Here is a 55,596-nt window from a genome sequence, read left to right on the forward strand (position 1 = left end):
ACGACGCTCTGCATCGAGGAGCACGGGACGATCGGCTACCCGGTGCAGTGCGCGGGACTCCTCTCTGTGTCCGCGTTTGCCGAGTGCGACGTCTCGGAGAGATCGGTCACAAACAGGGTCACCGGCGCGAGGATGGTCTCAGGTCTCGGGGGGGAGATCCTCTTTGATGCCCGGACCACAAAGGCCTGCGTCGTGGACCGGTCCCTCCTCGACCGCGAGATGGCAGAACGCGCGGCGGATGCCGGGGCCGAGTTCCTCCTCAAGACCAGCGTAGTAGGCATCCGGGGCTCCTCCATCCTGACCCGGGGGGTCCGCGGGCGCGAGGAGATCCCGTATCGCCTCATCATCGCCGCCGACGGACCGCGGAGTTCCGTCGCTCGCATGCTCGGGCTCCGGCGGGCCGAGGTCTACCTCGCCGGGGTGCAGGCGGAGGTACCGTATACGATGGACCCGCGCTACGTGGAGCTGCACCCCAACGCCTCGCCCGACTTCTTCGGGTGGGTGATCCCGGTCTCGGGGACCCGGGCCCGTGTCGGGCTCTGTGCACGGGAGCATGCAAAGGACCACTTCGACCGGTTCATCGCCCGCTACGGGGAAAACTCGCTCCACCTCGTGAGCGGGGTCATCCCGCTCGGGGTTATGCCGCAGACCTACGGCCGCCGGGCGCTCGTTGTCGGCGACGCGGCAGGGTTCGCAAAACCCACATCGGGGGGCGGGGTCTACACCGGCGTCCGGTCAGCAAAACACGCGGCAGCGGTCGTGGCGGCGTGCGTGGCGCGCGGGACGTTCGATGATGCGAGTCTCCGGGACTACGAGCGGCGCTGGAAGGAAGACTTCGGAAAAGAACTCGATATCGGCATGAAAGCGCTCAGACTGCGGCAGAGGATGACGCCCGAAGAGATCGACCGCCTCTGCCGGGCCTTGAACGACGAAGACCTCATCGAAACGATCGTAGAACACGGCGACATGGACCGGCCGGGCGCCCTGCTTCGCAGGCTCGCCCTGAAACCGGCATTGGCGAGGGCAATGGGCATACTTTTCGCATCGGGAGTACGTCAGATTCTTACCGGTCAATAGAACTATCGCGATTAGTAATACATTTATACCCGGATGTAATACTACTCCACAAGGTGTTATCGTGCATATACCTGACGCGTTTATACCGATGGGACAGGCCCTGATCTACTGGATCATCGCCCTTATCTTCATCGCTCTCGCCCTCCGGTGGGCGCGGCGCTCGATGGAGGAGGAGAAGATACCGCTGGTCGCCGTGCTCGCAGCAGGCATCTTCGCCATCCAGGCGTTGAACATCCCCATTCCCTGGGGGACGAGCGGCCACATGGTCGGTGCAGCGCTCGCAGCAATCGTCCTCGGCTCGCCGTACGCAGGAGTCTTCGTCCTGACACTGGTGCTTCTCGTCCAGGGTGTCATCTTCGGTGACGGCGGCATCACCGTCATGGGCGCCAACATCGTCAACATGGGCGTTATCGGCGGATTCGTCGGCTACTACGGTTACACTGCCGTCAAAAACGTGATAGGGAATGCGTACGCCGCCGCGTTCATCGCCGGGTGGGCGTCTCTCTTCATCTCCGCGATCCTCTGTGCAGTCGAACTTGCAATCGCCGGCACGTTCCCGCTGGTTCCAGCACTCATCGGCCTTGGACTCTACCATGCGGTCATCGGGCTCATTGAGGGAGGCATCACCGCGGGCGCCCTCTACCTGATAGCCTCGGCACGGCCGGATATCCTCGAACACCCAACAGGGGTGAGCGCGTAATGGAGACGAAACAGTTCATCCTCATCGGTGTGGCGATCGCTCTCGTGATCGCCGTTGCCGCACCGTTCCTCGCCTCCGGAAACCCGGACGGGCTCGAGAGCGCGTTCTTCAGCATCTATGAAGCAAAGCCGTTCATGGGCGATGAACTCGACGAAGATGCCGCCGGCGCCGCAGAGGAGCAGGTGGTCGCCACGACCGGGAACGACTTCTCATACGAGGCGTTCATGCCCGATTACAGCATCCCGGGCCTCGATAAGACCGGGGAAGTGCTCGCGGTCGTGATCGGTACGCTTCTCATACTCGTCCTGGTCTTCGGTGTTGCGAAGATCTCCGCACGGCCCGATAACTAAATACACAAAAACCTCCTACTTTTTGCTATCATGCACCTGCTCGAGACCCGCGATCTCACTCATATCTATCGCGGCAATGTCCACGCTCTCGATAGCGTGAACTTCATTGCGGAGAGGAAGTCACGCATCGCCGTCATCGGGCCGAACGGGGCCGGGAAGAGCACCCTCTTTAAGCACTTCAACGGCATCCTCAAACCTACGTCCGGCGAGATGCTGGTCAGGGGCGAGCCTATCACGAAGGAGAACGTCCGCGAGGTGCGCAAGTTCGTCGGGATCGTCTTCCAGAACCCCGACGACCAGATCTTCTCTCCCACCGTGGAGCAGGACGTCGCGTTCGGCCCGACCAACCTCGGCCTCGACAAGGAGACAGTCGCTCACCGCGTCGAAGAGGCGCTCGCCCTCCTCGGGATCGAGGACCTGCGCGAGCGCGTGCCGCACCACCTCTCGGGCGGCGAGAAGAAACGGGTCGCCATCGCGGGCATCCTCGCGATGGAGCCGCAGGTGCTGGTGCTCGACGAACCGACCGCGGGGCTCGATCCCCGGGGTGTCGCCGACCTCGTGGCGTTCGTCAACCGGCTGCCCGAGGAGTACGGCATGACGGTGATCTTCTCGACTCACCATCTCGACCTCGTGGCTGAGATGGCGGACTTCGTCTACGTGATGGACCAGGGACGGATCGTGGCCTCCGGGACGGTTGATGAGGTCTTCACCCGGCCGGACCTGCTCGCCCGGACAAGGCTCGACGTGCCGCCCATACCGAAACTGATCCGGTCGTTGCAGGAGAGCGGTGTCGTCATCAATACGGCCTACACGTACGAGGACGCGAAGAAGTCATTCCTCGACGCCTACGCGAGACGAGCATGATCGATGACCTCTACGCAATCGAGAAGTATGCTTACAGAGAGAGTCTCGTCCACCGGCTGGACGCACGGATCAAACTCCTCGTAGCCCTCGCTGCCATCGTGGCGATCGTGGCCCTGCCGTATTCGACGAAGGTCTACGAGCTCGGCGCCGTCCTCTTTGCGCTCTTCATCGCCCTCTGGGCCACATCGCGCCTCCCGCCGACGGCCTACCTCCGGCGGCTCGTGCTTATCCTGCCGTTCGGGATCTTCCTGATCGGATTTCAGGTGTTCGTAAAAAACCCATACTATGACATCTTTCATACGATTGCCACCCTGCCCTTCGGGATCGAGGTCTACGCGGAGTCGGTGCAGTTCGCGTCGATCCTCCTGGTGAAGTTCGTCGTCAGCGTATCGTTCATCATCCTGCTCTCATCGACGACGAAGATGCAGGAGATGATCGAGGCGGCGGGGAGGCTCGGCCTCCCCCGGGAGTTCACCCTCACGCTCGGGATGATGGTCCGCTACATCTTCGTCTTTGCCGATATGTTCGGCAGGATACGAACAGCAATGGAGACCCGGTGCTTCGACCCCCTCGACCGCACCCTCCCTTACCGCTACAGGCTCCACCAGGTCGGCTACACGGTCGGGACGATCTTCATCAGGTCCTACGAGCAGGGCGAGCGCACCTACACGAGCATGCTCTGCCGGGGCTACGGGGCGAACGCCGGCCTATACATCGGAAAAAAGCCCCTCCGTGCCGGCGAGGTCGTCTTCTTTGCCGCGACGCTTGCCTTCATCGTGCTCTCCACGGTCCTGATCTACCTGCACCCGTGATCGGCGGCGGGCAAGGGTCGAATCGGATCGTTCATATCACCCGGTGGTGCATAGGGTAGGTATGCCCCAAAAGAGCGAATTCGGTAGAGGGTTCGTCGTCAACCTGATGCTGCTTTCACGCCACTTCGGCCTGCCCCCCGAAAGAGCCTTCTTTGGCGCCGCGGATCATCTCAACGACCTCACGGTGCCGGAGCAGTTCCGGGGAACCGAGATCGAAGAACTCGTCGAACGCCTCAGAAAGACAGTGATCTGGCACCAGCCGGGCATCATGGATAAGGAAGATACGGCAGACGTCAGGAGACTCCTCAACCGGCTCGCGGTCGCCATCGATACGCATCTGGGCATCCAGAACCCCGATACCGGGAAGTACGACTGACTGGAATACTCTTCTTCCCTCCTCACGGCCGGAGACGGACCAGGGGTTTGGCCCGAACGTCCGGCTGCCTTCCGGGTTCACATGGTATCTCTCATCAAACCGTGGAGAGACAGAACAGGCCAAAAACGAGAAATTGCCTAGAGGCGAGCAGTATAAGTGGTCATACAACTAATATATACTGTGAGTTTTGCTGTGATTCAAGACGCCGCGCGTTCAGCGGAGGTCACAAATGACTGATACCTACGATGCTTCCCACATCACGGTACTTGAGGGGTTACGGCCCGTGCGGGAACGGCCCGCAATGTACATCGGCAGCACGGAGACCCGGGGGCTGCACCACCTGGTCTACGAGGTTGTGGACAACGCCGTAGACGAGGCTCTCGCCGGATTCTGTGACCGGATACTGGTGGTCATCAACCGGGACGGCTCGGTCACGGTGGATGACAACGGGCGCGGCATCCCGGTCGATCTCATGCCCCAGTACGGCAAGAGCGCTCTTGAGATCGTCCTCACCGTGCTCCACGCCGGCGGAAAGTTCGATAAAAATACTTACCAGGTCTCCGGCGGCCTGCACGGTGTCGGTGTCTCAGTCGTCAACGCCCTCTCAAGCTGGCTCGACGCGACGGTCTTCCGGGACGGCAGCGTCTACACGATGCAGTTCCGGCAGGGCATGGTCGCAAAGCCGATCACGAGCCGCCCGGAGACCGAGCACGAGATGGCGGTGCGCCACGAGGAGCGGTACGGTGCCCGGAACGGGCAGCGGCTCGACTACGAGCGGCTCCAGGGGACCCGGATAACATTCCAGCCCGACCGGTCGATCTTTGAGACCGTCGAGTTCGATTACGATGTGCTGGACCACCGGCTCCGCGAGCTTGCCTACCTCAACAGCGGCCTTACGATCATCCTCCGGGACGAGCGCACCGGGGACTCGGTCACTTACTGCTTCGAGGACGGCATCCGGCAGTTCGTCGCCCATATCGCCGAGGGGAAGGAACGCCTCCACGACGATGTCATCTACTTCCAGAAACGCGACCCCGAGAGCATGGTCGAGGTCGAGGTTGCCCTGCAGTACAACGACTCATACGCGGAGACGATCTACACCTACGTCAACAGCGTGAACACCCGGGAGGGCGGGACGCACCTCGAGGGCTTCCGGAGCGCCCTCACCCGGGCAATCAACAACGCTGCCCACAGAAACAACCTCCTCAAGAACAACGACGCCCAGGTCAAGGGCGACGACGTCAGGGAGGGGCTTGCCTCCGTCATCAGCACCCGGGTCGCGAACCCGCAGTTCGAGGGGCAGACCAAGATGCGGCTCGGGAACAGCAACGTCCGGGGCATCGTGGACTCGCTCGTCTACTCGTCGCTCACCGAGTATTTCGAGGAGCATCCGAAGACCCTCCAGGTGGTCGTGGATAAAGCGATGACGGCCGCTCGGGCCCGGGAAGCCGCAAAGAACGCCCGCGAGCTCGCCCGGCGGAAGAGCACGCTGGAGTCGGCGGGTCTCCCCGGGAAACTCGCCGATTGCCAGGAACGGGACCCGGTGAAGAGCGAGCTCTACATCGTGGAAGGAGATTCCGCAGGTGGCTCCGCGAAGCAGGGGCGGGACCGGAAGTTCCAGGCGATCCTCCCCCTGCGGGGCAAGATCCTGAACGTCGAGAAGGCGTCGGAGCACAAGATCCTGAAGAACGCCGAGATCCAGGCGCTGATATCCGCTATCGGCACCGGGATCGGCGACAGCTTCGACGCGGAGAGGGCCCGGTACCATCATATCATTCTGATGACCGATGCGGATGTCGACGGTGCACACATCCGGACGCTCCTCCTCACGTTCTTCTACCGGTATATGCCGGAACTCATCGAGAACGGCTACATCTACATCGCCCAGCCGCCGCTCTACCGGGTGGCCAGGGGGAAACAGGAGCAGTACGCCTACCGCGAGGAGGAGATGCGGGAGATCACCGCCGAGTGGGGCGAGAAGGGCGTCACGATCCAGCGCTACAAGGGTCTTGGTGAGATGAACGCCGGGCAGCTCTGGAGCACCACGATGGACCCGGCGAACCGGATCCTCAAACAGGTGAAGATCGAGGATGCCGTCTACGCGAACGAGATATTCGAGAAACTTATGGGAGAGAATGTGGATGCCCGGAGAGACTTCATCCGCCGGCATGCAAAGGAGGTGAACAACCTTGACGTCTGATCAGGTTGTCCCGATTAATATAGAAGAGGAGATGAAATCATGCTACATCGACTATGCGATGAGCGTGATCATCGGCCGTGCCATCCCTGACGCGAGAGACGGCTTGAAGCCGGTTCACCGCCGCACCCTCTACGCCATGCGGGAGCTCGGCAACACCAGCGACAAGCCCTACAAGAAGAGCGCCCGTATCGTCGGAGACGTGATGGGTAAGTACCATCCTCACGGCGATTCGGCCATCTACGACACGCTGGTGAAGATGGCGCAGCCCTTCTCCTACCGTTACACGCTCGTGGACGGCCAGGGGAACTTTGGGTCGATCGACGGGGACTCCGCTGCCGCCATGCGATACACGGAGGCCAGGCTCACGAAGCTCTCGGAGGAACTCCTGGCCGATATCGAGAAGGAGACCGTCGACTTCGTCCCCAACTTCGATGAGTCGCTCAAGGAACCCGACGTCCTCCCGGCCCGGGTCCCAAATCTTCTCGTCAACGGGTCGAGCGGGATCGCGGTCGGCATGGCGACAAACATGCCGCCCCACAACCTCCGGGAGGTCTGCGAGGCGACCTGCCGCATCATCGACGAGCCTGAGATCTCCACGGAGGAACTGATGCAGATCATGCCCGGCCCGGACTTCCCGACCGGCGGGATCATGATGGGCACCGGAGGAGTCCGGGACGCCTACCTCACCGGGCGCGGGAAGTGTGTTGTCCGGGGGGTCGCGGAGATCGAGGAGGAAGGCCGGACGCCGCAGATCATCATCACGGAGATCCCCTTCCAGGTGAACAAGGCCCGCCTGATCGAGAATATCGCAAGCCTCGTCCGCGACAAAAGGATCGAGGGCATCTCCGACATCCGCGACGAGTCGGACCGGGACGGCATGCGGGTCGTCATCGACTTAAAGAGGGGCACCGCGCCCCAGGTGGTGCTGAACTTCCTCTACAAGCACACGGCGCTCGAGTCCTCCTTCGGCATCATCAACCTCGCCATCGTCGACCGCCAGCCCAAGGTCCTGAACCTCAAGGAGCTCGTCCACGAGTTCCTCAAGCACCGGGTGAACGTGGTCCGGCGGCGGACCGAGTTCGATCTCGCAAAGACGGAGGAGCGGAGGCACATCCTCAGCGGTCTCCTTGTTGCGCTCGACAACATCGACGCCGTCATCGCAACCATCCGGGCATCCGGGACGACCGAGGAGGCACTGAAGGCCCTGGTGGCGAAGTTCGGGCTGGACGAGGCGCAGGCGGACGCCATATTGAAGATGCAGCTCCGGCGGCTTGCGGCGCTCGAGCACCAGAAGATCCTGGACGAGCGCGATGCCCTCGTAAAGGAGGTTGAGCGGCTCTCTGCTATCCTCGCAAGCGAGGCGAGCATCCTCGCCGAGATCAAAAAGGAACTCATCGACATCAGTGCCCGCTACGGTGATGAGCGGAGGACCCGGATCGGGTACGCAGCCGAGGCCTTCGATAGGGAGGACCTCATCGAGGATAAACCGATGCTGGTCTCGCTCACCACCTCGAACTACATCAAAAGGATTGACCTCGACACCTACCGCAACCAGCGGCGCGGAGGCCGCGGTATCATCGGCATGGCGACGAAAGACGACGACGGGGTCGAGAACGTCTTCGTCGCGAACATGCTCGATAACCTCCTCTGCTTCACCGACAGAGGGAAGGTCTACTGGCTGAAGGTCTACGACCTCCCCGAGGGGCAGCGGACGGGCAAGGGCAAGGCCCTCGTCAATCTCCTGAACCTCGACGGCGAAGAGCGGGTGACCGCGGTGATCCCGGTCAGGGAGTTCCGGCCGGACCGCTACCTCTTCTTTGCGACGAGAGGAGGAACGGTCGCGAAGATGGCGCTCGACGAGTTCTCGCGGCCCCGGCAGACGGGGATCAACGCCATCAACCTCCGCGACGATGACGAGCTCGTGGACGTGAAGGCGACCGACGGAAACCAGGAACTGATCCTGACGACGAAGTTCGGGCAGAGCCTCCGGTTCCACGAGGAGACCGTTCGCCCGGTTCACCGCAACGCCATGGGCGTGCGGGGGATCAAGCTCCGCAACGGCGATACCCTGCAGGCCATATCCGTGGTCGAGGAGGACCACCTCCTCACCATCACGGAGCAGGGCTTCGGGAAGCGGACGGAGTTCGACGAGTTCCGCGGCCACGGCCGGGGTACGATGGGCGTGCGAAACATCGTCGTCGACGCCCGGGGCGGCGGTGTCGTCGGGTCGAGAGCAGTCTCCGACGACGACGAGATCATCGTGATGAGTGCGTCCGGCATCGTGATCAGGACGAAAGTTTCCGAGATCTCGGTCCAGAAGCGGGGCACCCGTGGTGTCCGTATCATGCGGCTCGACGACGGCGACCGCGTCATCGGGTTCACGATCCTGGACTCCGAAGAAGAAGATGGGGAAGAGGCGTAAGCGCCCGCCCCCTCTCTTTTTACACTCTTTTTCTGGATTTCTCCGCAGCCTTCATCCTCTAATTGACTGTTTTGATGCCCGGGACATGCCGACCCCATAGAGAAGCGTGTCGCACCATATGAGAAGTTATTTACACAATAAGAGAATTACGCGTTACATAGTGGAAGCATGAAGCAACGAACCTATCGCATCTGCATCGCTCTGGTGGCAATCGCCCTGGCCTTTGCTCTCTTGCTCGGCCTGGCATTCGCAAACGTGATCATCCCGGTCATCGCCGTCGTCGTCGGTATCGCCATCCTCGCCCTCTGCCGCCGCAGGGTGACGGAGGTCACGGAGGACGAGCTCTCGACGATCCTGCACGGGAAGGCGGCGCTCGGCGCACTCGAGATAACCATCCTCGTCGCCGCGATCGGGTTTGCCGCGCTGATGAGCTTTTCGTCCGGCGGCGGATCCGGTTGGGGCCTGGCAACATACGACAATGGGTCGACCAAGGTCTACTACGGGGTACTCTCTATCTCTCCAATACTCTCCGTCTCTCCTCTAGATCTGAATTACGAAAGTTACTCCCTGTACGAAGGCTCCTACCTCATCCCCGACCCGGCGAACCTGACTTTTGACGATGTCGTCGCCCTTGATGCGATGTTTGCAGAAGGCCATCGCATCCGGGATACGGCCCGCGCGTTCGGCGCAGCACTCGGGATGGTCACGGTACTGCTGGCCGTGCTGTACGGCGCGTTTTTGTGGTATTACAACAGGAAATACGGGGCATAGAACCGATGAAGAACAGGATCAAGGTCTTTCGCGCGATGCACGACATGACCCAGGAGGAACTTGCCGATACGATCCAGGTCACCCGGCGGACGATCAACTCCATCGAGCGGGGCAAGTACAACCCCTCCATCGAGGTAGCTTACAAGATCGCGAAGACCTTCGGCGTCACCATCGAGGAGGTCTTCTGCTTCGAGGACAATGACGGCGAGGATACGGAGGCCGGGCGATGATCCGTTGCGACTATCTTACCGGGGTCTGCAACGGCGTTCCGGCGGTGAACGACGACCGCCCCCTCCATATCCTGTCTGTCGTTCCATCGTTAGGGCATAACCACCATCTCCGGAGGGGAAATATCTGCCTCATCTATAAAGCGTTGACGACGAGCACGCCCCGGGGAGCCTTTCTGCACCGGGAACCGTCCCCGTAACGTGCCAGATCCCGGCACCCCGTGCCACCGCCCGTTCCGCGAGTTTTATCCAGCCAGGAGGCAACAGGGCGTGTGGATGAGGTGTCCATGATGTTTCGTACGACAATCCGGGTAGAGACCCACGGGGAGGGGGAAATCGTCGACCTCACGCCCCAAATAGCGCAGGCGGTCGCCGAGAGCGGCGTGCGGGAGGGCCTTGCGAACATCTTCGTTGCAGGGTCGACCGCCGCCGTCACCACCATCGAGTACGAGCCCGGTGTGCTCTCGGACCTTTCCCGGGCGCTCGCGGTCATCGCCCCGGCCGATATCCCGTACGCGCACGATGCCGCATGGGGCGACGGCAACGGGCGGTCTCACGTCAGGGCGGCGATTGTCGGCCCGTCGCTCTCCGTCCCGGTGATCGCCGGTGCGCTCGCGTGCGGCACCTGGCAGCAGATCGTCCTCTTGGAGCTCGACGTGCGGTCGAGACGCGAGCGTTCGGTTTACGTCACCGTCGTAGAATGAAACACGAGGAAGGAGACGCGCGGCGGCGATACTGCGGGCAGAGCGATAGGGTCGCCTGACGGGCAACCCGAGAATACGTATCGCTCTGCCCTGGTCTTCGCCGGAATAGTTCAGGAAGAATGAGTGATTTAATCGAGTGGTACCGTTTCCAGCTGCGATACCAGTTCCCAGATCCGGGTCCGGGCGTGGACCGGCATGTTCGGGTCGTTGCTGATCTCATCGATCATGGAGATTGCGGTTGCGGCGCGGAGGCCGATCGACTTTGATTCGTCCTGCAGAATCGATTTCGTCTCATCTGCAACGCGACGGATGTTGCGTGGAATGGTTGAATCTTCGTTGATATTCTGCAACATCTGGATGCAGATCCGTATTGTTTCTTCGGGACTTGCCATCGGATTTACCCCTTTATTATTAATGGCATCCAGACATATATAAGTTGATTAAGGGAGTTCAACGGAATGACGGCTGATAAGGCTGACGAAGTCATGGCAGAGTATCTCCTGAAGGGAGGAAAGATGCTCGCAAAATCCTGTAATGTCTGCGGGTACCCCCTGTTTGAGTACAAGGGAGAGACGCAGTGCGTGATCTGCCCGGAGAATATGTCTAACGAGGGTCTTCCCGCCGGGGAGCCGCCTGCCCGGACCCTGGAACCCACGCAGTCTCCCGCACAGGCGGCGGCCGCCCCGGGGCCGCAGGGCCGGGTTGCCGGGGAACTCGAAGAGACGATTGTCCACCTCTGCGAGCGCATCCGGATTGAGCAGAGAGCCGATGAGTGCCTAACCCTGATGATGGCGGTCGAGCGGGGCACAAAAGCGCTCAAACGACTGCGTTAACGGTACGGCCTGCGGGCAAGATCCCAGATGCCGTGTGCGGTCTTTTCCCCGATCCCATGCACGGACGCCAGTTCTTCCAGGTTGGCGCCGATGATCGCCTTGAGCGACCCGAAGTGTTCGAGGAGGAGCCGTGCGCTTTTCAAGCCGATATTCGGGAATGCTGCAAGCGCATACTCCTGCTCTTCGCGGATCGACCGGTAAGACTTCTTCGGATGCACCTTCCGCTCCCCCCGCTCGCCCCCCTCCCGCTGTGCGAGGACGTAAAGCATCTCGGCGGTATCGTCCGCATCCCTTGTGCGCATCAGCGCGATCCCCATGTCCACCGTGATAGCGGCAAGCGTGCCCCGGATGGCGTTCGGGTGGATATTCCGCACCGCATAGAGGTCGTCCTCCCCCTCGATGATCAGGATCGGCCGCGCCGCCGCATCGGCCATGGCCCGGAGCTGCCCGAAGAGGTCCCGTTCGATCAGGGTATTCATGAAGTCCTGCACGGTCTTGCGCTCGACAAGGATACGGTCGCCGATGGCGTAATCGCCGAACTCAAGACGTTCGAGCGTTATCGACGCCCCGAGTTCGTGCAGGCGCCCCGCGACGCGTGACGACGTCTCCCGGTCGTCGACGGTGATCGCCGGCCCTGCCGGGGCAAACGCGAGGATCTCCACCTGTCTGGTGGCGGCCGGGATGGATGGGAGGGGAGGGGCGGAGACGGATTCAGGGGCCGGAGCGGGAGAGGGGGCAGGCGCAGAGCTCATGCTCCTGATCCCCGTCACCATCGCCCGTTCTCGGGTCTGGCTCACGTACCGGAACGTCTCGTCGGAGGTGCCTTTCGTCACCAGCACGACGATCGTGCCGCTGCCGCTCCTCCCGGTCCTCCCCTTCCGCTGAATGCTCCGGATCTCCGAGGGGACCGCCTCGTAAAAGATTACCATATCCGTCGAGGGGACGTCGAGCCCTTCCTCACCGACGGATGTCGCGACCAGACACTTGAACTCACCCTCGCGGAACCGGGCGAGGCTCGCGATCTGCTCCTTCTGCGAGAGCCCCCGCTCTGCGTCCCGGGAGGCCTGGCCGACGAACCGCTCGCAGGCGATACCGGCAGCGGTGAGCGTGTCGACGAGCGTCTGGACGGTGTCGCGGTAGGTGGCAAAGACGATGATCCGGCTATCCGGGTGCGCCGCAAGCTGCGCCCGTACCAGCTCGCGGACGATTGAAACCTTGGGATGGAGTTCCTCCTTCCAGCCGCCGGAGATCTCGACGAGGTGCTGGTAGGCAGGATCCCCGACGAGGCGCTTGCTCGCCTTGCTCCCCGCGCTCGAGGCCCCTTCCGCACCGAGCCGGGTCAGGTAGAGTTTGAGCGCCTCGCTTCCTTGCGTCTCGGCAAGCGATATGGCGTGGCGAAGTTTCATGCACTCGGCGTGCAGGGATGCCGCGGTGAACGCAGCGGGGTCCCGGTTCCGGATGCGTTGCTGGATCTGGGCATTGAGGGCGTTGAGCGCCTTTATCGAGAGTTTATCCGGCTTCGGGACCCGGAAGTTGAGGCTCGCGAGCCGGGTGAGGCGCGACTCAACGAGCCCTCGGAGGAGGACGAGTGCCGCCTGCAGTTCTTCGGGCAGGTAGACATCGACATACTGGATATTGCGTTCGTGGATGTAGGGGAGGACGTCCTCGTCGGTCTCCACCCGGGTCTCGACCGTCTTGATCTGAAGGTTGGTGCAGACCTCCTGCACCTTCATCTGGTCGCCCCCCGGAGAGGCGGTCATCGCGAGCAGCAGGGGCTTGCTCGCCGTTGCACAATAGTGCCCGGCAAGAAAGACATACGCGTAGTTCCCCACCGCCCGGTGGCACTCGTCCACGACCAGCAGCACGACGTCGGCGAGGCTGTATCTCCCCGCCAGGCAGTCGTTCTTGATCACCTGCGGGGTGGCAAAACAGACCCGGCACGCCTCCCAGGCCCGGGCCCGCTCCTCCGGGGAAGTCTCCCCGGTGAACATCACAAGATCGGACTCCTGCGGTTCGGAGCCATCCCCGGAGAGCAGGAACTGTTTGAAGAAACGGAGGTGCTGTTCGACCAGAGGTTTTGTGGGCGCAAGCATCAGCACTCTGCCCGGGTGAGAGTAGAGGCGAGATGCAGCGACGATGAGCGCGACGGCCGTCTTCCCGAGGCCGGTCGGGAGGACGACCATCGTGTTCGCGTCAAGCGCCCGGAGTGCGATGGAGAGCTGGTATCGCCTCTCCTCGATGCTCTCCGGCCGGATCAGCGGGTGGGAGATGTAGGTCATGCTTTGAGTTCATGGAACGTGGTGGCGCCGCAGATGAGCGCGGAGAGGGTCTCCGGCAGCCGTTCGACCGGTATGCGGACCTGTTCCATGCTGTCCCGGTCCCTGACGGTCGCGGTGTTGTCCTCAAGCGTGTCGTAGTCGACGGTGACGGCAAAGGGCGTCCCGACCTCATCCTGTCTCCGGTAACGCCTGCCGATGGCACCGGAGTCGTCATACTGGGCGAGGATGCGGCATTGGGTGAGCCTCTCCGTGATCGTCTGCGCGATTCCATCGAGGCCGTCCCGGTTCATCAGCGGGAAGACAGCGACCTGGACCGGGGCGACCGCCGGCGGGAGCCGGAGAACCTTTCGTATCTCGCCCTCGACCTCCTCTTCGGCGTAGCTGTGTTCGAGCGCGACGTAGATCATCCGGTCGATGCCGTAGGACGGTTCGATGACGTGGGGCATCACCTCCTCGCCGCGGACCTCCACCTCTTCTTCCCGGACCACATAGAGGTCGGCAGGAATGAAGAACTCCTCGCCGTCGACGGTGACGCGCGCGCCATCCTCTCCCGGCTCGGATGCGGCGAGAGCGTCCGCGATAGCCTTCGCCTTGCCGCGGTAGCGGGGGCCGAGCACGCCCATGTCGGCGATGACACGCCGTTTCGCGACCTTCTTCGGCTCGTCGTAGGGCATGAAGACCGTCATCGAGGTGTCGGAGTGCGCCGCATGCGAGCGCAGGTCGTAATTGGTGCGGTCGGCGATGCCGACGATCTCCACCCACCCAAAGCGGCCGGAGTAGACCTCGGCGTCCCAGCAGTCGGCCGCGTAGTGCGCCCGCTCGTCGGTCAGGTGCTGGCGGAACCGAAGTTTCGCCGGATCCACGCCGATGGCGGTCAGGATCCGATGCGTGAGCGCGACGTAGTAGGCGACGTACTCGTTTGCAATCAGCCCCTCATCGACCGCGGCGCGCATCGTGATTGCGGCCGGCTCCTGGCCATCGAGCTGGCGCGCGATGGTGAGGAGGGGAACCTGATAGTCCGCGTAGCGGTGGAAGGCAGGATGGTTCTTCTCGTTTGGGTGGACGAAGATCTCGGCCTCGGCCTGGGAGAACTCCCGCAACCGGATCATGCCCTGACGGGGCGAGATCTCGTTCCGGTAGGACTTCCCGATCTGGACCGCGCCGAAGGGGAGCTTGTCCCGGTAGAAGCGCAGCAGCCGGGAAAAGTCGGTGAAGATGCCCTGGGCAGTCTCGGGGCGCAGGTAGCCCTTTCGCTGCGATCCCGGGCCGATGGTGGTCTCGAACATCAGGTTGAACGCAAAGACGCCTGCCTCCCCCAGGCGCTCCTCGCACGCGGGGCAGGGCAGTTCGTAGAGCGCTGCCTGGAGAGCCTCCGCCGAGAGCGTGCCTGCGTTCTCGATACCGTTCTCCGCCGCGATGTGATCGGCGCGGAGGTACTCGCCGCAGTGCGGACACTGCACCATCTTGTCGGCGAACTCTTTCACATGGCCGGATGCGACGAAGATCGCTTCATTTCCGACGGTGGGGCATTCGATCTCGTAGTAACCTTCCTGGAAGACGTAGTAGGAACGCCACAGATTCTCGACGTTCCTCTTCATCATCGCTCCAAGCGGGCCGTAATCGATGAACCCGGCGACCGACCCGTATATCTCGGATGAGGGCCAGACAAAACCACGTCTTCTGGCCACTTCCATGACTTTTTCGTAAATATCGCTCGTCTCGGCCATAGTCTTGCAGTATATTTGAGCGCCGGTGCTAATAAAGAATGGTTCTCCTATCGCAGGCGATCACGATTCTTCGGAAAATGGGGTGAACAGAGAAGTTTTTTTCCACAGTCGGCAATATCCCGGAAGATATGGTTACATCCTTCAAAATGATCGTTCTCTCCCGGCGATTTATATGGTAAGTTTTAAATGCTAGCGGTTGTAATGTAGGGAACGTTACGCCCCGGTTTGGGGATAAGGTATATATATTCGAGGTCATCATGAGTGACCTCCTGAACCAGACGGTGGAATACAGGATAGAGAGACACGGACATGGCAGAAGATACCCGCAAGCAACAGCTCCTCGAGCTGTTCACGACCATCACGAACAAGAAGACGATCGTTGAGCCGATGAGAAAGGTTCACGGTACGCTCCGGGATCGCGACGCTGTTGAGCGCGAGATTGCCCTGATCATGCGGGAGGTCCTCGATCAGGGGTATTTCAAGACCAAACTCGCCCCGCGGCAACTCGCAAAGCTCGTGGTTGCATACTACGACGGTAAGAACGATACGGAGATTGCGAGAGCGCTCGGCGATGAGAAACTGAGCAAGACCGTGGCACGCGCCCGGGTCCGCCTCAAACTCTTCCGGGAGCTCGACTTCAAGATGCCGTTCGATCAGGCATCGATGACCGAACTTCTTGATTCGGGGAAGACCATGAAGGAGATCAGCGAGGAACTCGACGTGAGCCCTTCCACGCTCCGTGAGTACCGTCACGTGATCGAGCAGCAGAGGGATACCACCCTGGACCCGTACCTGGAGCGGATCAGGGACGTGATGGAAGATCGCGACCTCTCCGAGCTGATGACGCGCGGTGTCGCCAACGACGGCCTCTCCGAGGCCATCGACATCACCGAAGCGATCGATATGGGGGAGTTCTAACCTTCCGGTCCACCCTCTGTACTCCCCTGAACATTTTTTAATGGGCAAGGCCGATCTCTTCTCCATGAGGTTGACCTGGCTTGGCCACGCGTGTTTCTGCCTTGAGGGATCGCGGACGATCCTCATCGATCCCTTCATCCCGGAAGACTCGCTCTCCGTGGAACCCGATATCGTTGCCGTGACACATGCCCATGCGGACCACCTGGGCATTGCTGCAGAACTCTCGAAGAAGACGGTCGCCGTCAACGAGGTGGCAAAGTACCTCCGATCGAAGGGCGTTCCCACCGAACCGATGAACATCGGCGGCAGCATCACCGTCGACGGCGTGCAGTTTACGATGACGCCCGCGCTCCATTCGTCGTGGCTGGAGGACGAGGGCATGGGCTTTTACGGCGGTGCCGCCGCGGGATTCGTCATCGCGATGGACGGCATCAGCGTCTATCATGCCGGCGACACGGCGCTCTTCTCCGATATGCAGCTTATCCGGGACCTCTACCGGCCGGACGTGGCACTCCTCCCGGTCGGCGGGCGTTTCACGATGGGGCCCGACGAGGCGATGATTGCAGCCCGGTACACCGGGGCACGGCTGGTGATCCCGATGCACTACGACACGTTCCCGGCCATCCGGCAGGATCTCCAGAACTTCAAGCAGGCCATCGAGCGGACGACGGCGATCCGGGTCAGGATCCTCTCGCCGGCGGAGAGCATCGAGATTGGTCCCGAGAGCCCTGAAACGTAACGGCGGCAGGATGAGCTCCTGCCGCCTGCAACTGGACCCCTGCCCTACTTTTCAAGAGTACGCCTCCCTGGCGGGCGCAACGGTCCGTGTCACGAAGCCCATCCGCACCTCCACCGGATCCTGCACAAGGTATATGTGATCTCAAGCCCGGAGTGGGGCCCGGATCACTCTCTCAGAGTGAGAATATCCACTATGAGGTGATAAGAATGGAAGATGACAAGATATTCACCCCCGGCGGTAAAGAACGCCTGCAGGCCAGCAGCGACCGGGAAAATGTCCCGTATCCCCGCGGTGACGGGAAGGTCAAACTGGTGACCGCGGACTGGCTGGCCGACCGCCTGCACGACGGCAACCTGACGATCGTCGACATCCAGCCGAACATACACGACTACATCCAGGAGCACATCCCCGGTGCCACCTACCTGACCGAAGGCGTCCTGCGGGTATCCAATCGTGGCTTCCCGGGGTCGTACAGCCCGACCGCCTGCATTCAGGAGTCGTTCCGCCGCGCGGGCATTGAGGCCGACTCGCCGGTCGTCGTCTACACCGGCAAGGGCGTATTCTCCAGCAGGGGAGATGGGCTCGGGCAGACGATGATGGCCTACACCATGGCGAAGTATGGTCACAACGCCGTATACATCCTCGATGGAGGACTGGATGAGTGGAAGAATCATGGAGGGGAACTTTCGCAGGAGTACCCTCCCATTGAGCCGTCCGGTTTCACTGCCGAGCTCCGCGACGATTACGCCATCAGTTACGAGGAGTTCCTGCGGGTCAAGGACAACGACGACGTGATCGTGCTCGACGCGCGTCCGACAAAGGTCTATGAAGGGCAGGGTCCCTGGCGGAGACCGGGGCATATCCCCGGTGCCGTCAACCTGCCCTGGAGAAGCCTGATGGACGACGAGAACCCGGCGCTGCTCAGGCCGAACGACGAACTCGACATGATCCTGGAAGATCACGGTGTCGACCGGAGCAGGACCGTCATCTGCTCGTGCGGGACCGGCCGGGAGGCCACGAACGAGTTTGTCCTCTTGAAGTGGCTCTACCGCTACCCGGACGTCCGGCTCTACGAGGGATCGTTCACTGAATGGGTCACGCATCCGGAGAACCCGGTCGTAGAGGGGTCAGAACCACGAGAGGCGAGAAGAGAGGCGGTTCCTGCACGGTAGTCCGTAAGCGCCCGGGCAACCAGCCATAACCTTTATTTTCTACATTTAAAAAAACAGAAATTATTATATATTACCGTGGACTAAATAGCGCTAGAGAGATTTGGATCCACACAAGACACTTCCCCCCTTGACGTCGTCTTTTCGTGCGTCCTCTTCTCTCTAATCCACATTTCTTCCGGGATTCTCGCAGCCGCGAGGTGTGTTCATGCGATAGATGGCACAGTTCGCATTCTCTCCTCCAGCGTAGCGGCCCGCCCTGTCTCGAACGAGGGCGAACCTGTGCCGGATTACTTCATCTTCCAAGCGCTCGCGAAACCTTAAATTCATCTGCAGCCATTAGATCTCCGTGGACAGCGCCGTTGCCGGATCGTGCCCGTGAGCGAAGGACTTACCGTAGATGGCGGAAAGAAGCCGGCCGTGCCGATATTTTCACCCAGAAACACCTGGGCTGCCGCGAACTACTGCTTTCGTGACGCTGCCGGATGAACATCCAGGCAAAAACACGTGAGCGGCAGGGGAAGGAGCATATCGGGAGCAACAGGGTCGTCGATGCGGGGATCGACCGGATAACCGGGCAGTGCCCGATCAGGAGTTCGCGCTCTCGAGGAATATACAGGCCGGCAAAACATGAAGAAGATCGTTGTACACGTAAGGGAAGACGGGCATAGCAGAGTAGAAGAGGTCCTTACAGGCCTTCATTATACGATATCGCTCGTTCAGGAGATCTACGAGATCACCATATACACGCCGGACGAGAACCTCGACGACCTGATCGAGAAGATCCAGGGCGTGCTGGACCTGCGGTACAACGAGAACATGATCGAGGTCTCGACACCGGAGTTCGTCATCTCGTCGCTCTTAAAACGCGCCGAAAAGGAGACCGAGAAGAAGGGCGAGAAAACGCCGGTCGAGAAACTGCTCGAAACCATCCAGGGTTACGATAAACTCGATCTCGAAAAACTTGTGTTGACGTCCATCGCCGGGCTGGTAGCCTTCTTCGGCCTGCTGCTCGACAACCAGACGATCCTCATCGGGGCCATGCTTCTCTCCCCGATCATGGGCCCGATCTATGGGTTCGCCGTCTATGCCGCTCTCGGCAGGATCCAGAACGCCCTGCGCTGCCTCAGCGTGCTGGCGGCACTGCTCCTGGGCGTCTTCGTCCTCTCCGCCGTCGCCACCTTCCTGATCGGCCTCGTCTTACCGATCGGACCGACCGAAGAGATCGTCACGCGCCTCGTGTTGAACCCCATGTATACGCTGATGGCAGTGCTTCTGGGGTTCGCGGCCGCGATGGCGTTCAACAAGAGCATAACGGAGGTGATCGCCGGCGTCGCCATCTCTGCCGCCATCATCCCGCCGACGGTGGTGGCCGGCCTCGTCCTGGTGCTCCAGCCCATCAGCCTGCTCTCCTCCGCGCTGCTGGTTGCCGGGCAGGTCGTCGGGCTGATGGCAGGCGCACTCATCGCCGTCGTCCTGCTAAAGATAGAACCCCGGGCACCCCGGGAAAAGGCCGTTGCACGGCGATACCGGGCATGGCCGATCATAACAACCGTGATCCTCCTCACCCTGCTCATCGGGATCTCGTGGCTCATGTGGATGTAGCAGCGCACAACGTCACTTCACTTCCTCCCGCTCAAGGAGCCGTTACAGTAACGGGATCGTCTCTTCTGTGCATGGTTACCAGACCGGGTTTCATTGCTCCGGGTGCGGTTCTTCCCGGACCGGCTGGCCATCCCCTCAGCCGGGCCATTGATTACCGCGTGGGTGTATCGGGTAGATACGCGTTCTCGAAGGGCTCTATACGGGCATATGGATGTGTGATAAACTCCGGTGTCATATATACTACACAGAACGCATATACCCTCCCGGCACCAACGCTGTACAATCCATGGAGATCAGAAAAGTCCAGATCACCGGGGGCTCGTCGTACATCGTATCCCTGCCGAAACAGTGGATCAGATCCGCAAACATACAGAAGAACGACCCTGTAGGATTGATCATACAGCCTGACGGTTCGCTCCTGATCACGCCGAAGATCGGCGGGGAGCCGACCTATCGCACCAGAGTTTTTGAGGTCGGTGCCACGACGGATCGCACCTACCTGCTCCGCCTCCTCGTCGGGGCATACGTCGCCGGGTTCACGGCCATCCGCCTCGAGTCGAGAGGAAGAATGCCGCCGTTTGCCCTGCAGCTCGTCCGGGAATTCACGCAGATGGCGATCGGCCAGGAGGTGGTCGGCGAGACGGACTCCTCGATAACGATCAAGGATCTCCTCAACCCTGCAGAGATGCCGCTTGAGAACACCCTCAAACGGATGCATGTGCTGGCACGGGGCATGCAGCAGGACGCGATGGCCGCCATACGGGGGCGCGACGCGGCACTTGCCCGGGACGTCGTCGTGCGGGACACGGAGGTAGACCGGCTGCACTGGCTCGTTGCGCGGCAGGACAACCTCATCGCGATCGATGCCGCGCTCTCGCGCCGAATGGGCATCCCGGTACACCAGGCGACGTACTATTTCCAGGTCAGCAGAATCATCGAGCGGATAGCCGATCACGCCACCCGGGTTGCGCATAACGCTCTCGCCCTGATCGACCGCGAGGTCGAGGCGGCGACACTTGACCTCATGGATGATGCAAGCGCGCTTGCTCTGGATATCTTCGCGTGGAGCATGGAAGCGTTTCATTCGGGCGACATCATGAAGGCAAACACGACGCTTCAGAAAGTGCGCGATCTCGAGGAGATGACCCGGGAGATCAGCACCCGGGTGCTCCGGTACGAGGCGGTGACGGCGATCCCCGTGGGACAGATTGCAGACAGTATCCGGCGTATCGGGGAATACTCCGGCGACATCTGCGAAAGCGTCATCAATTATACCGTCGGCCAGGAGTCATGAGGGGCGGGCGCGGCCCCTGGTGATCCCTTTTTTCGGGCGGACGACGAACCATCGATAAACGTACCTTCCTTGCCCGCGATACCATGAACACCCTCATCCCGATCGTCGTTCTCATCATTGTTTTTCTCCTGATCGCGGTCCGGAAGATCGGAAACGTCAACTTCCGCATATGGCAGGTGATGCTCCTTGGGGCAGCCACCGTCTTGGTGACAGGAGCGATCACGCCGCAAGATGCGCTCGCGTCCATCAATCTCGACGTAATGCTCTTCCTCTTCTTCATGTTCGTGATCGGTGAAGCGGTCGCAGAGAGCGGATACCTCTACCACCTCTCCCACCGGCTCTTCTCCCGGGCAGAGTCGGTCCGGCACCTGGTCGTTCTCATCCTCCTCGGCGGCGGCCTGTTCTCGGCGCTCCTGATGAACGATACGCTCGCGGTCATCGGCACCCCGCTGATGCTCTACTTCGCCCGGCGGCACGGCATCTCCCCAAAACTCCTGCTTCTCGCGCTCGCGTTCGCCGTCACGACGGGAAGCGTGGTAAGCCCCATCGGGAACCCGCAGAACCTCCTCGTCGCCCTCTCGGGCAGCGTTCCGGACCCGTTCGTCACGTTCCCCCTCTACCTGGCCGTTCCGACGGCGATCTCGCTTCTGCTCGCCTACGGGTTCCTCGCAAGAGCATTTCCAGGCGAGTTCCACACGACCGCGCTGGTCCACCGCGAGGAGGAGATCCGTGACCCCACCCTCGCGTCCCTCTCCCGCCTCTCGCTTATCCTGCTCGTTCTCCTGATCGGGGCCCAGGTCGTCGCAGCCATGCTCGTCCCGGAATTCGATCTCCGAGTGACCTGGATCGCGGTCGTCGCGGCCATACCCGTCCTCGTCGGGAGCAGGCGGCGGTTCGAGCTCATCCGCCGGATCGACTGGCCGACACTGGCCTTCTTCGCCGGCCTCTTCGTCCTGATGGCGAGCGTCTGGCAGTCAGGATTCTTCCAGTCGCTCATCGAAGGAAGCTCTCTCGATCTCGCCGCCATCCCGGTCATCGTCGTGATGGGCGTCGTCGTCTCCCAGTTCGTCTCGAACGTCCCCTTCGTTGCCCTCGCCCTCCCCGTCCTCTCGCACCTCGGGAGCTCCACCGTCGGCATGATGGCGCTTGCGGCCGGCAGCACCATCGCCGGGAACATGCTGATCCTCGGGGCGGCAAGCAACGTCATCATCATCCAGTGCGCGGAGAGAGAGGGAGAGACACTGACGTTTGGGGAGTTTGCCCGGATCGGCGTCCCGCTCACCATCGCCCAGACGGCAGTGTACGTGCTCTTCCTCACGCTCCTCCCGGCGTGAGGAGGTCAGGGGCGGCAGGACTCCACATGCCCCGGCTCTGCCGCGAGGTCCAGGTAGATTGAGCCGAACCTGACCGACGCAATGGCGGCCGGGTCAAACGGCGGAGCAACGACCTCGAGCACGCGTCCTTGGGGATGCACCTCCCCGGCGATGCCGAGGGCGAGGGTGAAACTCTCGGGGTCGTTGAGGGAGACCAGCCTTCGGGCGGCCCCGCGAGGATTCTTCAGGTCGGGCACCCGGCCCTGGAGCCCGAGCCCTGAAAGCGGGACCTCCTGCAATCGCGCGTCGGCAAAATAGGCCTTGAGGCGCTCCTCGCGGTAACGCCGCCGCTCGACCGCGGTCCGGGCGACGGCCGCCGATGATACGGGGATCCGGTGGACCGTCATTGCCGGACGCCGGGAGAAGTTCGCGAGCAGCCGTTCCAGTTCCCGCCCGCGCTGGAGGACGACGAGCCGGGTAGGATGGAGCAGGTCGATCATCTGGAACTGGAACTCAGCGCCCACCCCGCCGGAGACGAGCCCGGGTGAGTCGATGACGGTCGTGCCTGCACCGAGTTCGGCGGCCTTCTCGACGAGGCGCTTTGCTCCCGTCAACGTCTGGATGAAGTGGCCGCCCGGGGACGTCGAGCCGATGAACCGGAGATAGGGTAGGCCAGGCGGCTCCGGCGATCCGGGGTAGAGGAGCATCCCCTCGGTCGTCGGCGGGCCGATACGGGACTGCCCGGTGTCGCAGTCGACATATGCCGTGCTCATGCGCGGTGCCGTCTCGTCGACGATGTAGCGGCAGAGCATCGTTTTTCCGCTGTCTGTCGCCCCGACGACGTAAACGCGCTCGGGGGCATCCGCCCGCAAGAGCGCCGCGACGAGTGCCTCCCATCCTTCCCCGATACGGATCGTGGCCACGATTCTGCCCCTCACGAGAACTGTTGTGGTCCATGGTTTATAGTGCTTGATGCAACGCTCCCGCGGTCTAACCCGCCGCATCTCCTGTGGGCCGCATGCCGCGAGAGCGAGGTTTTATTGTGAGTGCGGTCCACTGGCGGGCATGAGCAGAACGACAGCAACCACCGAGCCGGTGTCCGCGGCCCTCGGCAGGACGTTTCCCACCCTTATAGCCACGTCTCTCTCCGGGAAGGTCGTCACCCTTCCCGACGATGCGAAAGGCGACGTCTCGCTCGTCGTCCTCGTCTTCCTCGAGTCGGCCCTGCCGATGGCAGAGTCGGGGAGCGCCCCCTTTTCCGGGGCGTTCACCCAAAACCCCCGGGTGACAACCTACCTCGTGACGGTAGTCGGCGATAGCCTCATCGGCAGATCCCTTGCCGACCGCATCCGCCAGGGGCTCGCGGGTGGTGTCCCGCCCGCGAAGTACAACCTGGTGCTGACCGTACCCGGCGATATCGAGCGGTGCCGGCGGGCCTACGACATCGACGAGACGTCGTTCGCCTACATCTACCTCCTGGACGGACGCGGCATCATCCGCTGGATGGAGAAGGGGACCATAACACCGGAGGGCCTCGACGCCCTGCTGGACGCGGCCCGCGCGATGCTCGAACCGCTCCTGGAGTGATTCAGGGCGCAAAAAGGAAGAGGGGCTCTACCGGCATGAAAAACGGAGACGGCCAATCATGACTCGGATCCTTACTCTGGCAGGCCTGGCAGATGCTGTGCATGCCCACTGGCGGTTTTTCATGCCAGCGGTTAAAGGTTCTTCAAAGCAACGATATCCGTCACGCCGGTAAGTTTCCAGATGTTCGAGCGCTCCTCGGAGGCGATCGCCTCAAGCGGCTCCTCGGGCTTGTGGCCGAGCGCCGCGAGGATGTTCTGGGAGAGGTTGTGCGCCCGGATCATGCTCACGAACTTCTCTCTCACGATCTTCTTCTCGATCGCATCCTCAAGTTGGACCAGGTACCCCTGCATGGTCACGAAGGTGTAACAGGAGAGGTCGCTGGAATACTTCTCAATCTCGACGGAAACATACGGGTGCTGCCGGAAGAGGTCGTTCTTCCTGCCATACTTGGTTGCCAGGAAGTAGAGAAATTTTCCGTCGAAGACGTACAGGAACGGGGCGATATATGGGTATTTACTCCCTTGAAATGCAATCCGGCTGATAAACCCCTCTTCGATGAGCTGGTCGTACTCGGCTTTATTCATATTCGGTATCTTCACGATCTCCATCAGGTATCCTCTTATATCCCGGTAACCCGTGAGAGTACATATAGGTTTCCACGGGAGGGTGCGTTGTTTTCCCGGGAAAACAAGATGCCCGGAAATCAGGGGCTGGATTTCCAGAATATTCGATTTAGTCGCCGGGCCGGCGAGCAGTAACTCTCCCCCGGACGAGTCCTGCCCGCCTCGCCTCCCGAGGATCCTGTCCCGGGGGCGGTCCGGGCAGGGTTTCTGTCGGCTGCTCTGCCCGGGCCTCCAAGAACGGTAGTTCTGCTGCCGGCTACGCCGCCCCCTGGCTGGCGGAGTTTCACCGATACGAGAAACGGTTTCGTTAAAGAGCCCATTTTTTTCAAACAAACAATATAATAATATTTATATACATCAGATGAGAGAAAAATGCACATGAGCAAGCACCATGAGCACGCTCTAATAATCTTTGGAATTGTCGTCTGCGCGGGGTTCCTCTTATCTGTGCCGGCCATTGCCGACTCAGGCCAGGGGCTCACGGCGCTGAAGTCGGGGGAACTCTTATCGTTCTCATTCGACGATATTTTGACGACAAAATACGAATCAGAGCCATTAGGCGTCCCGATACTGCTGGACGAAGATGCCTCCAACGCGGCTCCGACACTCCCGGACGGGAGGGATACCTCTACCGCAGTCCCGGCTGATGCCGGGGTTCCCGAGACCCTCACCGGCGCCGGTGCAGAGGTGGTGATGCCCGCCGATCCGGCGAAGACCAGCTCGTCCGTCGTTCCGGATCCTGCAGTCGGTACACCTTCCGACAGGGACAGCAGGTACGACAACGAACGGCTGGCAGATCTGATCGACACCGCCAGCATCCGCCTGATGCGACTCTCGATGGAGCATGCCCATGCCCTCTACCTGCAGGACCCGGATGCCGCCGCTGTAGCGGCGGACGACCTGCATGCGCTCTCCGTCAGGATGCTCGGTGAGGTGCAGCCGCTCCAGGTCTCTCCGGAACAGCAGCATGTCAAGGATGAGTTCGTGAGATCGCTCGGTGCCTACTCCACGGCAAGCGAAACGCTTCTCGACACGACGGATGCCGGTGAAGAGTCGGTCCCGACGGCTTTCAGGGATCTCGCCGGAGCGTCGGAAAGCCTTGAGGCGGTCAGCCAGCAGACCATCAGGATGCAGCAGGCCGGCACCGATCTCGCCACACCGAGCGACGTCACCACCCGGGCAGCAGCGGCGCCCGTCGTTCCAACCGGAACCGGGTCGGTTCCAGTCGCACCGACGCCGGAGACATTGCCTCTCCAGGAACGGTACACCTACGACGATCCGTCAGGTGAGAATATGGTCTCGCTACTCGCAGAGTCCGCCCGAACCGTAACGGCATACCAGGATCTCCCGGTCAATAAATCGGCGGCGGCGAAGGTTGAGGCAGACGAAGGACGCGCCTTCCTCCTCGTTGTCGTCAAATCGACGAATCTCGGGCACAAGGGCGACTCCGACCTCTATGCTATCGAGACTCCCGGGCGGGATGCGTTCATCCTTAATTACCAGGGAGCCACATTCGAGCCCATGGAGACTCCGGAGTTCACCCTGCTCGGGGAATCCTTCGACAAAACGACGCTGGACCGGTATGAATCGCTGAAAGGCTATCTTTACTTCGATGTCCCGGCGTCAATCAATGTCTCCGCGGCGACTCTCACAGCGGATCTCGGGAGTGCCGGCACTCCGGCCTGGGATCTCGGGAGAACATTCAGCGAAGAGCCAGTCGCTGCGGTATAACCCGCACCACACTTTTTTCCGCCCCCTACCGGATCACAGGGAGAGCAGTTCGACGTTCCGGTTCACCGTATCCAGAACGGCGACGGTCGGCCGGCCGGTCAGGTAACCGCAGACCTCCCCGGGGTTGACGACCAGGGTCCCCCCAAGCGTCCTGACCCCTGCCTGGTGGGTATGGCCGTGGACCACAACGTCGAAGGCCTTGCGTCCGATGAGCGCCTGCAGGAGTTCGCGGTCATCGCCGTGCAGCAGACCGATCGTCATGCCGCCCGCGGTGACGGCAGCAAAGGCTCCCCGCAGGCTGAGGAGTTCATGCTCGGCAAAGCGTGCCGAGATGAGACGTTGGTCGCCGTCGTTGTTCCCGAGAACCCCGATCATGGGTGACTGCAGGTTTGCAAGCAGGGGAACGACAAACGGTGAGACATAATCCCCGGCATGGAGCACCAGTTCTACCCGCTCCCTGTTCAACTGTCCTACGGCCGCATCCACCAGCTGGAGGTTGTCGTGTGTGTCGGAGAGGATCCCGATACGCATGTATGCACTCCTGACCGCTTCCACGATATAGGTGACTGTGCATCGCATGGGGGGTCGGGGCGAGGGCACCACCCCATCGCGTCCGGCCCGGTCGTCCCCACCACCGGTGCGTCGGATGCGGCCCCGTTCTTCCCCCGGAGATCTCCCGTGGCGGGTAGTTGTGTTGGGGGGCCTCCTCCCCCGGACCTCCTCGCGCTTCTGCGCATACTGCCCCAGAAATCTGGAATGTCCTGGGTATTCTCAAGTTTTCACACCGGAAAATCTTTATTCGACTATTATCTGATACTGGAATAGGAGCATGCTCTCGAGAAGACACGGGATTCCGGGCAGAGCCCGGGTCAGGTGGATCGGGAGCGCAGAAGCAATGGATTCATGGAGGCACAGCATGTGGGCGTATGTCAAACGTTCTGACGGCAGAACAGAAGAGCGAGAATTCCCTGCGGGGATATACATCGAGATCGGCGATATTCTTGAGGATGGCGCAGTCGTCGTTGATGTCCCGTTCTCCGACGACATCGACGACGACGCAGAGGCCCCGGTACTCTACGATGACTGAGCCGGAATGACGAGTGTGCCGTGCTGCCGTACTACCTCCGGAACGGATCGGCAACGCGACGCATCGGCTGGACGTTCGCGCCTTCCATCTCGCCGAGTGCGAACGCGAACCTCGCCCGGATGGTCGGCGGAAGGTCGCTCTCCGGTATCGATACAAAGCCGTATTCCCCGTAGAAATCAACGAGATTCCGGACCGCGTGCATGTACAGGGTATCGTGCTGGCACGCCTCGACGAGTGCGTCCATCGCCCTCCGGGCGTATCCTCTCCCCCGGAACCGGGCCGGGGTGAAGACCCCGTCCACCTCGTAGCCGTCCGGATGCCGGCGGCACCGGGCGACAGAGACAAGGGTATCGTCCGCGAAGACCCCGAATATCCGGTCCGTTCCCGGATCCGCCTTCAACCTGTGGTATTCGATCCAGATCTCCTCAGCGAGGGGGAACTCATCGCTCTTGAGTTCCCGGGCATCTATTCTCAGGCGGATCGCGACTGCCAGCACCAGAACAGGTGATTTTAAGCACCCGACGACCGCCCTCGTGACGCTCCCGAGTGGAGCGCTCCCCGCGGCATCGCGCTTCCCGATGCGGGGTATGACGACCGCAGAGGCGCCGATATCATCCGCCACGATACAGATGGTGCGTGCCGGGTTCCCGCTCCGCACCAGCGCCGTGATCTCACGCCCGGCGGGTGAGAGGCCGTCCCGGAGGAGAACGAGCCGGGCCTCTGCCTCCTGCTGCGTCTCCGCGTCTCCGGGTTCGACGACGTAGAGGAGCGCTGCCGTCCCGCTACCGGCAGGATCTTCCAGGATCAAGCGAAGTTCCGGCGCAGGGGTCACGAGATCGGTCGGCACCAGCAGCCGCATAAAGAGCGGCAACCTGCCCTCTCCTGACTGCGGGGCGATCAGGACGTGCGTCCTGGCCTCCCGGAGTACGGCGGCCGCAACGTTCCCGGAGAAGAGATTCCTGAGCAGGCCCGGTTCCCTGACGCCCATCGCGATCAGGTCGACGTTCTTGGCGGCGGCCCGGAGTATCCTCTCCGGAAGACCTGTCCCGTCGTCCTCGCTTATCACCACCTCCGCGGGGAGACCCTGCCGCCGCACCGACTCCTGCATCCTGCGGAGCGCCGCTTCTTCGGCCGGCAGGGGCCCGGCCGGTCCCCGGGCATGAAAGAGGACGACCTCGCGGACGCCCGGGACCTCGCCGATCCGCTCCACCATGGCCATGGAGGCAGCGGAGAGGTCTGTCGGGATGAGCGCTGTTGTAAACACGGCATCACCTCACACGATCCGGTAGCCGTCCGGGGGAACATGGATCACGAACCTCGCCCCCTCGCCGGGCCTTCCGGTCTCGCGGATCGTCATACCGGTGATGGAGAGGATCTCCCGGACGAGGAAGAGCCCGAGTCCACCCCCCCCGCCGGCGCCGTACCCAAAGATCTTCTCTTTCTCCGTCTTGGGAACACCTATGCCGTCGTCCTCGACGTAGATCAAGAGCCCGTCGTTTCGGATCTGGTAGGTGATGACGACCGTCGATACGGTCGTCCCGTGGCGGGCGGCGTTCTCAATCAGGTTCGAGAAGACCTTATCGAGCATCGGGTCGGAGAAGACCTCAAGCCGCTCCACCCAGGGACGAACCACTATCCCGGGGAGCAGCAGGCGCGATGTCGCCTCCCGGATCACCTCCTGCAGGGGCTGCCAACCCGGCGGCCGGAGGCCGAGGTCCTGGTAGTCCCGGGTGATCTCCGCGCGGCGCTGGACGAGCCGGACGTCCCCGTCCAGGCCCTCCAGGAACTGGCGGACGGCGGGGTCATCGAACTGCCGTAGACCCACGGCAATCCGCTCGGTGAGTCGCGATACCGCCGCCATAAGGTCGTTGCGGGTAAGACTTCCGAGCTTATTCAGTCTGGTGTTCGCCTCGCGGAGCGCATCCTCCGCGTTCTTTCGGGCGGTGATGTCGACGAGCGTGAGGACGAACCGCCCGTCGGGAAACCGGCCGCCGGAGACGAGCACCCGGACGGCAGCACCGTCGACGCGGTGGAGGGTTGCTTCATACCCGTACACCGCCTTACGCGACCGGATCTTCTCGCCGAACTCCCCCCACCTGCCGGGATCGTCGAGGAACCGGCTCATGGGCTCCCCGACCAGGTCGTTTGCCGTGGAACCAAGGAGGGTGGCGCCCACGTAGTTGGCCTCCTCGATGCGCAACCCGGCCTCTTCCGGGGAGATGATGAACGTCCCTGCCTCCGAGTTATCGAAGATTCCCCGGTAGCGTCCCTCCTGCTCCCGCAGCTGGCAGGAGAGGAACGAGACAACGGCGCCGATAGCGACGAAGACCGCCGCCCGGGAGAGCGCCGCAACCACCAGTTCGCCATCGCTCCCGGCAAAGGGCAGCGTCATCGCCAGGTAGCCGAGGGCGAGAGCGAGCGAGAAGAGGGTGCCGCGGCGAGGATACCAGTAGGCGGCAAGGACGATCGGCAGGTACATCAGGTGCGGGAGGACACCGGCGATGCCGAAAAAGAGCCCGGCGGCGTTTGCGGCGAAGGCGGCAAAGACCGATGCCGCAAGCAGGAGGGGGCGAGCACCCTCACCTCCGACCCCCACGGGCCGGCGCTTCCCGGGGATCAAGCCGCTCGCCCCCGGCGGTGATTACGGGACGGAGATGATTTTCCAGCGCCCCGGAAGGGAGATGCCGCTCTACGGTACGCTCTCTGCATGTTCTCTACAGGGTGCTTGCGTCTCTCACCTTAAAAATGGATCAGATTGACAGAAAGGCGCGCCCGCTGACGGCGGCCCCCCCTGCGCTCCGACCCCGGGAGGAGGGGATATGTAAAAGCATATGCGCTCCGACCCCGGGAGGAGGGGATATGCAAAAGCATATGCGCTCCGTTTCGCTAATATTGATCGGAATAACCGGGGTAACATCATGAAGATCTCACTCCTCCAGGTGAACTCGGTCGTCGGCGACCTCGCCGGCAATGCCGACCGGATAGCAGCAGGCGTCGAGGAGGCGGCTCGTTACCGACCTGACCTGATCGTAGCCCCGGAACTCTCCCTGCCCGGCTGCCCCTCCCGGGACCTGCTGCTCGATGCGGGATTTATCGACCGGGGCCTCGCCGTCCTGGAAGACCTGGCGGCCAATCTCGTCGATACTCCGCCGGTGCTCGTCGGTTTTGCCGCGCCGAACCTCTCCGGCACAGGCCGGCCGCTCTTCAACGCCGCCGCCCTCCTCAGGGGCGGGGAGATAAAGGAGACGTTCCACAAGACCCGTCTCTCTTTAGGCGTCCTCAACGAAAGCCGCTACTTCGAGCCGGCAGGCGTGAATCCCGGGATCCTCCGCCTCGGCGGGAGGACAGTGGGGGTTTCTATCGGCGAGGAGGTCTGGTGCGGGGGACCGATGCCGGAGGTGATCGTGAACCTCTCCGCATCGCCGTTTGCCGCAGGCGTGCGGTGCCTCCGGGAGGAGACGCTCTCCCGGATAGCAAGGGATCGCCGGGTCGCAATCGCCCGGGCGAACCTCGTCGGCGGAAACGACGACCTGATCTTCGACGGGCGGAGTTCCGCGTTCTGTGCCGACGGGGGCCTCATCGCCCGCGGGGCGGCCTTTGCCGAGGACATCGTGACTGTCGATATCGCCCGCCCCGTCCCGCAGGCGGTCGCTCACGATGACCAGGACCCCGAGTCCGAGATCTGGCATGCGCTGGTCCTCGGCACCCGCGATTACGCCCGGAAGTGCGGCTTTGCATCGGCCCTCCTCGGCCTCTCCGGCGGGATCGACTCGTCGCTCGTGGCCGCCGTCGCCACCCGGGCACTCGGGCCGGAGAACGTCCTCGGTGTGCTCCTTCCCTCCCCCTACACCTCGGCCGAGAGCATTGAAGACGCCCAGGAACTTGCAGAGAACCTCGGGATCAGGACGTACTGCCTCCCGATCGCCCCGGTAATGGAGGCGTTCGACGGGGTCCTCGCGGGGGTCTTTGCCGGCAGGCCCCACGACACTACCGAGGAGAACCTGCAGGCCCGGATCCGGGCGACGGTCCTGATGGCCCTTGCAAACAAGTTCAACTCCCTGCTCCTCTCCACCGGGAACAAGTCGGAGATCGCGGTCGGCTACTCTACTCTCTACGGGGATATGGCTGGTGGGCTCTCCGTGATAGCCGACGTCCCGAAAGGGATGGTCTACAGGATTGCCCGGTGGCTGAACGCGAAGAGCCCCGTCATCCCCGGCCGGGTGCTCGAAAAGCCCCCCTCCGCCGAGCTCCGGCCCGGCCAGACCGACCAGGAGACCCTCCCTCCCTACGACCTTCTCGACGCCGTCCTCCACCGCCACATCGATTGCTTCGAGGGGGCGGACGAGATCGTCGCCGCCGGGTATCCCGAGGAGACCGTCCGGGAGGTCCTCTGGATGGTCGGACAGGCGGAGTTCAAGCGCCGGCAGGCCGCCCCCGGGCTCAGGGTGACCGACCGGGCCTTCGGGACGGACTGGCAGATGCCGATCGCCGCGAAGGCGTGGTGGCGCTGATGGCGACGCCCCTCACCGCATACCTGCTCGATATCTACACCGCCCTCCGGGATGCGTTCGGCCACCAGCACTGGTGGCCGGCGGAGACGGCGTTCGAGACGATGGTCGGCGCCATCCTCGCCCAGAACGTCTCCTGGACGAACGCGGCACAGGCCGTCCGGAACCTCGACGCCGCCGGGATGCTCGATCCGTGCCTGCTCGCTGCAGCCGAGGCCGGGGATATCGCCCCCCTGATCGTCCCTTCCCGGTTCTACAACCAGAAGACGAAGCGGATCCGGGAGTTTGCCCGGGTCTACGTTGCGGAGTACCGGGCCGACCCGGCGGTGATGGCGGCCGTCGAGACCCACGCCCTGCGCGAGCGCCTGCTCGCTCTCCGGGGCCTCGGGAAGGAGACGGTGGACACCATCCTCCTGTATGCCTGCGGAAAGCCGGTCTTCGTCGTCGATGCCTACACCCGGCGGATATTCTCGCGCTACGGCCTCCTCCCCGAGGGGGCATCCTACGACCGGATGCAGTGCCTCTTCACTGAGAATCTTGTTCCTGACGGAGAACTCTTTAACGACTATCACGCCCAGATCGTCTGCCTGGCAAAGACCGTCTGCAGGAAGACACCGCTCTGCAGCCGCTGTCCCATCCGGGTGGTCCGGGGACCGCTCCGGTGCGCCGGCGCCCGGGCGTGACCAGCCGCTCACTTCTTCCGGTAGACGTTCAGCCCGATCATGACCTCCTCGCGCCCCGGCACCGGGATGTTGCCCTCGGTGGAGGCGATCGTGATCGACTTCCCGCTCTTCGATTCGCCGAAATCCTTCCCAAGATCCACGCGTATGGTGAGCGTGTTCCCCTCGATCGTCATATCGACGTTCTTCATACACGTAAGTACGCGCGCTTCCCGCGGATATGCACTTCGATGCAGGTAAAGCGAAGGCACGACCCCGGGGCCTGCGGCGAGAAGACTGCGAGCCCGAGAAAGATTGCTTCCGGGACGTATCGCGGCTACCCCTGGGCGATTCGGCAGGTGCCGGCCAACAACAAATGCTATCCCGGCCTCGGTCCAACCATCTACCGGATCGGGTTTCGTGACGCAATGGATGCAAAATACAGCGTTCTAGAAAAATATTTCGGCTACACATCGTTCCTTCCCCACCAGGAAGCGATCATCGACGCCGTCCTTGCCGGGCGCGACGTCCTCGCCGTCATGGCGACCGGGGGCGGCAAATCCCTCTGTTACCAGCTCCCGGCCCTCGTAACGGGAGGGCTCACGGTCGTCGTCTCACCGCTCATCGCCCTGATGAAGGACCAGGTCGACGGCCTCCGGGCGAACGGTGTTGCTGCAGCGACGATCAACAGCTCGCTCGGGTACGGGGAGCAGAAGATCATCGAGCGGGTGATCCTCGAAGGCCGCATCCAGGTTCTCTACGTCTCTCCCGAACGGGCGGTGCAACAGTCCTTCCTCGGGCTCCTCGCCCGGGCGGACGTCCGGCTCATCGCCATCGACGAGGCGCACTGCATATCGATGTGGGGCCACCACTTCCGGCCCGAGTATCGCCGGCTCCGGGTGCTCAAAGAACGGTTCCCCTCGGTCCCCGTCATCGCCCTGACCGCGACGGCCATCCCCGCCGTCCAGGACGACATCGCGGAACAACTCGGCCTGAGAAGCCCTGCCCGGTTCGTCGGGACCTTCAACCGGACGAACCTCACCTACCGGGTGGTGCCGAAGGCGCGTTACTTCCAGAGGCTCGTCGCGTACCTCACCGAACACCGGGACGACGCCGGTATCATCTACTGTTTCTCCCAGAAGGCGACGGAAGACCTCGCGGAGAAACTCCGGAGGAAGGGATTCTCGGCGCTCCCCTACCACGCCGGCCTCCCCGACGCCGTCCGCGCAGAGCACCAGGAGACGTTCTCTCACGGCGACGCCACGATCATCTGCGCCACCGTCGCCTTCGGCATGGGCATCGACAAACCCGACGTGCGATTTGTCATCCATACCGACCTCCCGAAAGATATCGAGTCCTACTACCAGGAGACCGGCAGAGCGGGCAGAGACGGGGATCCGGCCGACTGCATCCTCTTCTACAGCCGGGGCGACTACAGCACGATCCGGTACCTCATCGAGAAAGAATGCGTCGATGCGACCCGAAAGGACGCGGCCTACCGGAAGGCGGGAGCAGTGCTCGACTACTGCGAGACCACCGGGTGCCGGAGGAAATTTCTGCTCGCCTACTTCGGCGAGGCCTACCCGGAGGAGCGATGTGGTGGGTGCGACCGGTGCGAGACGCAGGTCCGGGTCTTCGACGGGACGGAGGCTGCATCGGCGGTCATCGCTTGCATCCGGGCGGTCGGAGAGCGTTTCGGGGCATCTTACGTCGCCGACGTTCTCACCGGGTCCAGAGCCGCGAGAATCCGCGAGAACGGACACGATACCCTCCCGGCCTACAACTCCGGCAGGGGCTACACCCGCGACCAGTGGCTGCTCTTCATCCAGGAGATGGTCATGACGGGGTTCATCGCGTCGACCGGTGGCCGCTACCCGGTCCTCATATCAAACGACCGGAGCCGGGCGGTGCTCGCGGGCGACCTCCCGGTCCCGCTCACGCAACCGCGCCCGGAAGGCGTGATCGCGGCGGAGGACGAGGACGACTACGACGAGGCCCTCTTTCTCCGGCTCCGCCAGCTCCGGAAAGTCGTTGCCGACCTCGAACATGTGCCGCCGTTCGTCGTCTTCCACGACCGAAGCCTCAAAGAGATGGCGAAGTGCTACCCGGGCACCGGCGTTGCGCTCCTCAGGATATACGGCGTCAGCGAGGGGAAACTGAAGCGCTACGGCAGGAGGTTCCTCGACGCCATCGATAAGCACTGCGCCGAGCAGGGGGTCGGGCCGGAACGCCGCGGGTGACACCGGCGATGGCAGGGGCCCCGGCAGAAATACCCTCATAACGGTTCTCAACTCGATGTCTTAATGAACAAGGAACGCCAACGCGCAATGTACCAGGCACTATGCGGCTCATATCATGGAACGTGGATCTCTTCCGCGCCGGTTTGCGAGGCGTGGAGAAGAAGGTTGAAGCAGTCTGTCAGCATTCTCCGGATATCGTCGCCTTTCAGGAGGTGACGGATCGGGCTCTGCCGCTTTTCCGGGAAGAACTTGAGAACTTCGGGCTGCTCTACTCCGTAGACAGCCTTGCTCTGGTCGAGATCGCCCGGGTGGCCTACATGGCCGAACGATTGAACGACCTCCGCGCACGGAACGCGAACGACCCTTTCCAGTTTGTATATAGCATCTCCCGGCTCTCTGAGCAGTACTCGCCGGCCGGCGAAGCGAAGGACGTCGGGTGCCTGATAGCGAGCAGGTATCCCCTCACGCCGTTAAACCCGCTCGACTTCGACATCCCGTGGAGGCAGCGGGTAGTCTCTGCCGTCGTCAACGCACCTGCGGGCGAGTTCGAGGTCCACAACGCCCACGTGCCCACGGCGGTAGGCGGCAGGAGGAACGAGATCGTCAAGGCGGAGACGCTGGTCGGGATCTACCGGCGCCTTGCCGTCCGGTCTGCACGACCGAGGGTCCTCTGCGGGGACCTCCACGTCCCTGAGGCGGAACTCCCCGACGGGACGATCATCCCCTTCTACCGCGACATTCTCCCCGATGGAACCTACACCACGGTCTCCGAGACCGAAGAGTACCTCGGGCGGCCGAGAAGATGGTGGTATAACGCCGAGATGAACATCCTCTCCGGCCTTGCGGAGTACGACCTCCCCGACACCTTCCGCAGACTGCACGGTTACCGGGCGCGGGAATACAGCTGGTGCCCCGACCGCGGGCCTGAAGACGTCCCGAAGTGCAAGCGCTACGACCACATCTTCGCGTCTGTACGCCTCAACCCGACGGCGTGCTGGTACCTGCACGACCTGCGGGGGCAGGGGCTGAGCGACCACTCGGCCGTCGTCGTGGACTTTGAGCCATGAATTCTTCTCCACTTCCCGTGCGGCAGCCCTGCTCCAGGTCATCCTGACCGGGAAACATCAGGGGTCTTCCGGGAGAAGACCCGTCCGGCCCCTGCGGCAGAACTCCGCAAGTGCCATGAGCAACTTGTAACCGGCGAGAAGATCGCGTAATACCAGTTTTTGACGAACCCCGACCGGGGCCTCCCGGCGACCAACTCCGGGTTCTAAACTCTTTTCTCGCACCCCGCCAACACTTCCTCCGGAAGTGACGGAAGAGTGAAGATTACTGCAGTTGTGGGAAGTCCGCGTGGGATGCGAAGCAGGACGAGAAGGCTTGCAAATCGGGTGCTTGCCGGGGCCGAAGAAGTCGGTGCCGAGGTCGATCTCATCGATCTCGCCGATCTGCAGATTGCCCCCTGCACCGCCTGCGAGAGTTGCAGCCTGGACGGGAAGTGCATCTTTGCCGACGATTTCCCCGCCGCGTACGACCGGATGCTGGATGCCGACGGACTGGTGCTCGCTTCGCCGGTCTACATCGACAACGTCAGCGGACAGATGAAGGTCTTCATCGATCGGCTGGCGGACGCTATTCATTGCCAGACCTTTGCCGGGAAGTACGGCTGCAGTGTCGCGACCACGCAGGTCTCGGGAGGCGACGCGGTCGTCGGCTACCTGAACCACGTGCTCAACTACCTCGGGGTGACGACGGTCGGGGGGATGAGCGTCGCGCTCGACGAAAATCCGGAGGCGCTCGACCGGGCGGAACCGGCGGCACACGACCTCGGTCGGCAGCTGCTTCTTGCCATCGACAAGCAGCCGCGATACCCGGAACAGGAGGCTGAGATGGCAGAGAACCGGGAGTACTTTGCCGGGATAGTGCAGGCGAACCGCGATTGGCGGCCGGAGGAATACGAGCGGTGGGTGCGGGAGGGCTGGATCCGGGAGGATTGAGGCATCGCCTCCTTTCGACAACGGCATTCACGCCCGGTGCAGATGGAACTCCGCGTGAAAGGATATCAGAAGAACAGCATCGAACTCTTTGTTGCGAATCAGGCATAAACAGTGAGCGCCGGGAGGGAGATTTGAACTCCCGAGGTGCCAGGCACCAGAGGCTTTCAAGGCCACCGCCTTCCCGGACTAGACTATCCCGGCTCGCCGTTAACTATTGGTCGCCGGATAAAAAAAGGTTGTTCATCCCCGGCGCGCGAGGACGACGACGAGGAGCGCGAGAAGTGCCAGCATCATCGGAACCGGAGCGGCCTGGGCAGGGGTGGGGGTCGCGTCTCCGAAGAGTCCGGGTGCGGTCTGGCTCACCCTGACCGAGTCGGCATTCGAGGCCGAGACCTGCACCGTTCCGCTGTCGTTGTAACTCATGGGGTAGACCTTGACGTAGACGGGCCCGCCCCGTGCGATAAGTTCTGCGGTTTCGGGCTCAAGCATGCCCCTGTCATTCACTTTATGGAACTCCCCATCCTCATCGACGTACTCGATCACCCAGTCGATCCCGGCCGAGGTCGCGATCATCACTACGCCGCTTCCGGTATCGACCTCGAAGTACGCCGGGGCGGACCGCGTGGCGGGGGCGCTTGCGGATATCATCGCCTGTGTCGGGGTCGGGGCCGGCGCGCCCACCACGATGAATTCCACGGTATCGATGTATCCTTCCGTATCCGAGAAGATGACCTCGTACGAGCCCGAAACGGAGACGGACACCTCGGCAGAGAACGCCCCGTCGTTCCCGGTATGGATATACTTCGGCCCGTAGACGGTAGCGCCGTCGTGCTTGACCTCGATCTGCACGCCCGCACCCTCGATATCGGCGACCATACCGCGGATGTCAAGACTGCCGTCGAAGTCCTGGTTGCGCGGGGAGGATATCGTGAGGGTCCCGGCCCGGTCGACCAGGTTGACCTCCTGCCGAACCTTCGAACTGCTCCCGAAGGTGGTCTGTGTGGGATCGACGATCTCGATCGAGTACCGCCCTGCCTTGAGGCCTTCCGTCTCAAACTCCGTAAAGAACGAACCGTCTTCCTGGACGACAATCATCGTACGGCCCACCTCGCTCTTCGCGTGCTGGGCATAGTACAGGATAACCTCCGTGCTGAACCCGGGGTTGAGCGTGGGCTTGGGGAGACCTTTCACGACCGTGGTGCCGGTGATTTCGAGCGTATCACCGACATACACCGTCTGTGGAGCACTGATTGAGACATACGCGGCCGATGCCGTACTGACGAGCATCATCGCAGCGATGAGTGTCAGCCATGCGATCCTTTTCATACCAGTACATCAACGAATAAGAGGTATAATGCTATCCAAATCGATTGAGAAGCCGCTGGCGTCATGGCGGGGGAAAGACCGTTACGATGGGCAGATCCTCGATACGCTGACGGTAATCTTTCAGAGCGGCGGGTGTTCCTGGAACCGGTGCCGGATGTGCGGCTACCGGCACGAACGCTACCCGGATCTTCCCCGGGACGAGCTCGCCGACCGGCTGATCCGCCAGGTCCGCTGGGTGAAAGAAAACTTCCGTGACGAGGATTATCAAGTCCTGAAGGTCTTCACCTCGGGAAGTTTCTTCGATCCCGACGAGGTCCCGCTCGCCGCCCGGCGCGCCGTCGCGGAGGCGTTCCGGGGCAAGATGGTGATCGCCGAAACCAGGCCCGAATACGTCGATCTCGGGGCGCTCGAGGAGTTCCGGGAGGGCATCGACACCGGCGACTGGAGACGGCCGCTCTCCGTCGCCGTGGGTCTTGAGACCACGAACGACGGCATCCGGGAGAAAAGTATCGATAAGGGATTTACGTATGCCGATTTCCTCCGCGCCGCAGAAGTTGCGCGCGCAGCCGGCGCGGGCGTGAAGGCCTACCTGCTGATGAAACCGCCGTTCCTGACCGAGCGCGAGGCACGCGATGACATGGTGCGCTCCATCAAGGACGTCTCAACCGTTGCCGACAGCATCTCGATGAACCTCTGCACCGTCCAGAGCAGGACCGAGGTCGAGCGCCTCTGGAAGCAGCACGCATACCGCCCGCCGTACCTCTGGAGCGTCCTCGACGTGCTGATCGCTTCCCCGGTGCATGTCCTCTGCGACCCCGTCGGCGGCGGACAGATCCGGGGGCCGCACAACTGCAGAGCCTGCGACGCCCCGATCGTGAAGGGGATCGGCGACTACTCGCTGACCGAAGATACCGGGCTCCTGCGCGCCCTCGCCGAGACAGAGTGCGGGTGCAAAGAAGAGTGGGAGTTCGTGCTGGACCACGAAGAGCCGTTCTGTATGCCGCTTACCCGCTAGCACCCTTTCTGTTCCTCCAGCTGCTTTGCGAGCAGCGGGAGGAACGTTCCGGCGTCGCTCACGACGCCGATCGCCTGCGTCGTGCCCCGGTCCATCAGTTTCGTCACCGATGCGGGGTTGATATCGACGCAGACCGTCTTGACGTATGAGGGGAGGCAGTTTCCGACGGCGATGGAGTGAAGGAGGGTCCCGACCATCAGCACCATCCCGACGTCGTGGATGTGACGACGCATGGTGTCCTGCGCTTCCACGACATCCGTAATTACGTCAGGGAGCGGTCCGTCGTCCCGTATGGAGCCGGCAAGCACGAACGGAATGCCCTTCTTTACGCACTCGTACATGATCCCCCCGGTGACGACCCCCTGGTCAACCGCGTTCTTGATAGACCCGGCACGCATGATCTCGCTGATGGCGTAGATGTGGTGCTTGTGCCCCCCGGTGACGAGCGTACCTGTCCTTACATTCATCCCGAGCGACGTGCCGAAGAGGTTGGACTCGATATCGTGAGTGGCAAGCGCGTTCCCCGCGAAGAGAACGTCGATGTAGCCTTCGTGGATCATCTTCGCAAGCGCGTCGGCCGCTCCCGTGTGGACGATGGCCGGGCCGCCGACGAGGGCTATCTTCTCCCCGGCCTTCTTCATCTCAAGGATCTCGCAGGCGATCTTTGCGATGATCGCCTCGCTCGGCCGCTCCGACGAGACGGTCCCGTGCATGAACTCAAACGTGCTGACCTTCCTCGGGCGTTCGGGGAAGACGACTCGAACCCCGGCCTCGCTGACGACGACGGCATCACCGGCCTTGATCTTTGATATCGGTGTGCAGATCGCCCGTTTCTCCTTCTCATCGACCACGATATGACAGTCCATCTCTATATACTCGACGGGCAGCCATTCGTCCCGGTATTTCACGAACGTCGGGTGGTTGGTCGTCGAGTAGAACCCCTTCGGCAGGATCCGGTCGCCCTCTGCCGGTACGAGGGTGACGTCGCTGATCTCGGGGGTGCGTGCGCCGAGCCGGTGCAATTCGGAGAGGATGGCGTCGAGTTGCCATTCGGCGGGTGCCGCCACGCGCAGCCGCGCGTAACTGGTGTCCGTCTTCTGCTTCCCGACATCGAATGTGAGGATCTCGAATTCTCCCCCCATATCCATGATCCTATCAAACACCAGGGTCATAATGCCTGAATCAATAATATGACCCTCTAGTTCGATTTCCCGGCAGGATTCCATATATAAGAGTGGGTGATTGTCCGATAATACAGTTTCCCCGTGCATCGACTGCATACATTCGTTATCTGAACGTTACACGCTGCTGCCCGTCTGTGATGGCGAACAAACCCGGGCACTCCTCCGGGCAGGCAACACACCGCGAGTCCTGGAACTCCACGTGCTCTCGCACCTGACGGTACTCATGCTCCGGACGTTCCGTCCGTCGCACTCTTCGGGGGCTCAATTTCCGGTTCAAACGAACCTCCGCGCCCTGCCCGGCTGAAGCGCAGAAGCACGAGCACCGCAGGTGCGAAAGAACGGAGCGGGCGAAGACCGGAGACCTTCAGGAGGGGAACACTGGACTTCTCCCGTTCATTGTGAAACGCACGACAGCGTTATGGTTCTCCGCCGGCGCAGTTGATCTCCACAACAGTGCATAAAACCAGCCGCACTCCGGAGGTCACGGTCCCCGCTTCCGGCGGAGGTATTCCTGCACCAGCACCAGTTCTTCGCGCGTATTGATGTTGAAGGCGAGCCTTCTGTCGTGCAGGAGGAGCCACAGCTCTTCCTGCGGTCTATCGAGGCCGCCCGCCGTCAGAATATTGATCCCGGCAGGAACGGCCGGGATGCCGTCGACCGTCTCCGTATACTGCGTGCGGCAGCCGTGCTCCTCGCAGAGTTCACGGGGCACCCAGGTGGAGCACGCCGGTGTTCCCGCCCGACGCCAGGCGGCCTCGATGGCGGCGACGATATCGGGGGCAAGGCAGGGGAGGTCGGATACGCAGGTGAAGAAGGGTGCTCCTTCCTCCCCGAGATCCTCCGCTGCCGCATGGATATCCTCGACGTAGCCGAGCCCTTTGGCTTCATACAGCATAACCCCGTGCGCCCGACACCAGTTTTTGGTGAACGGTGTTCTGTGTGAGGCGACTACGACCACCTCATGCCCTGCAGACGAGAAGGCATCAATGACGTAGGCGAGCATGGGCCGCTCGCCGACGGTGACAAGCGGTTTCTCACCCATCCGGAGCCGGGACCCCCGCCCCCCGGCCATGATCAGGGCAAGCATGCTTCGAGCGCCTCGATGAGTTGCCGGTTCTCCTCCCGGGTCCGTACGGCCACGCGGATGTGCCGGGGAAGCCCGAACGACCGACAGTCCCGGACGAGGATGCCGCGCGAGAAGAGCCGCTCGACAAGCACTTCCGCCTCCAGCGGGACTGCCAGCAGAATATAGTTTGCGGACGGAGGTTCATAGACGAGGCCGAGGTCATCCAGGCGGCCAGAAAGCCAGTTCCGCTCCCGAGCGACCCTCTCCCGCGAGCGTTCGAGGTCCTCATAGTGCCGGAAAGCCTCGATCGCAAAGGACTCGGCGAACGCGTTCACTGTCCAGGGGAGGCGTACGGTCTCCACCTTCTCGATGAGTTCAGGCGTACCGAACCCGTATCCAAACCGTATGCCCGGCACGGCGAAGCTCTTCGTCAGGGAGCGCAGGACGAAGAGGTTCTCGTGGGAGACGTCGGCAAGGCTCTGGTGGGGGTCGGCAAGTTCGATGAAGGCTTCGTCGAGGAAGAGGCACGCCCCCTGCCCGGCGGTCTTCTCAAGCAGCCGGAGGAGTTCCGGGCGGGTGTGCAGGAGACCTGTAGGGTTGTTCGGGTTGCAGAGGAACCGGACGACAGCTCCGTTCTCATCGGCGGTGCACCGGGCACCGGCAAGCTTCACCGCCATCTCATACTCGGCAAACGTCGGGGGTCTGATACAGGCCATATCGCCGTCTCCGAGCATGGCTGAACAGAACGCGCGGATAAGTTCGACGGATCCGTTGCCGATGGTGACCTCAGCTGTATCGCGGCCGAATGCTCTGCCTATTACCTCTTTGAGCAGTTCATACCGGTCGTCCGGGTAATCTTTCAGCACCAGCGGGTCCGGCGTCCAGGGTATCCGGGGGGGGTACGGATTCACGTTAGCACTGAAATCGAGCAGCTCGCCTCTCTCTCGGGTGCGATGCCAGCGCACCCGACCACCATGTTCCATCTTTTTGGGGAGATTCTTTCTCATATCCGTGGTAATCCTGTGAAGGTACGTTGTCGGCTGCTATCCATAAAACCATTATGTCAGACACAGAGCCGTTTCAGAAGGTATTTATACCATACAGATATTATTATGGCATATCTGATACGGTCAGACAAAAAGATTACTATTGTCTGACAAATGGCAGACATAAAGCTGCTAAATGTCAGATACGAGTGATTGAAATGATGGATCGGATAACTATCAGATTACCACGGCAGCAGGTTGAAATGCTCGAGAAGCTGGTGGAGGCCGGCGAGTTCCCCACGGTATCGGAGGCCGTGCGGTATTCCGTCAGGGCGCTTCTCGAGAGGCATGGAAACCGTGTTCTGCGTGAGGCCGATCAGATTTCATTCCAGGTTTAGGAGGTATTCAATGCAGACAATCATCAACGAGGCGCTGAAACACGCAGAACGTGAGAGATGCCTGAAAACCGACTCGGTCGAGGAAGACGATATCCTCGGCCAGCCACGGATCGTCATCGTTGGGTGCGGGGGCGCCGGCAACAACACAGTCAACCGGCTTTACCATATGCAGGTCAGCGGTGCAGAGACGATCGCGATCAACACGGACAAGCAGCATCTGGACATGATCCAGGCGGATAAGAGAGTTCTTGTCGGCAAATCACTCACCAAAGGCCTTGGAGCGGGTGGGTTCCCGGACGTCGGCAGGCGTGCCGCCGAGATGGCCCGGCCGACCCTGGAGACCCTGCTCGCGGATGCCGATCTGGTCTTCATCACTGCCGGTATGGGTGGAGGTACCGGTACGGGAACAGCCCCGGTCGTCGCGCAGATAGCAAAAGAGCAAGGCGCTATCGTCGTCGGCATGGTCAGTTACCCCTTCCAGGTCGAGAAGGCCCGCCTTCTCCGTGCAGAAGAAGGGCTTGAACAACTCTCTGCTGCTGCCGACTCGGTGATTGTGCTCGACAACAACCGCCTCATCAAGTTCGTGCCGAACCTGCCGCTCGGCCAGGCGTTCTCGGTGATGGACCAGCTCATCGCGGAGACCGTCAAGGGCATCAGCGAGACGATCACCGAGCCTTCGCTCATCAATATCGACTACGCGGACGTCCGCGCCATCATGAGCAAGGGAGGAGTCGCCGTGATGCTCGTCGGAGAGAGCAAACAGCAGAACAAGGCCGAGAGCGTCGTCCACGAGTGCTTAAACCACCCCCTGCTGGACATCGACTACCGGGGAGCAACCGGGAGCCTCATCCACATCACGGGCGGCAACGACCTGACCCTCCAGGACGCCGAAGAGATCGCAAGTTCCCTGACCTACGAACTCGACCCGCACGCGGACGTCATCTGGGGAGCGCGGGTGAACAGCGATTATGAGGGAAGAGTTCGCGTCATGGCGGTCATGACCGGCGTTAAAAGTGCACAGATCCTCGGGAGCCACCGTGCCTATGAACCGGTGATGCAGCGATCCAGCACACCCACCGGCAGGCGTGTGGCTGGGGACGCCCCAAGCGGGCACCTTATAGATTTTCTTTAATTTTCCCCTACCCTCTTTACATCTCCGTATGAGGGCCGGGCGACGGCGGCGCGTCTCCCGGGTCCTCTACGAAATACTTAATAGTACGAATGACGTTTGAATTATAGACGTTCTTGTATAATCCCTCCAGCACGGGGTGTATTGTGCAGGGCGCAGAACCTGCGGGTCTGCGGTTGCCAAGTACCGGGGTTGAACACATGAGCAGACAGATGAACGACGGTCTCGATTGCCGAGTCCGGAAACGTCTTTTCTTGTGGTGTAGCCGCTACATAAGCCTCCGGCATCCCTCAGTGCATGGAAGCGGACTTCCGCTGGCAGGGATATGAGACAGGTACCGAATGTCGAGGATTGGTAGAGAATGCTGAACGATCTGATTGAGAAAAGAAAAAAAGTCCTTGCGGAGTCTGAACAACACAAAGACCGGCGCAACGAGTTGAATGCGCTTGCCAGCAAAAACGCCCGCGAACGCAACACCTTAAACACCCAGACCCGCGAATTTGTCGAGGAGGCGCAACAGCACAAAGAGCAGCGGGATAAGATCAACGAGGAAGTTCAGGCGCTGAAGGACCAGAGGAACGAGTACAACGATAAGGCGAACGCGCTCTTCGAGGAGATTGAGTCCTTCAAGAAGGAGCACGGAAACCTCAAGAATCGGGGCATCAAGGAGATCCAGAAGCAGATCGAGCATCTGGAGTTCAAGCAGCAGACAGAGGTCTACAGCACCGATAAAGAGCGCGAACTGATCGAGAAGATCAAGCAGCTGAAGGCGGCAGCCAAGGATCAGGAGGCCGAGTTCGAACAGAACAAGGAGATGCGGACCAAACTCACCGATGCCCGTGAGTTTCGCAGACTGGCCTCGGAGATCCACAAGGACGTCACCGAGAAGGCCGAGGCCGCCCAGCAGCACCACGACCTGATGGTGGAGTCGTACCGGAAAGCCGACAAGTCCCGCGAGGAGGCCGACCTGGCCCACCAGCAGTTCGTTGAAGCCCAGGAGGCGGCGGACGAGGAGCACAAGCAGTTCATCGCCTGCCAGAAGGAACTCCGTGATTACGACAAGGTGATCTCGGGTCTGCGGAAGAAGACCAAGAAGACCAAAGTCACCAAAGAGCAGAAAGCCGTCCGGAAAGAGGCAGAACGTGTCTTCCAGCAGTTCCGCGACGGTGAAAAGATCACCACCGACGATCTGCTCCTGCTCCAGCGTGCAAAACTTATTTAATACTTTTTTCGTCCCCACTGCAAATTATTTAATAGATTCGAAGAGATGTTCTATTGAATGGTAAAAGAGCGGACGCTCGTCCTTTGTGTCGATCGCGATGACGATCTTGGGTTTAAAGCCCGGATCGACGGTCCCATCGTGGGTCGGGAGGCATGCCTCCATGCAGCGACCGCTCTTGCCCTGATCGATCCCGAAGACTCCGACGTCAACGCGATCTTCGAGACGATCAAACTCTACGACGAACTCACTGGGAGGGGGGAAGAGGTTGCCATCGCCGTCATCTGCGGCAACCACATGAATCTGCTCGAGGGGGATCGGCGGGTGGCGTCCAGTCTCGATACGATCCTCTCGGCGACAGGCTCGACAAACTGCATCCTGGTGACGGACGGTGCTGAAGACGAGTACGTCCTGCCGATCATCCAGTCCCGGGTGCCGGTCAGCAGCGTGCGGAGAGTCGTGGTCAACCAGATGCCGAACCTCGAGGGGACGTATTATATCCTCAAGAGGCTCCTCGACGACCCGAAAGTCTCGAAGATAGTGCTCGTACCGCTTGGTCTTGCCATGCTCCTCTATGCGGTGGGCTACCTGCTGGGATACCCCGAGGGCGCAACCATCGTCGTCGTCGGTGTCGTCGGAACCTATCTGCTCTTCAAGGGTATCGGGATCGACGAGATCTTCGGGTATCTGATCGGCTCATTGAGGACATCGCTGCATGGCGGCAGGTTCACCTTCGTCTCGTATATAACCGCACTACTACTCGGTATCGTCGGGATCGTCCTCGGGCTCATAAGCCTCCTCGAGTATTACACCTCGCTCGGCATCTTCTTCCAGGTCCTGGCCTTCATCTACGGTGCTATCGCCTGGTTCACCGCCGCCGGTCTCGTTGCATCCGGAGGAAAGATCATCGACGTCTTCTTAAATGAGCGAGAGGCGATCCAGCGGGTGGTCGCCCTGCCGTTCTTCGTGCTCGCCATAGGCGCCATCGCCTACGGGGCAAGCACCTACATCCTCTCGATCAGCGAGATCGTCGGGTTTCCCATAACAGGTGCGGACGGCGTGAAGTACATCATCTTCGCCACAATCGGAGGCCTTTTCTGCGCTTTTCTCGGCGTCTACCTCCAGTCGCTCCTGGGCAGGTGGGTGGACGAGCGCGAGCCGGTCGCGCTGAAGAGAGAGGCGTAAGCCTGCCGAAGAGCCCGACCGGATCCTCCTCGTTATCGAGGGTGCCGGCCCGGGTATCGCAGACGGCGGAAGACGATACTCTACCTGTGCCAGCAGTAAAAACGGGTATCTGCGAAGGATTCGGGCTGCACCTGGCGCAGATCCTCATCAGACAGTATGCGGCAGGATCTGGGCCGAGGACCGGGTGCCCGCGCACCCGGAGAAAGGTGCAGCGCTTCGGTTCACCCTGAAAACGGCGTGACCTGCTCGTGATTGGTGCCGGAGCGTAACGACCGTTTTACCATCGGGCGTCGCAAGACCCCCCATCTGCCTCGACCGGCTCGCGGAACGAGTGCTGGAACGGGGGCGATCTCAAGCAAAATAGCCGAGCCCGTCAGGGAAGTCACTGACATCCTCGTAGTGCTTGACGTCCTGCGGGGTGATGATGGTGAGCGAAGGCACGACCACGCCGAACCTGTGCGCCGGCAGCCAGTACGATCCCTGTCCGTAGTCACTGGAGACGTTCTTCACGCGCACCTCGACGTGCTCGAGATCGAGACGCTGAACCTCGGCGTTGTTAAAGTTCAGTATGTCGAGCACCTTCTGCTTCAGGTCGGATTTCCCGAGGAGGAGAACAAGGAACCCGATGCCGCCGTCGATCGTGTAGTTCATGGTGACGACGGCATCCGCTTTCTCCAGCTGGACGGTGACATCTTCGACCGTGATGTAACTGTATCGCTCCCCACCCGCCGCAACCGCGGGAGCGACGAGAGCAGAGACCAGCATCAGCACCAGCCCGAGCGTCACCCACTTCATGCTACAATGGTTATGGGGGGACTCATAAAACCTTTATGGTCGATCCGGAACAGAAATGGCAGTATGATGGAATATCGGCCGAATAGCCCGGATAAAAGCGGGTACCACGATACGCCGACACCTTGCAGGCGACACATGAGGGGCGCCCGGGTGATAGCGGAACTGCTGAAACCGGGTGGAAAGCAGGCGGAACCGCCCTTTGCGCTCCCCCGGGAGCGTCAAAAAAAGTGCTGTCGAGACCTCACTTCGCATGCGTGAGGACGATCTCAATGCTTGAGACGTTCGTCTTCCCCGTATCCGTGTCGATCATCTCGGTCGACGTAAAGATCTCTTTCTTGTTCACGTTCTCTAAGAACCGGTTGAGCGCGATCTCCGCCGTATCGACCGCACGAGATATTGCCTTTCCCCGGGCCTTAATTGCAACTTCCTCCGCTCCATTGTTGAACTGGGTGACCACCGCGAGCACGTAGTTCATGACTGGTTTGTTTCCCACGAATACTGTGTTATCTTTTATCATTAGCCCACCTCGTCTAGAGATACTTCATCGAGTATATCAGTTCTGCGTTGAGGACAGATGCGCCTGCGGCCCCACGGATGGTGTTGTGCCCGAGCGCAACAAATCGCAATCCTTCACGGATTCTCCCAACTGACACCGTCATGCCCCGCCCCCGATTACGGTCGAGCCGTGGTTGCGGACGGTCGGACTGGTCAAGGAGCTCAACTGCCTTTGCTGGCTGTAAGGGTAGATTGCTGAAAGGTGACTTAAAGGTTGCGTAAGCTTTTTTCACTTCGGCGACTGATTCGTTCACGTCGATCCAGACCGCGATGGTGTGCCCGTCGACGACAGGGACCCGATGACAGCTTGCGCTCACGCTGAATGGGGCCGGGATCACCTCGGAGCCGTTGAACTCCCCCAGGATCCGTACGGTCTCGGTCTCCATCTTCTCCTCCTCGCCACCGATGTAGGGGACGACGTTGTCGTAGATTGCCATGGCGGGGACGCCGTCAAATCCGCCTCCCGAGATCGCCTGCATGGTCGCCGCACGCACGTCATGAAACTCGAATGATCTGAGGGGTGCAAGGGCCAGCGTAAGGACAATCGTCGAGCAGTTCGGATTGGTCACGATGAACCCCCCGCGCCCGCGGTCCCGCTGGACATCGATCAGGCCCAGGTGATCGGGGTTGACCTCCGGGATCACCAGCGGGACGTCGGGGTCCATGCGGTGCGACCGGGCGTTGCTGCAGACGGCGATACCCGCATCGGCGATCTCCGTCTCAAGGGACGTCGCCACCTCGGCAGGCAGCGCCGAGAAGACCAGGTCGCAGTCCTTCAGGCTCTCGACGGTTGTGGGAGTGACGACGATATCACTGACGTTCTCCGGGTACGGCGCATCGAGGCGCCAGTTGACCACCTTGCCATAGGGTTTTCCTGCGCTCCGTTCAGAAGCGGTAAGTGTCTGGAGATGAAACCAGGGATGATCCGCTAAAAGCTGAACGAAGCGCTGTCCCACCGCTCCTGTGGCACCAAGCACTCCTACATTAATCATAGACAAAAATATCTGTAGTGTAGGTGGTATTAAAAGAGTATGTTTCTTTATTCCATCGAGATTGCCTCAGAAGGGCACTCGTCGACGCAGGTCTCACAATCGACACAGAGATCGACGTCGACCTTCGCTTTGCCGTCTTCCATCTGAATGGCGGACGCCGGGCAGACGTCTACGCAGGTCTCACAGGCGGTACACTTCTCGATATCAACAACTGCTGGCAACTTTGTTCCTCCGAATGTACATAGGTTATGCGTGTAGTAAAAAATATATTTCGTTCTCCCTTCTCACAGCCCGAGGACTTCCTGCATCGAGTAGATGCGCGGCTCTTTCCCGACGACCCAGCGGGCGGCCCGGACCGCGCCCTGCGCGAAGACTGCCCGGTCGTAGGCCCTATGAGAGATCTCGATGCACTCAAAGTTCCCTGCAAAGAGAACAGAATGATCGCCGACGATGTCGCCGCCACGGATGGCGTGGACACCGATCTCGCCTTCCTTCCGTTCGGCCAACCCGACGCGACCGTAGACCTTCTCGCGGTTCCCGAGTTCCTGGTCCAGAATCTCGAGGATGGTCTTTGCCGTGCCGCTCGGCGCGTCCTTCTTGTAGCGATGATGGGCTTCCGTGACCTCGATATCGTAGTCGCCGAGCTGGCGAGCGGCCTCCCGCACGAGCTTCCAGAAGATGTTGACGCCGACCGAGAAGTTGCTCGATATCACCGCAGGTACGTTCCCCTCGACGGCACCCCTGATCACTTCCCTCTGTTCGGGGGAGAACCCGGTCGTCCCGACGACGAGCGCCACGTTGTTTCCGGCTGCCGCCTTGATATTCTCGACCGCAGCGGCTGCAACGGTGAAGTCAATCAGGATATCGGGCCGTTTTTCCTTGAGGAACGCATCTATCCGGGCCGCGGGAACCACTTCCTCCCCAAAGAGCGTCCCCTCCGCCAGATCGACCCCTCCAACAAGTTCCAGGTCAGGAGCTTCGTTCACGATCCGGCCGATGGTGGTGCCCATACGCCCCAGGGCCCCGGCTACAGCTATCCTAGTCATAGCTCGCGAGCACCCCTCTCAGTTGTTCCGTCTTCGCACTATCGAGCTCGTCGAGCGGCAGCCGGACCGATCCCGCGGCCATCCCGAGGAGTTCCACCGCCTTCTTCACGGGGATGGGGTTCGTGTCGATGAACATCGCCCGCATGAGCGGGGCAAGTTCATGGTGCAGATCCTGTGCGCGGGCAAGGTTGCCCGCGCGGAAGGCCTCGTACATCTGCACCATCCGGCCGGGATCGACGTTTGCGGCAACCGATATCACGCCCGCGCCCCCTACGGCGAGGACGGGAAGGGTCATCGCGTCGTCCCCCGAGAGGAGAATGAAGTCCTCGTCTTGCGTCCCTTCGATGATGCGGGAGATCTGGGTGATATCGCCGCTCGCCTCCTTGATCCCGACGATGTTCGGGTGCCGCGCCAGTTCGATCACCAGATCGGGCTGAAGATTCTGCCCCGTCCGGCCGGGGACGTTGTAAAGGATGACGGGAAGGTCGAGATCGGCGAGCTTCGTGAAGTGCTTGATGAGCCCGGAACGGTTCGGCTTGTTGTAGTACGGACTGATGATGAGCGCGCCGTCCGCACCCGCATCCTGTGCCGACCGGGTCAGGCGAACCGCCTCTGCGGTGTTGTTCGATCCGGTCCCTGCGAGAACCGGCACCCGCCCGTTGACGACCTCGACGGTCTCGCCGATCACCTGCTCGTGCTCCTCGAACGTGAGCGTCGCGGACTCCCCGGTCGACCCGCAGGGGACGATGCCGTGGACTCCACGTTGCAACAGTGACTCGATGTTGGACCGTAATCCTTCAATATCGAGACTCAACCCGGAGTCCCGGTGAAAAGGGGTAATGATTGCCGGAAGGATTCCCTCAAACATACAGTGAGGGTTAACGCTTCCTTGTATTTATCTTTCTTGAGATGTACCCGGCAACCCTGTTCCGGACACCCTTGCTGTCGATCACGGCAACTTCAGCGACGGCATGCTTGTTCTCATCAAAGTCTCCACTGAATCTGTCGCGATGCTTGACGAGGAGTTCTTCGCCCAGGTTCTTGATATATGATGGTTTTATTCCCATGTGGACCTTCCCTTATAATTGTGCATAGGTTATGCGATTCGACAGTTTAAGAATATTGTGTGCGACCCGGACCGGATCCTCCCCGAAGACCCGGATCATCGGTTCTTTTCCTACGGCGCCCCGGTCGTAGACGACGTCGGGCACGCCCTCCCTGCAGCAGAAGGCGACACCCCAGTCCATTGTCTGCACGCCCGGCGGTTCTTTTGCCCGGTCAAAGGAGCAGACCTCGAAGAGGAGGTTCTCCAGCTCCGGAAGGATCGCTTCGGAGAAGCGGATGTTTGCCGCGCTCCGGACCCCCGGGTTAAAACGCATGGCCGTGATGACGATCCTGGCCACGTGGTCGCTTGCCCCGAACGCGATCTTCCCGACGGGGTGGACACGGTCGCCGAGCCTGACGATCCGGCCGAGGACCCCCGCCACGTCATCTTTGCTTCGCGCGTCGGGCAGGGCGTAGGCGATCTGCATCCCGACCTCCGGGATAAGCCGGGCGTCCATCCTCTCGGTGAGCAGCGTCACGGCCTGCTCCATGCGGGCGATCACCCTCGTGCGGTCTTCGGATGCCATTGCTCTCTATCCTCATCCCGGGCGTTAGATATAGTTTGCGTTCAGGCGAAGCCGATATCGCCGCGAACTTCCATAAGCCCGTCTATCGGGAGACGGTAGAACGTATCCATATCCATGAGGGACTCGATCAGCCGGATCCTATGGCGCTCGCACCCGGCGGCGAACGACTTCTCTTTGAACTTCTTCTTCATCGTCCGGGGCGTGACCGCGTCGATCGCCCCGCCCTTGACGAGGGCACAGGCGATGAGCAGGCCCGATGCGCTGTCGGCTGCCTGGAGCGCGATCTCGACGGGGCGTCCGTAGCCGGAGGTAAGCAGGTGGTTGTGGCGCCGGACGATACCCGCGATCTCCTCCGGGACGCCGTTCTCGATGAGGATCCGGTAGCCCTCGATGCCGTGCCGCTCCATATCACCTTCGACAAGGTCGTAGTCGATGTCGTGCAGAAGGCCGATGACCTCCCACGTCCCGGCATCCTCATCGAGATGCTCAGCAACCCTCTTCATGATGGCCGCCGTTGCAAAACTACGCGTCGGGCCGAAGGGCCGTAGCGGTTGCACCGCAGGTGCGACTTGGGTGATATGAGACGGCGACGCCACGTAACGCCGGACCAGAGTCAGTGCCTCATCTCTCTCCATGCAAAGCGGGTTGTCGGGCGCGCATCATAAACATGCAGGTCCCCCCCATCGGGGATAGAGATATACCTGCACGTATCCCACTCCTGTACATGAATCTACGGGTTCTTGAGGTGCTGGCCGGATTAGGGTCTCTCGCACTGTTTATCGCGCTTCTGGTGATGCTGCCCGGACTTATGGCAGGGATAGAGGGAGCGGCATACGTCCTCGCGCTGGTTATCTTCATCGCCGCGCTCAGTATGGCGGGCTATACGATCGATAAAATGGTTGCTTAACTCCGTCTTTTTTTGACGTTCTTCTTGAACCGGTAGTAACTCAGGGGGTGGTTGACCCGCTCGCAGTCCTTATCCCGGTTCGCGCAGAGCCCGAAGGTGCGCATGGTGGCGCACGACGGAGGGGTATATTCGGTGCCGCCCCGGCCGGAGATGTGCTCCACCTGGTACATCGTCATATCGAGGTCGAAATCGGGCGCCCGCGCGAAGATCTCCGCAATGCCGGTGGTGTTCATCCCGACCGTATGGAGAAACGACGTGATAGCAAACCGACCCATATGCGTCAGGTTCGCTCCTGAGGTGATCGCCTGGATGAGCGCGTTGATGCAAGGCGGGAAGGCCATCTCCTTGATCTCGCCGAACTCTTCGAGGCTCTGCTGCTGGCGCAGCGCGGCGATCTCGCTCGTGACCGGTCCAAGACGTTCGCAGATCCCGGGCGGGACCCGGAGCGGAAGTTGATCGACGAGGATGACCCGGATCCGCTCCCGGATGAGTTCGTCGATCTCGCCGGCTTCAAGGCTCACTGCCCCCTGTTGCACATCCCTGTTCACGAGCCGCCAGCGCTTGTCGCGCAGGTGCGGCACCAGTTCAACGTAATCGGCGACCCGGAGGGTCGTTGTCCCGGTACTGATGCCGATACTCCAGGCAACGAACCGCCGTATCTCCGGGTCCTCGGTCGCGAGGAAGAAGGATGCGCGTTCGGCCTCGTAGCGTGCAAGGCGGTCGATGAGGGACCGGTCGCCGAGGCAGGAGACCAGCATCCGCGCAAGGGCATAACTTGCAATCTCAAGTTCGGGTTTGATATTCTGCGGTCTTTCGTCGGAAAACTCTCTCTTCGCGGAGAGGGCCTCGATGACCCGCTCCTTTGCCCGCTCGAGCGCCACGGCGCCCGGGCTGCTTGCGAGAAACTCTTCGAGCGACTCCACGTGCCGGCGAGCCAGTTGCTGGGACTCTTTTAAAAAGGGGTATTTAGTGAGTTCTTTGCGGTCGAGTACAACATCCATCAATCAGCCTCGATCCGAGGGGCAAGGAGGTAATCCACACGGCCGTTCCCGTCCGCAATGTCAAAGACAAACCGTACCGGGTGATCGATGCCGAGGTAGACTTCCACCTCGTCCGCGCGTGCCATGACCCGGCCCATATCCTTTAAGTAGTCGATCGAGAAGAGGGAGCGGGCCTGCACCGGGTTCAAGGCGACGAGCTGGTCCTCACCGAGCGCGAGTTTGATCTGGTCGGTATCTCCCTCTGCCTCCATGTAGAAGGTCATGGTTTCGGGGTCGATCCCGAGAGCAATCTTATCGGAGATGACGGCAGCCGCTTTGATGGCGCTGTTCAGCGCATCTCCTGATATGACCGCCTTCCCCGGGAGGTCGATCCCCGGCGGGTTCGGATCTTTCCGTATGGTATTGACGTCGAGGAGCGTGACCGAGTAGCGGTAGCCGCCGAAGCTCAGTTCCAGTTTCCGCTCTTCATCGAGCAGGCTCAAGGTCAGCGCGTCGCCTTTCCCCATCATCCCGAGGATGTTCTTCATCTTGGCGATATCCAGGCCCAGTTCTCCAGCAGTCGCCGAAAAGGAGTTGAACGCCGTGCTCTGGAGTTCCAGGGAGACCATGGCCACGTTTGCGGTATCGACGGCTCGCGTCCGGATCCCATCCTCGGCCGTATGCAGGCGGCACTCCGTCACCAGTGCGGCGATCGCGTCGATGGATTCCCGAAATATATCTGCATCAATCGTTGCCTTTAACATTGTGACCCCTTAGTAAACTCTCGTTGAAAGTATATAATCGCGCTATTCATTATAGTGCTTTACGATATACCCTAACTGCCCTGTATGCCGGCACCGGGTGCAACCCTATACATTCATAGTTAACTGCACCAAATACCGTACATAATCTCCTGATCATGCTGATGACATAAGTAACCGTCTGTCGGCCTCAAGCGGAGGGTATTCTCGCAATGGGTTCTCAATGGACAAAAGACAGCGTCTATAGAAAGGCGATGAAGGCCGGATACCGGGCACGGGCCGCCTATAAACTGCTGGAGATCCAGCAGAAGAACGAGATCATCAGGCCGAGCGACAATGTCGTCGACCTCGGGGCGGCGCCGGGCAGCTGGCTGCAGGTGCTCCGCGATCTGACCGGAGGGAAGGTCATCGGCGTGGATCTCAATCCGATTGCGCCCATGGAAGGCGTCACCACCATCGTCGGGGATTTCACCGATCCCGGGGTGCAGGAACGCATCCGTGAGGAGGCCGGCGGGATCGTCAACGTCGTGGTCTCCGACGCCTCACCGAAACTCTCGGGCCAGAAGAGTTACGATCAGGCCCGTGCGATAGGGCTTGGGGAGGATGCCCTGGCGTTTGCGTGCACGATCTTAAAGCCCGGCGGCAACATGGTGATCAAGTCGTTCCAGGGTGAACTCTTCGGGGAACTGCTCGCTGAAACAAGAAAACACTTCTATTCCGTTCGGGGGTACAGGACGAAGGCGTCACGGAAAGGGAGTGCCGAGACCTACATTATTGCAAAGAAATTCAAAGGAACATGCGATGGTGCTGAAGGACCCCTATAACCGAACCGTGACCAACCTCAGGATCAGCCTGACACCCCGGTGCAACCTGCGGTGCATCTACTGCCACGCCGAGGGCGAAGTGGGACCGGAGGAGCAGATGAGCGCCGAAGATATCGCCGAACTGATGCGGGTGGGCGTGCAGTTCGGTATCAAGAGCATAAAGTTCACCGGCGGGGAGCCCCTCCTCCGCCGCGACCTCGTCGATATCATCCGTTCCGTGCCGCAGGGCGTCGAGTCCTCCCTGACGACGAACGGGACGCTCCTCGCCGCAAAGGCGGCAGAACTCAAAGAGGCCGGGCTTGCCCGGGTGAACGTCAGCCTCGATACCCTCCGTCCCGAGCGCTACCGGCAAATCACGGGAAAGGACTGCCTCGCGGATGTCCTTGTGGGGATCGATGCGGCGATCGAGGTCGGCCTGACCCCGGTCAAGTTGAACATGGTGCTTCTCGAGGGCATCAATGAGGATGAACTGGACGACTTCATGGCGTTCGTCCGGGACAAACCCGATCTCATCCTGCAGGTCATCGAGCTGATGGAGTTCAACGAGTGCAAGTTCCACGGGGACGTGGACAGCGTCGAACAGGACTTGAACGAGCGGGCAACCCGGGTCGTCACACGGAGGATGCACCACCGGAAGAAGTACTGCCTCGACGGCGCCGAGGTCGAGGTGGTCCGGCCTCTCCACAACACGGAGTTCTGCGGGTTCTGCAACCGCCTGCGCGTGACCTCGGATGGAAAACTCAAACCCTGTCTTCTGCGGAGCGATAACCTGGTCGATATCAGGG

At 61.4% G+C, this 55,596-nt stretch carries 58 protein-coding genes and 1 tRNA gene (1 of these 59 only partly in view); 34 read left to right on the forward strand and 25 right to left on the reverse strand.

What is annotated here, in order from left to right:
- The 11 genes from BRA49_RS10680 to BRA49_RS10730 all read left to right on the forward strand — a co-directional run.
- The coding region (locus BRA49_RS10680; RefSeq protein WP_292385960.1) for an NAD(P)/FAD-dependent oxidoreductase at positions 1-1,077 on the forward strand (1,077 nt) is incomplete at its 5' end.
- 61 nt (positions 1,078-1,138) lie between these two features.
- A complete protein-coding gene (gene cbiM, locus BRA49_RS10685) occupies positions 1,139-1,777 on the forward strand; it encodes a cobalt transporter CbiM (protein WP_292385962.1) in 639 nt (212 codons plus the stop codon).
- Positions 1,777-2,127, forward strand: a complete 351-nt coding sequence (locus BRA49_RS10690) for a PDGLE domain-containing protein (protein WP_292385963.1) — start codon at positions 1,777-1,779, stop codon at positions 2,125-2,127. The genes cbiM and BRA49_RS10690 overlap by 1 nt, the downstream gene beginning before the upstream one ends.
- 30 nt (positions 2,128-2,157) lie before the next feature.
- Positions 2,158-2,991: an ATP-binding cassette domain-containing protein gene (locus BRA49_RS10695; protein ID WP_292385966.1), complete on the forward strand. Its 834-nt coding sequence runs from the start codon at positions 2,158-2,160 to the stop codon at positions 2,989-2,991.
- Complete coding sequence (gene cbiQ / locus BRA49_RS10700; protein ID WP_292385968.1) at positions 2,988-3,803, forward strand: cobalt ECF transporter T component CbiQ; 816 nt, start codon at positions 2,988-2,990, stop codon at positions 3,801-3,803. The genes BRA49_RS10695 and cbiQ overlap by 4 nt, the downstream gene beginning before the upstream one ends.
- A 61-nt stretch (positions 3,804-3,864) precedes the next feature.
- Positions 3,865-4,179, forward strand: a complete 315-nt coding sequence (locus BRA49_RS10705; RefSeq protein WP_292385969.1) for a hypothetical protein — start codon at positions 3,865-3,867, stop codon at positions 4,177-4,179.
- Between the two features lie 229 nt (positions 4,180-4,408).
- Positions 4,409-6,379, forward strand: a complete 1,971-nt coding sequence (gyrB, locus tag BRA49_RS10710; RefSeq protein WP_292385972.1) for a DNA topoisomerase (ATP-hydrolyzing) subunit B — start codon at positions 4,409-4,411, stop codon at positions 6,377-6,379.
- Complete coding sequence (gene gyrA / locus BRA49_RS10715; RefSeq protein ID WP_292385974.1) at positions 6,369-8,801, forward strand: DNA gyrase subunit A; 2,433 nt, start codon at positions 6,369-6,371, stop codon at positions 8,799-8,801. The genes gyrB and gyrA overlap by 11 nt, the downstream gene beginning before the upstream one ends.
- A 168-nt stretch (positions 8,802-8,969) precedes the next feature.
- Complete coding sequence (locus BRA49_RS10720; RefSeq protein WP_292385976.1) at positions 8,970-9,572, forward strand: DUF2178 domain-containing protein; 603 nt, start codon at positions 8,970-8,972, stop codon at positions 9,570-9,572.
- A 5-nt stretch (positions 9,573-9,577) separates the two neighbouring features.
- Complete coding sequence (locus tag BRA49_RS10725; protein WP_292385978.1) at positions 9,578-9,802, forward strand: helix-turn-helix transcriptional regulator; 225 nt, start codon at positions 9,578-9,580, stop codon at positions 9,800-9,802.
- Between the two features lie 287 nt (positions 9,803-10,089).
- Positions 10,090-10,503: a secondary thiamine-phosphate synthase enzyme YjbQ gene (locus BRA49_RS10730; RefSeq protein WP_292386273.1), complete on the forward strand. Its 414-nt coding sequence runs from the start codon at positions 10,090-10,092 to the stop codon at positions 10,501-10,503.
- A gap of 128 nt (positions 10,504-10,631) precedes the next feature.
- On the opposite strand, the gene BRA49_RS10735 is transcribed toward BRA49_RS10730, so the two are convergent.
- The gene (locus tag BRA49_RS10735; protein ID WP_292385981.1) at positions 10,632-10,895 is read right to left on the reverse strand and encodes a UPF0147 family protein; all 264 of its coding nucleotides are present in this window, start codon (positions 10,893-10,895) and stop codon (positions 10,632-10,634) included.
- A gap of 66 nt (positions 10,896-10,961) precedes the next feature.
- Between BRA49_RS10735 and BRA49_RS10740 the strand changes: the two genes are divergently transcribed.
- Positions 10,962-11,336 carry an Sjogren's syndrome/scleroderma autoantigen 1 family protein gene (locus BRA49_RS10740; protein ID WP_292385983.1) on the forward strand — a complete coding sequence of 125 codons (375 nt, stop codon included), beginning with the start codon at positions 10,962-10,964 and terminating at the stop codon, positions 11,334-11,336.
- On the opposite strand, the gene BRA49_RS10745 is transcribed toward BRA49_RS10740, so the two are convergent.
- Entirely contained in the window at positions 11,333-13,615 is a 2,283-nt protein-coding gene (locus tag BRA49_RS10745; protein ID WP_292385985.1) for a DEAD/DEAH box helicase, read from the reverse strand. The genes BRA49_RS10740 and BRA49_RS10745 overlap by 4 nt on opposite strands.
- On the reverse strand, positions 13,612-15,342 hold the full coding sequence (gene glyS / locus BRA49_RS10750; protein WP_292385987.1) for a glycine--tRNA ligase: 1,731 nt from the start codon (positions 15,340-15,342) through the stop codon (positions 13,612-13,614). The genes BRA49_RS10745 and glyS overlap by 4 nt, the downstream gene beginning before the upstream one ends.
- A gap of 309 nt (positions 15,343-15,651) precedes the next feature.
- Here glyS and BRA49_RS10755 point away from each other — a divergent pair, with 309 nt between their 5' ends.
- The 6 genes from BRA49_RS10755 to BRA49_RS10780 all read left to right on the forward strand — a co-directional run bounded on the left by BRA49_RS10755 (position 15,652) and on the right by BRA49_RS10780 (position 22,401).
- Positions 15,652-16,260 carry a response regulator receiver protein gene (locus BRA49_RS10755; RefSeq protein WP_292385989.1) on the forward strand — a complete coding sequence of 203 codons (609 nt, stop codon included), beginning with the start codon at positions 15,652-15,654 and terminating at the stop codon, positions 16,258-16,260.
- A 64-nt stretch (positions 16,261-16,324) separates the two neighbouring features.
- On the forward strand, positions 16,325-16,999 hold the full coding sequence (locus tag BRA49_RS10760; RefSeq protein WP_292386274.1) for a metal-dependent hydrolase: 675 nt from the start codon (positions 16,325-16,327) through the stop codon (positions 16,997-16,999).
- Positions 17,000-17,205: 206 nt separating this feature from the next.
- Positions 17,206-18,171: a sulfurtransferase gene (locus BRA49_RS10765; RefSeq protein WP_292385991.1), complete on the forward strand. Its 966-nt coding sequence runs from the start codon at positions 17,206-17,208 to the stop codon at positions 18,169-18,171.
- Between the two features lie 627 nt (positions 18,172-18,798).
- Positions 18,799-19,773: a TIGR00341 family protein gene (locus tag BRA49_RS10770; RefSeq protein WP_292385993.1), complete on the forward strand. Its 975-nt coding sequence runs from the start codon at positions 18,799-18,801 to the stop codon at positions 19,771-19,773.
- Positions 19,774-20,059: 286 nt separating this feature from the next.
- Positions 20,060-21,067 carry a phosphate uptake regulator PhoU gene (locus BRA49_RS10775; RefSeq protein ID WP_292385995.1) on the forward strand — a complete coding sequence of 336 codons (1,008 nt, stop codon included), beginning with the start codon at positions 20,060-20,062 and terminating at the stop codon, positions 21,065-21,067.
- 83 nt (positions 21,068-21,150) lie between these two features.
- Positions 21,151-22,401: an SLC13 family permease gene (locus BRA49_RS10780; RefSeq protein WP_292385997.1), complete on the forward strand. Its 1,251-nt coding sequence runs from the start codon at positions 21,151-21,153 to the stop codon at positions 22,399-22,401.
- Between the two features lie 5 nt (positions 22,402-22,406).
- On the opposite strand, the gene BRA49_RS10785 is transcribed toward BRA49_RS10780, so the two are convergent.
- Entirely contained in the window at positions 22,407-23,303 is an 897-nt protein-coding gene (locus tag BRA49_RS10785) for a Clp1/GlmU family protein (protein ID WP_292385999.1), read from the reverse strand.
- A gap of 142 nt (positions 23,304-23,445) precedes the next feature.
- Between BRA49_RS10785 and BRA49_RS10790 the strand changes: the two genes are divergently transcribed.
- Entirely contained in the window at positions 23,446-23,967 is a 522-nt protein-coding gene (locus BRA49_RS10790) for a hypothetical protein (RefSeq protein ID WP_292386001.1), read from the forward strand.
- Positions 23,968-24,098: 131 nt separating this feature from the next.
- Here BRA49_RS10790 and BRA49_RS10795 read toward each other — a convergent pair whose 3' ends face one another.
- Complete coding sequence (locus tag BRA49_RS10795; RefSeq protein ID WP_292386003.1) at positions 24,099-24,575, reverse strand: pyridoxamine 5'-phosphate oxidase family protein; 477 nt, start codon at positions 24,573-24,575, stop codon at positions 24,099-24,101.
- A gap of 393 nt (positions 24,576-24,968) precedes the next feature.
- Here BRA49_RS10795 and BRA49_RS10800 point away from each other — a divergent pair, with 393 nt between their 5' ends.
- Positions 24,969-26,321 carry a hypothetical protein gene (locus BRA49_RS10800; RefSeq protein ID WP_292386005.1) on the forward strand — a complete coding sequence of 451 codons (1,353 nt, stop codon included), beginning with the start codon at positions 24,969-24,971 and terminating at the stop codon, positions 26,319-26,321.
- A 33-nt stretch (positions 26,322-26,354) separates the two neighbouring features.
- On the opposite strand, the gene BRA49_RS10805 is transcribed toward BRA49_RS10800, so the two are convergent.
- Complete coding sequence (locus tag BRA49_RS10805) at positions 26,355-26,900, reverse strand: metallophosphoesterase (RefSeq protein WP_292386007.1); 546 nt, start codon at positions 26,898-26,900, stop codon at positions 26,355-26,357.
- A gap of 337 nt (positions 26,901-27,237) precedes the next feature.
- Between BRA49_RS10805 and BRA49_RS10810 the strand changes: the two genes are divergently transcribed.
- Positions 27,238-27,408 (forward strand): hypothetical protein, encoded by a 171-nt coding sequence (locus BRA49_RS10810; RefSeq protein WP_292386009.1) that lies wholly within the window; start codon positions 27,238-27,240, stop codon positions 27,406-27,408.
- Positions 27,409-27,439: 31 nt separating this feature from the next.
- Here BRA49_RS10810 and BRA49_RS10815 read toward each other — a convergent pair whose 3' ends face one another.
- Complete coding sequence (locus BRA49_RS10815; protein WP_292386012.1) at positions 27,440-28,672, reverse strand: GNAT family N-acetyltransferase; 1,233 nt, start codon at positions 28,670-28,672, stop codon at positions 27,440-27,442.
- A 9-nt stretch (positions 28,673-28,681) separates the two neighbouring features.
- Positions 28,682-30,004 carry an ATP-binding protein gene (locus BRA49_RS10820; protein WP_292386014.1) on the reverse strand — a complete coding sequence of 441 codons (1,323 nt, stop codon included), beginning with the start codon at positions 30,002-30,004 and terminating at the stop codon, positions 28,682-28,684.
- A 322-nt stretch (positions 30,005-30,326) separates the two neighbouring features.
- On the opposite strand from BRA49_RS10820, the gene BRA49_RS10825 reads away from it, so the two are divergent.
- Positions 30,327-31,919, forward strand: coding sequence for an NAD+ synthase (locus BRA49_RS10825; protein ID WP_292386017.1), 1,593 nt, complete (start codon positions 30,327-30,329; stop codon positions 31,917-31,919).
- On the forward strand, positions 31,919-32,599 hold the full coding sequence (locus tag BRA49_RS10830; RefSeq protein ID WP_292386019.1) for an endonuclease III domain-containing protein: 681 nt from the start codon (positions 31,919-31,921) through the stop codon (positions 32,597-32,599). Before BRA49_RS10825 ends, BRA49_RS10830 begins: the two co-directional genes overlap by 1 nt.
- Before the next feature lie 8 nt (positions 32,600-32,607).
- On the opposite strand, the gene BRA49_RS10835 is transcribed toward BRA49_RS10830, so the two are convergent.
- The gene (locus tag BRA49_RS10835; RefSeq protein ID WP_292386022.1) at positions 32,608-32,787 is read right to left on the reverse strand and encodes a hypothetical protein; all 180 of its coding nucleotides are present in this window, start codon (positions 32,785-32,787) and stop codon (positions 32,608-32,610) included.
- 39 nt (positions 32,788-32,826) lie between these two features.
- Here BRA49_RS10835 and recQ point away from each other — a divergent pair, with 39 nt between their 5' ends.
- The 3 genes from recQ (at position 32,827) to BRA49_RS10850 (ending at position 36,812) form a co-directional block, all read left to right on the forward strand.
- A complete protein-coding gene (recQ, locus tag BRA49_RS10840) occupies positions 32,827-34,815 on the forward strand; it encodes a DNA helicase RecQ (protein WP_292386024.1) in 1,989 nt (662 codons plus the stop codon).
- Positions 34,816-34,916: 101 nt separating this feature from the next.
- The gene (locus BRA49_RS10845; protein WP_292386026.1) at positions 34,917-35,882 is read left to right on the forward strand and encodes an endonuclease/exonuclease/phosphatase family protein; all 966 of its coding nucleotides are present in this window, start codon (positions 34,917-34,919) and stop codon (positions 35,880-35,882) included.
- A 255-nt stretch (positions 35,883-36,137) separates the two neighbouring features.
- Positions 36,138-36,812 (forward strand): flavodoxin family protein, encoded by a 675-nt coding sequence (locus tag BRA49_RS10850; RefSeq protein ID WP_292386027.1) that lies wholly within the window; start codon positions 36,138-36,140, stop codon positions 36,810-36,812.
- A gap of 116 nt (positions 36,813-36,928) precedes the next feature.
- On the opposite strand, the gene BRA49_RS10855 is transcribed toward BRA49_RS10850, so the two are convergent.
- A tRNA-Ser gene (locus tag BRA49_RS10855) sits at positions 36,929-37,013 on the reverse strand.
- A gap of 39 nt (positions 37,014-37,052) precedes the next feature.
- Positions 37,053-38,138 (reverse strand): hypothetical protein, encoded by a 1,086-nt coding sequence (locus BRA49_RS10860; protein WP_292386029.1) that lies wholly within the window; start codon positions 38,136-38,138, stop codon positions 37,053-37,055.
- Positions 38,139-38,166: 28 nt separating this feature from the next.
- Between BRA49_RS10860 and BRA49_RS10865 the strand changes: the two genes are divergently transcribed.
- Positions 38,167-39,153, forward strand: a complete 987-nt coding sequence (locus tag BRA49_RS10865) for an archaeosine biosynthesis radical SAM protein RaSEA (RefSeq protein WP_292386031.1) — start codon at positions 38,167-38,169, stop codon at positions 39,151-39,153.
- Here the strand turns inward: BRA49_RS10865 and BRA49_RS10870 are convergent.
- From BRA49_RS10870 to BRA49_RS10880, 3 genes are all read right to left on the reverse strand, one after another.
- Positions 39,150-40,379: a TIGR00300 family protein gene (locus BRA49_RS10870; RefSeq protein ID WP_292386033.1), complete on the reverse strand. Its 1,230-nt coding sequence runs from the start codon at positions 40,377-40,379 to the stop codon at positions 39,150-39,152. The two genes, BRA49_RS10865 and BRA49_RS10870, sit on opposite strands and share 4 nt — an antisense overlap.
- A gap of 439 nt (positions 40,380-40,818) precedes the next feature.
- Positions 40,819-41,424, reverse strand: coding sequence for an NTP transferase domain-containing protein (locus BRA49_RS10875; protein ID WP_292386035.1), 606 nt, complete (start codon positions 41,422-41,424; stop codon positions 40,819-40,821).
- The gene (locus BRA49_RS10880; protein ID WP_292386037.1) at positions 41,412-42,314 is read right to left on the reverse strand and encodes a pyridoxal phosphate-dependent aminotransferase; all 903 of its coding nucleotides are present in this window, start codon (positions 42,312-42,314) and stop codon (positions 41,412-41,414) included. Before BRA49_RS10880 ends, BRA49_RS10875 begins: the two co-directional genes overlap by 13 nt.
- Positions 42,315-42,607: 293 nt before the next feature.
- On the opposite strand from BRA49_RS10880, the gene BRA49_RS10885 reads away from it, so the two are divergent.
- The 4 genes from BRA49_RS10885 (at position 42,608) to BRA49_RS10900 (ending at position 46,320) form a co-directional block, all read left to right on the forward strand.
- On the forward strand, positions 42,608-42,787 hold the full coding sequence (locus tag BRA49_RS10885; protein ID WP_292386275.1) for a ribbon-helix-helix domain-containing protein: 180 nt from the start codon (positions 42,608-42,610) through the stop codon (positions 42,785-42,787).
- 10 nt (positions 42,788-42,797) lie between these two features.
- Positions 42,798-43,919 carry a cell division protein FtsZ gene (gene ftsZ / locus BRA49_RS10890; protein WP_292386039.1) on the forward strand — a complete coding sequence of 374 codons (1,122 nt, stop codon included), beginning with the start codon at positions 42,798-42,800 and terminating at the stop codon, positions 43,917-43,919.
- Between the two features lie 358 nt (positions 43,920-44,277).
- Complete coding sequence (locus BRA49_RS10895; protein ID WP_292386041.1) at positions 44,278-45,138, forward strand: coiled-coil protein; 861 nt, start codon at positions 44,278-44,280, stop codon at positions 45,136-45,138.
- A 57-nt stretch (positions 45,139-45,195) separates the two neighbouring features.
- Positions 45,196-46,320 (forward strand): DUF373 family protein, encoded by a 1,125-nt coding sequence (locus BRA49_RS10900; protein WP_292386044.1) that lies wholly within the window; start codon positions 45,196-45,198, stop codon positions 46,318-46,320.
- Between the two features lie 351 nt (positions 46,321-46,671).
- On the opposite strand, the gene BRA49_RS10905 is transcribed toward BRA49_RS10900, so the two are convergent.
- The 9 genes from BRA49_RS10905 to BRA49_RS10945 all read right to left on the reverse strand — a co-directional run bounded on the left by BRA49_RS10905 (position 46,672) and on the right by BRA49_RS10945 (position 51,974).
- Positions 46,672-47,115: a hypothetical protein gene (locus BRA49_RS10905; RefSeq protein WP_292386046.1), complete on the reverse strand. Its 444-nt coding sequence runs from the start codon at positions 47,113-47,115 to the stop codon at positions 46,672-46,674.
- 241 nt (positions 47,116-47,356) lie between these two features.
- On the reverse strand, positions 47,357-47,632 hold the full coding sequence (albA, locus tag BRA49_RS10910) for a DNA-binding protein Alba (RefSeq protein ID WP_292386048.1): 276 nt from the start codon (positions 47,630-47,632) through the stop codon (positions 47,357-47,359).
- Positions 47,633-47,645: 13 nt separating this feature from the next.
- A complete protein-coding gene (gene asd / locus BRA49_RS10915) occupies positions 47,646-48,662 on the reverse strand; it encodes an aspartate-semialdehyde dehydrogenase (RefSeq protein ID WP_292386050.1) in 1,017 nt (338 codons plus the stop codon).
- A gap of 47 nt (positions 48,663-48,709) precedes the next feature.
- Positions 48,710-48,883: a 4Fe-4S binding protein gene (locus tag BRA49_RS10920; protein ID WP_292386052.1), complete on the reverse strand. Its 174-nt coding sequence runs from the start codon at positions 48,881-48,883 to the stop codon at positions 48,710-48,712.
- Between the two features lie 63 nt (positions 48,884-48,946).
- The gene (dapB, locus tag BRA49_RS10925; RefSeq protein WP_292386055.1) at positions 48,947-49,708 is read right to left on the reverse strand and encodes a 4-hydroxy-tetrahydrodipicolinate reductase; all 762 of its coding nucleotides are present in this window, start codon (positions 49,706-49,708) and stop codon (positions 48,947-48,949) included.
- The gene (dapA, locus tag BRA49_RS10930) at positions 49,701-50,576 is read right to left on the reverse strand and encodes a 4-hydroxy-tetrahydrodipicolinate synthase (protein ID WP_292386057.1); all 876 of its coding nucleotides are present in this window, start codon (positions 50,574-50,576) and stop codon (positions 49,701-49,703) included. Before dapA ends, dapB begins: the two co-directional genes overlap by 8 nt.
- Positions 50,577-50,586: 10 nt before the next feature.
- The gene (locus BRA49_RS10935; protein WP_292386059.1) at positions 50,587-50,775 is read right to left on the reverse strand and encodes a 30S ribosomal protein S17e; all 189 of its coding nucleotides are present in this window, start codon (positions 50,773-50,775) and stop codon (positions 50,587-50,589) included.
- Between the two features lie 12 nt (positions 50,776-50,787).
- Positions 50,788-51,339, reverse strand: coding sequence for a thiamine-phosphate synthase family protein (locus BRA49_RS10940; protein WP_292386061.1), 552 nt, complete (start codon positions 51,337-51,339; stop codon positions 50,788-50,790).
- A gap of 41 nt (positions 51,340-51,380) precedes the next feature.
- Positions 51,381-51,974 (reverse strand): HD domain-containing protein, encoded by a 594-nt coding sequence (locus tag BRA49_RS10945; protein WP_292386063.1) that lies wholly within the window; start codon positions 51,972-51,974, stop codon positions 51,381-51,383.
- 89 nt (positions 51,975-52,063) lie between these two features.
- Here BRA49_RS10945 and BRA49_RS10950 point away from each other — a divergent pair, with 89 nt between their 5' ends.
- The gene (locus tag BRA49_RS10950) at positions 52,064-52,246 is read left to right on the forward strand and encodes a hypothetical protein (RefSeq protein WP_292386065.1); all 183 of its coding nucleotides are present in this window, start codon (positions 52,064-52,066) and stop codon (positions 52,244-52,246) included.
- On the opposite strand, the gene priL is transcribed toward BRA49_RS10950, so the two are convergent.
- A complete protein-coding gene (gene priL / locus BRA49_RS10955; protein WP_292386067.1) occupies positions 52,243-53,247 on the reverse strand; it encodes a DNA primase regulatory subunit PriL in 1,005 nt (334 codons plus the stop codon). The two genes, BRA49_RS10950 and priL, sit on opposite strands and share 4 nt — an antisense overlap.
- Positions 53,247-53,990, reverse strand: a complete 744-nt coding sequence (locus BRA49_RS10960; RefSeq protein WP_292386069.1) for a DNA polymerase sliding clamp — start codon at positions 53,988-53,990, stop codon at positions 53,247-53,249. The genes priL and BRA49_RS10960 overlap by 1 nt, the downstream gene beginning before the upstream one ends.
- Positions 53,991-54,199: 209 nt before the next feature.
- On the opposite strand from BRA49_RS10960, the gene BRA49_RS10965 reads away from it, so the two are divergent.
- A complete protein-coding gene (locus BRA49_RS10965; RefSeq protein WP_292386071.1) occupies positions 54,200-54,811 on the forward strand; it encodes an RlmE family RNA methyltransferase in 612 nt (203 codons plus the stop codon).
- A protein-coding gene (gene moaA, locus BRA49_RS10970) for a GTP 3',8-cyclase MoaA (RefSeq protein WP_292386072.1) crosses the window boundary here: on the forward strand, positions 54,789-55,596 show its 5' portion. It continues 71 nt past the right edge of the window; 808 of the gene's 879 nt are visible here — the first part of the coding sequence; it begins with the start codon at positions 54,789-54,791; its stop codon lies beyond the right edge, outside the window. Before BRA49_RS10965 ends, moaA begins: the two co-directional genes overlap by 23 nt.

It is taken from the genome of Methanoculleus sp. UBA430 (assembly GCF_002506585.1).
Taxonomy (GTDB): domain Archaea; phylum Halobacteriota; class Methanomicrobia; order Methanomicrobiales; family Methanoculleaceae; genus Methanoculleus.

Excerpts from the sequence above, each read along its gene's own strand:
- BRA49_RS10900 (WP_292386044.1), top strand. The coding sequence starts at position 45,196 with ATGGTAAAAGAGCGGACGCTCGTCCTTTGTGTCGATCGCGATGACGAT.
- BRA49_RS10740 (WP_292385983.1), top strand. The coding sequence starts at position 10,962 with ATGACGGCTGATAAGGCTGACGAAGTCATGGCAGAGTATCTCCTGAAG.
- BRA49_RS10945 (WP_292386063.1), bottom strand. The coding sequence starts at position 51,974 with ATGGAGAGAGATGAGGCACTGACTCTGGTCCGGCGTTACGTGGCGTCG.
- BRA49_RS10760 (WP_292386274.1), top strand. The coding sequence starts at position 16,325 with ATGAGGTTGACCTGGCTTGGCCACGCGTGTTTCTGCCTTGAGGGATCG.
- BRA49_RS10870 (WP_292386033.1), bottom strand. The coding sequence starts at position 40,379 with ATGGAATCCTGCCGGGAAATCGAACTAGAGGGTCATATTATTGATTCA.
- BRA49_RS10730 (WP_292386273.1), top strand. The coding sequence starts at position 10,090 with ATGTTTCGTACGACAATCCGGGTAGAGACCCACGGGGAGGGGGAAATC.
- BRA49_RS10695 (WP_292385966.1), top strand. The coding sequence starts at position 2,158 with ATGCACCTGCTCGAGACCCGCGATCTCACTCATATCTATCGCGGCAAT.
- BRA49_RS10775 (WP_292385995.1), top strand. The coding sequence starts at position 20,060 with ATGGAGATCAGAAAAGTCCAGATCACCGGGGGCTCGTCGTACATCGTA.
- BRA49_RS10835 (WP_292386022.1), bottom strand. The coding sequence starts at position 32,787 with ATGAAGAACGTCGATATGACGATCGAGGGGAACACGCTCACCATACGC.
- BRA49_RS10865 (WP_292386031.1), top strand. The coding sequence starts at position 38,167 with ATGCTATCCAAATCGATTGAGAAGCCGCTGGCGTCATGGCGGGGGAAA.
- BRA49_RS10780 (WP_292385997.1), top strand. The coding sequence starts at position 21,151 with ATGAACACCCTCATCCCGATCGTCGTTCTCATCATTGTTTTTCTCCTG.
- BRA49_RS10765 (WP_292385991.1), top strand. The coding sequence starts at position 17,206 with ATGGAAGATGACAAGATATTCACCCCCGGCGGTAAAGAACGCCTGCAG.
- BRA49_RS10720 (WP_292385976.1), top strand. The coding sequence starts at position 8,970 with ATGAAGCAACGAACCTATCGCATCTGCATCGCTCTGGTGGCAATCGCC.
- BRA49_RS10725 (WP_292385978.1), top strand. The coding sequence starts at position 9,578 with ATGAAGAACAGGATCAAGGTCTTTCGCGCGATGCACGACATGACCCAG.
- BRA49_RS10860 (WP_292386029.1), bottom strand. The coding sequence starts at position 38,138 with ATGAAAAGGATCGCATGGCTGACACTCATCGCTGCGATGATGCTCGTC.
- albA (WP_292386048.1), bottom strand. The coding sequence starts at position 47,632 with ATGATAAAAGATAACACAGTATTCGTGGGAAACAAACCAGTCATGAAC.
- ftsZ (WP_292386039.1), top strand. The coding sequence starts at position 42,798 with ATGCAGACAATCATCAACGAGGCGCTGAAACACGCAGAACGTGAGAGA.
- BRA49_RS10790 (WP_292386001.1), top strand. The coding sequence starts at position 23,446 with ATGAGCAGAACGACAGCAACCACCGAGCCGGTGTCCGCGGCCCTCGGC.
- BRA49_RS10800 (WP_292386005.1), top strand. The coding sequence starts at position 24,969 with ATGAGCAAGCACCATGAGCACGCTCTAATAATCTTTGGAATTGTCGTC.
- glyS (WP_292385987.1), bottom strand. The coding sequence starts at position 15,342 with ATGGCCGAGACGAGCGATATTTACGAAAAAGTCATGGAAGTGGCCAGA.
- BRA49_RS10745 (WP_292385985.1), bottom strand. The coding sequence starts at position 13,615 with ATGACCTACATCTCCCACCCGCTGATCCGGCCGGAGAGCATCGAGGAG.
- recQ (WP_292386024.1), top strand. The coding sequence starts at position 32,827 with ATGCAGGTAAAGCGAAGGCACGACCCCGGGGCCTGCGGCGAGAAGACT.
- priL (WP_292386067.1), bottom strand. The coding sequence starts at position 53,247 with ATGGATGTTGTACTCGACCGCAAAGAACTCACTAAATACCCCTTTTTA.
- dapA (WP_292386057.1), bottom strand. The coding sequence starts at position 50,576 with ATGTTTGAGGGAATCCTTCCGGCAATCATTACCCCTTTTCACCGGGAC.
- BRA49_RS10845 (WP_292386026.1), top strand. The coding sequence starts at position 34,917 with ATGCGGCTCATATCATGGAACGTGGATCTCTTCCGCGCCGGTTTGCGA.
- BRA49_RS10895 (WP_292386041.1), top strand. The coding sequence starts at position 44,278 with ATGCTGAACGATCTGATTGAGAAAAGAAAAAAAGTCCTTGCGGAGTCT.
- gyrB (WP_292385972.1), top strand. The coding sequence starts at position 4,409 with ATGACTGATACCTACGATGCTTCCCACATCACGGTACTTGAGGGGTTA.
- BRA49_RS10770 (WP_292385993.1), top strand. The coding sequence starts at position 18,799 with ATGAAGAAGATCGTTGTACACGTAAGGGAAGACGGGCATAGCAGAGTA.
- BRA49_RS10795 (WP_292386003.1), bottom strand. The coding sequence starts at position 24,575 with ATGGAGATCGTGAAGATACCGAATATGAATAAAGCCGAGTACGACCAG.
- BRA49_RS10885 (WP_292386275.1), top strand. The coding sequence starts at position 42,608 with ATGATGGATCGGATAACTATCAGATTACCACGGCAGCAGGTTGAAATG.
- BRA49_RS10805 (WP_292386007.1), bottom strand. The coding sequence starts at position 26,900 with ATGCGATGCACAGTCACCTATATCGTGGAAGCGGTCAGGAGTGCATAC.
- asd (WP_292386050.1), bottom strand. The coding sequence starts at position 48,662 with ATGATTAATGTAGGAGTGCTTGGTGCCACAGGAGCGGTGGGACAGCGC.
- dapB (WP_292386055.1), bottom strand. The coding sequence starts at position 49,708 with ATGACTAGGATAGCTGTAGCCGGGGCCCTGGGGCGTATGGGCACCACC.
- BRA49_RS10875 (WP_292386035.1), bottom strand. The coding sequence starts at position 41,424 with ATGCTTGCCCTGATCATGGCCGGGGGGCGGGGGTCCCGGCTCCGGATG.
- cbiQ (WP_292385968.1), top strand. The coding sequence starts at position 2,988 with ATGATCGATGACCTCTACGCAATCGAGAAGTATGCTTACAGAGAGAGT.
- BRA49_RS10960 (WP_292386069.1), bottom strand. The coding sequence starts at position 53,990 with ATGTTAAAGGCAACGATTGATGCAGATATATTTCGGGAATCCATCGAC.
- BRA49_RS10755 (WP_292385989.1), top strand. The coding sequence starts at position 15,652 with ATGGCAGAAGATACCCGCAAGCAACAGCTCCTCGAGCTGTTCACGACC.
- BRA49_RS10705 (WP_292385969.1), top strand. The coding sequence starts at position 3,865 with ATGCCCCAAAAGAGCGAATTCGGTAGAGGGTTCGTCGTCAACCTGATG.
- BRA49_RS10810 (WP_292386009.1), top strand. The coding sequence starts at position 27,238 with ATGTGGGCGTATGTCAAACGTTCTGACGGCAGAACAGAAGAGCGAGAA.
- BRA49_RS10940 (WP_292386061.1), bottom strand. The coding sequence starts at position 51,339 with ATGGCATCCGAAGACCGCACGAGGGTGATCGCCCGCATGGAGCAGGCC.
- BRA49_RS10825 (WP_292386017.1), top strand. The coding sequence starts at position 30,327 with ATGAAGATCTCACTCCTCCAGGTGAACTCGGTCGTCGGCGACCTCGCC.
- BRA49_RS10965 (WP_292386071.1), top strand. The coding sequence starts at position 54,200 with ATGGGTTCTCAATGGACAAAAGACAGCGTCTATAGAAAGGCGATGAAG.
- BRA49_RS10830 (WP_292386019.1), top strand. The coding sequence starts at position 31,919 with ATGGCGACGCCCCTCACCGCATACCTGCTCGATATCTACACCGCCCTC.
- BRA49_RS10950 (WP_292386065.1), top strand. The coding sequence starts at position 52,064 with ATGAATCTACGGGTTCTTGAGGTGCTGGCCGGATTAGGGTCTCTCGCA.
- BRA49_RS10690 (WP_292385963.1), top strand. The coding sequence starts at position 1,777 with ATGGAGACGAAACAGTTCATCCTCATCGGTGTGGCGATCGCTCTCGTG.
- BRA49_RS10905 (WP_292386046.1), bottom strand. The coding sequence starts at position 47,115 with ATGAAGTGGGTGACGCTCGGGCTGGTGCTGATGCTGGTCTCTGCTCTC.
- BRA49_RS10735 (WP_292385981.1), bottom strand. The coding sequence starts at position 10,895 with ATGGCAAGTCCCGAAGAAACAATACGGATCTGCATCCAGATGTTGCAG.
- BRA49_RS10935 (WP_292386059.1), bottom strand. The coding sequence starts at position 50,775 with ATGGGAATAAAACCATCATATATCAAGAACCTGGGCGAAGAACTCCTC.